The sequence below is a fragment of the Actinomyces sp. HMSC065F11 genome (assembly GCF_001813085.1).
GTDB lineage: Bacteria > Actinomycetota > Actinomycetes > Actinomycetales > Actinomycetaceae > Gleimia > Gleimia europaea.
In genome coordinates, this window is record NZ_KV811465.1 from 1 (window position 1) to 57,671 (window position 57,671).

Below are 57,671 nucleotides of genomic sequence, written 5' to 3' on the forward strand. Positions count from 1 at the left end.
CCGGAGCCTCAAACCCGTTGTCCAAGATCGTGTACGTCAAGCCCTTATTCATCTTGGTGCTGGGCATCGTGCCACTACCACCATTAGCGTCATATGAAACTGTTGCGGTTTCCAACGTCACACTCACGGGATCGGAATCAAGCGGCGTTTCCTCCTCGACCAAGCCGCCCCTATCCGTTGCAATCGCAGTAATGGTCGCGCCGACGGACAAATCCTTAATTTGCAGTGTCACGGTACCCGTGCTCGAGTCTACAGAGCCTTCACTCGAAGACCAGGATCCGGTAGATCCCGACGGTTCAGATCGGGTTAGGTTAATGGTCTTGCCGTCATAAAGGATCCGGTAGGAAGCCAAATCTGTATCATCACCCGGATCCGTATATGCGGGAGGATTGATGGTGACTGTGCTGGAATCGTAATCAACAGTGATCTTGGGCGATCTAGGCTTGATATTCGTAACTAGGTCTTTCGCGGCGATACTCTTGACCTGTTCCGGGTTGTTGAGTTCATACCTACCGTCTTCGTCCTGTTTAGGGACAAAGGCCCAGTTTTGATCCCAATCACCAACACTGTTTGAGGGGTTCGCTATTCTTGCGTCGCCATCAGCATTGAAATCAATAAGTGCGGGGGTATTTTCCCAGTCTCCGGTACCGTCCGGCATTTTTGAAATGCCAGTTACGGTCGTGTAAGCCTGTCGGATTTTCGGATCTATTCTTTTCTTGTCATCTTTAGTTAGTTTCTTCGGATCCCTAACCGGAGTTTTCTCCGGCAACGGTCCCTCCGGAACAATGACTTTGCACGTTGGGAGTTTCTTCGGCTCTTTAACTATGATTCCGATCTCGCCCTCGGAAGACCCCGGCCAATTTAGTTTCAAGGTGTCATAGCCAACATCGACGGAGAACGTGCCGTTCTCGGCATCTACATCGGCGTACGTTGCCTGAGATTTATCGACGTTGCACCTAGCTCCAGGCTCAAAATTCTTACGATCGTTGGAATCAATCGTCGTGACAACCTTTACTTTCGTGCCCGGCTTGACTTGCTGTCCATCCTTGGTTTGGAGGGTGCCAGCGACTGTATTTCCAGTGACCAGTAGCTTATCAACTATAGGCTCAGCAGAGAGTTCCGTGATCAGTTCGATCTTGATGAGTTTTCTCGCGCCTTTAGAATTGTCGTTATAAACTATCTCAGCCGAGAGTTCCTCTTGGGAAACGTTATAGAGGTTTATCGCCTTCATATAGCCCGCGATAGCCGGATTAATTTCTTTGAACGCCTCGAAGATCTCACTAGTTTCCTCGTCACTGCGGGTGGACTGGTCTTCGTGTAAAAATTTACCCTGAGGAACAACTAGATCAGCGTCATACTGATCAGCCAAAGATAGCGAGACTGATACCGATATAGGATCGGATTCAACTCCATCGGGAATCCATTTACTGCCTTTTTTGTTTTCTTGTTTCAGCACGATGTAAAGTACTTGGCCGCTAGCTAGTGGCTCCTGCAATTTCACAGTGAATTTACCGTTGCCTTTACCGGCTGTGCTTTCCCCCAGTGGAATCTGATTAGGCTCCGATTTCGGATCTTTCGCATATACGTATGCCCTAAGTTGCCGATTTCTATCGTTAGTTGCCTCGGCCTGGCCCTTTACTTCTTTCGTACCCGATATTGCAACTATGTCTGTCGGCGGCGCTAGCTTTGCGTTTGGCTCAGCGACGCTTTCACTGACGTTTTCAGGCCCGATCTCCAAGCTCTCCGCGGGAGCAGGCTGTGCTTCGAGCTCCTGATCGTTTTCAACTACAGGAGCTTCTTCTGTGTCAGCTGTGCTTCCAGCTTCCTCTTCAACTCCCGCATCTGCAGTCTCCTCTGATGCAAGAATCTCTTCAGCATTTGCTACATTTTCAGGCTGCTGAGTGGTTGCCAGTTCCCGGGACCCGCTTTCATCCGTTCCTTCATCCTCAGCGTGCACTAGAGGAGGTCCGGAGAACACCAAACCAAAGGTGCAAAACACGATCACCATCAGTCTCAACACGAAACTGAGCGGTTTCTGCCTCGCGACACTAGATTGATCTGCTAACAAAGCTCCGGGCTTTTGATTCAAGCCAAGCATGAGGACCTCCCAATACATGCGAAAATAAACGAGTCCTGACTCCCGATCATACCATCGGCAGCCCCGAAAAGATCCGGAAAATCCGCATTTGCTGTAGCGCGAGATGCAGAGGTAAGACCGGCATTGAGGCAACTCAAAATGACAGCACAACAATATGGGAATTAATCCTCAGAGACAGCCACAAATGCCGTCATCACAGAACCGCTCTACTCGCTCCTCGTGTTTAAAGTTCGTAGAATCGAGGCGTGGCTGACCCTGTAACTTATCGTCCGAAGACGTCTGAGATCCCAACTGAACCTGGGGTGTATCGTTTTCGTGACGCTGAGGGCCGCGTCATTTACGTGGGTAAAGCCAAGAACTTACGCAACCGCCTCACCAATTATTTTCAGGACCCAGCGGGCTTGCATCCGCGCACCCAACAAATGGTGTTCTCTGCAGCATCAGTGCAGTGGACAGTTGTCGCCACAGAGGTTGAAGCACTCACCCTGGAATACTCGTGGATTAAACAGTACGACCCGCGCTTCAACGTCATGTATCGGGATGACAAGTCCTACCCCTACCTCGCAGTATCAATGGGGGAGGACGTGCCGCGCATGCAGATCATGCGAGGAGCCCGGCGTAAAAACACCCGCTACTTTGGGCCCTACTCGCAAGTGTGGGCCATTCGCGAAACCGCTGACCAGCTCCAACGGGTGTTTCCTATTCGCACCTGCTCCAAGGGTGTTTACCGTCGCGCCGAACGCGCCGGGAGACCCTGCCTGCTCGGCTACATCGAACGCTGCAGCGCACCGTGCGTTGGAAAAATCTCCCAACAAGACCACTACGAACTAGCCGAACAACTATGCCAATTCATGTCCGGCAAAGTGGGCCCCTACATTCGTGACCTCAAAACCCAGATGAAGCAAGCCGCCACCGAACTCGACTTCGAGCGCGCCGCGCGCCTGCGCGATTCTCTGGCAGCGCTCGACAAGGTCCTGGAACAAAACGCCGTTGTGCTCGGTGACGGCACGGACGCGGACGTATTCGCCCAAGTTGTTGACGAACTCGAAGCTGCAGTCCAAGTGTTCCACGTGCGCGGAGGCCGTATCCGCGGCGTGCGCGGCTGGGTAGTAGACCGCCCGGACAACACCAGCGAAGCCGAACTCATGCAGCGCCTGCTCCAACAAGTTTACGCCGAAGCTACCCGCGAAGACGTGCACGAACGCGTTGCCGCAGTCTCCGTTGACGATGTGGAACATGCCCCAACATCCGCTGTTCCACGTGAAGTACTCGTATCAGTCCTGCCCACCGACGCCGATGCCGTTGCCGCGTGGCTCACTCAGATTCGTGGCGCCAACGTAGACCTACGTATTCCTCAACGCGGTGAGAAGCGCGCCCTCATGGACACCGTTCAAGCTAACGCCGAGCACGCCCTGCGCCTACACAAGACCAAACGCGCTGGCGACCTCACGCAGCGTAGCCAAGCCCTCGAAGAACTGCGTGACTACCTTGACCTCTCGTCCGCACCGCTACGCATCGAATGCTACGACGTGTCCCACACGATGGGCACAAACCAGGTGGCGTCCATGGTCGTGTTTGAAGACGGAGCGCCCCGCAAAACCGACTACCGCCATTTCACTATCCGAGGTGAGGACGGTGAAGGCGTACCGGACGACACAGCTGCCATGCGTGAAACCCTAACCCGCCGCTTTAAGAGGCTCTTGGCCGAGGAAGCGGGGGAGTCCGGCTACGACGAGGACGGCATCGAACTCGCCTCCGGCCCGGTAGATCCACAAACCGGCCTTCCTCGCAGATTCTCCTACCGGCCCGACCTGGTGGTGGTTGATGGGGGCCTGCCACAAGTAAACGCTGCCTCGGCAACGCTAGAAGAACTCGGGATTACCGTACCCGTAGTGGGGCTAGCAAAACGTCTGGAGGAAGTATGGATTCCCGGTGACGACTTCCCGGTCATCCTGCCACGCACCTCACCCGGCCTTTATCTGCTTCAACATTTGCGGGATGAATCGCACCGCTTCGCCATCACCCACCACCGCCAAAAGCGTTCTAAAGCGATGAGACGATCCGTGCTTGACCAAGTGCCCGGCCTTGGCCCCACCCGGCAGGCTGAACTACTGAAGAAGTTCAAATCCGTAAAGAAGATTCGCGAGGCTAGTGTGGAAGAACTCCAAACGGCTCCAGGTGTGGGGCCCATGTTGGCACAAACCATTTTTGACTTCTTCCACGCCCAGGTGAACGAGCCCGGTAACAAAGAAAGCGAGACGAGCGGCCAAAAGGCTGGCAAACTAGACACATGAGTGAAGACACGAAGTCGGTGACCGAGAACAACCCGCCAACTGTGCCCGCGGGCATCCCGCTACTTGATGAAATGGCGCGGCTTCCTAAAGCGAGCGAACCCGAGCTGATCATCATCTCTGGAATGTCTGGCGCTGGACGTACGCGCGCGTCAATGGCACTGGAAGACCTGGACTGGTACGTGGTAGACAACCTTCCGCCGACGCTCCTGCCGGCGCTGGCCGGCATGATGACCGTGGACGGCTCGGGCGTGCACCGCCTGGGCGCAGTGGTAGACGTTCGCAGCCGCGAGTTCTTTCACGACCTCGAGGACGTCCTCGCCAAACTCAATGAAGACGCGGTTACTTACAGGATTATTTTCCTCGAGGCAGACGAGGCCACGCTTGTGCGCCGGTACGAGTCCAACCGGCGTCCGCACCCTCTTCAGGGCGACGGGCGAATCCTCGACGGGATTCGTAAAGAGAAACAGATGCTCGCTCCGCTTCGCGCCCGTGCAGATGAGATCATCGACACCTCAAAAATGTCGGTACATGACCTCACGCGGCACATGCGCGACATCGTTGCGGGTGAAGCCGACACGCAGCTGAAACTCACCGTCATGTCTTTCGGTTTTAAGTACGGACTGCCGCTTGACGCGGACCACGTGCTGGACGTGCGTTTCTTGGCGAACCCCTACTGGGTTAGCGAACTTCGCCACCTAACTGGCCGTGATGAGCCGGTTGCGAAATACGTGCTGGAGCAACCCGGAGCTCGCGATTTTGCTATCAATTACGCCAAACTGCTTGCGCCCATGATCCGCGGTTACGTGAATGAACTAAAACCCTTCACTACCATCGCGGTAGGATGCACCGGTGGTAAGCACAGGTCGGTTGCCATGACCGAGCTGATTGCGGCCACGCTGCGTGATGAAGGGTTCCCTGTTCGAGTGCTTCACAGGGACTTGGGTAGGGAGTAACCATGGCAGGTCTACTGGATGCAAACGGCTGGCCGCGCAGGGGAGAGGCTGGCACGCGCGTGGTTGCTTTTGGCGGCGGCCACGGTCTTTCTGCAACCCTGCGGGCCCTCAAACACATAACGCATCAGCTCACGGCAGTGGTAACCGTTGCTGACGACGGTGGTTCCTCGGGCCGGCTGCGCGAGGAAATGGACGTGCTACCTCCGGGAGATCTACGCATGGCACTGGCTTCGCTGTGCGATGACTCCGAATGGGGCCTAACCTGGCGCGATGTCATGCAGCACCGTTTCAACACCGATGGTCCGCTGAATGACCACGCCCTCGGAAATCTGCTGATCGTATCCCTGTGGCAACTTTTGGGTGACCAGGTGGACGGCCTGGACTGGATTGCTCGGTTGCTGGGCGCTCACGGCCGCGTTCTACCAATGGCACAGACCCCACTGGAGATCGAAGCCGACGTGGAGGGCCCCGATGGGCTAACACGGGTAGTGCGAGGTCAATGCGCCGTAGCCACTGCCGAGGGGCAAACCCGCGCGGTTCGCCTAAATCCTGCTGACCCACCGGTTGCCCCCGAAGTTCTTGATGCGATAGCCGAGGCCGAGTGGGTGGTGCTGGGCCCAGGCTCGTGGTACACGTCCGTGCTCCCACACCTGCTGGTGCCAAAACTGCACGATGCGCTGGTTTCAACGAAGGCGCGGCGAGCCCTCGTGCTGAACCTTGCGGAACAAGAGGGCGAAACAGAAATGCTCTCTGCCGGTGATCACGTTCGCGTTCTGGCTCAGCATGCTCCTGATTTTGCGCTTGATGTGGTGATTGCCCAGCCCTCCACGGTTGACGATATTGAGGACTTGGAGAACGCTGCCCGCGAGGTAGGCGCTAGACTACTGCTTCGACAGGTGTCGATCGGTGGAGCTCAGCCCTTGCACGATCCGTTGCGTCTGGCGGCAGCGCTACGTGACGCATTTGATGGCTTCTTGGGTGAAGTCGGACGGCGCGAGGCCTGGCTCGCTTAGATTGTGGAGAAAGTTTAATGTCGCTGACGCTCGCTCTGAAAGAGGAACTGGTTAGGAAACCCGTTGCCACCCCATCTGAAATGGTGGCGGAGGTAGCCTCAATGCTCCGTTTCGCGGGTGGTTTACACTTGGTTTCAGGCCGCGTGATTATTGAGGCCGAAGTTGATCTGCCGGCCACGGCTGCTCGCCTGCGCACGTTCATGGCGAAGCTGTTTAAGGTGAACTCTTCTGTGGTTATCGTCTCTGGGGGAGCGTTAAAGAAGGGAGACCGCTACGTTGTGCGCGTGGTGGAACGAGCCGATCATCTGGCTCGCATGACGGGACTAATTGATGCGCAGGGCCGTCCGGTGCGAGGTCTTCCCACCCGGATTGTTGCTTCGGGCGACGCCGAGGCCATCGCGGCGTGGCGCGGGGCGTTCCTAGCGCGTGGCTCGCTGATGGAGCCCGGCCGGTCCTCGGCGATGGAAATCACTGCTCCCGGTCCGGAGGCCGCGCTTGCAATGGCTGGTTTTGCGCGCCGAATGGGTGCACAGGCGAAGGTGCGTGAGATTCGCAGTGCGCAGCGGGTTGTGGTGCGCGAAGCTGATGGGATCGCCTCGATTCTGCAGGCCCTGGAAACTCCTGAAACCCTGGAGGTGTGGCAGGCGCGCCGCAAGCGCCGCGTAGCCCGAGGCAGTGCTAACCGATTGGCTAACTTTGACGACGCTAATCTACGCCGGTCCGCGCGGGCCGCAGTAGTTGCAAGCGCGCGGGTAAAGCGTGCGTTCGACATCTTGGGAGACGAGGTTCCCGAGCACCTGCGTGAGGCTGGTGAACTTCGCGTTAGCCACCCGCAGGCCTCGCTTGAAGAACTTGGCAAGCTCGCTAACCCGCAACTGACGAAGGACGCGATTGCGGGACGTATTCGCCGACTTCTTGCCATGGCTGATAAGCGCGCCCATGAGGACGGGCTTCCCGACACGGAAGCAAGTCTCAGCGCCGATTTACTCGAAGGTTAAAGAAAACAGCGGATTGATAGCTAACGCCGACGCCATATTTGCTTAGCTTTTACCTCTAAAAACCTTTCCAAAACCTGGAATTTTCCTAGTAATAAAGTAAATGCCGCCTTCGAGCATGCTAAATCTATCGAAACGGTGTAAATTTAGAAGTGCTGGAACCGCAGAAAACTGCGGACTGCGTGCCCGCGTTTCTGGGCATTCAGTTTCATCAGACGAAAATGCGCCGTAGCGCATTACAGGAGGACATTGTGACTTTCCGCGTCGGTATTAACGGCTTTGGTCGTATTGGCCGTAACTTCTTCCGCGCAGCTCGTGAGCAGGGTGCGGACTTTGAGATTGTTGCCGTCAACGACCTAACTGACAACGAGACCCTCGCACACTTGCTCGAGTGGGATTCCATTCTTGGCAAGCTTGACGCAGACGTAACCTACGATGACGAGTCCATCACCGTTGGTGGCCACCGCATCGCAGCTTTCGCTGAGCGCGACCCCGCCAACATTCCGTGGGGCGACCTCGGTGTTGACATCGTGATTGAGTCCACGGGCTTCTTCACGGATGCAACCAAGGCGAAGGCACACATCGATGGTGGTGCTAAGAAGGTCATCATCTCCGCACCGGCTAAGAATGAAGACGCTACCTTCGTTGTTGGTGTAAACCACACCGACTACGATCCGGCTAAGCACAACATCATTTCGAACGCATCGTGCACCACTAACTGCCTTGCTCCGATGGCTAAGGTCCTTGACGAGGCCTTTGGCATCGAGCGCGGCCTCATGACTACGATCCACGCTTACACTGGCGATCAGCGCATCCACGACGCTCCGCACAAGGACCTTCGCCGTGCACGCGCCGCTGCGGTCAACATTGTTCCGACCACCACCGGTGCTGCTCGCGCTGTTGCTCTCGTGCTCCCGCAGCTCAAGGGCAAGCTGGACGGCTACGCACTTCGCGTTCCGGTAATCACCGGTTCGGTCACCGACCTCACCTTCACCACGAAGTCCGAGGTTTCGATCGAGTCCGTCAACGCCGCCATGAAGGCAGCTGCTGAGGGCCCGCTCAAGGGTGTCCTGGCATACTCCGATGGCTACCTCGTTTCGACCGACATCGTAACCGACCCGCACTCGTCGATCTTCGACGCGCCGCTAACCAAGGTTATTGGCGACCAGGTGAAGGTTGTTTCCTGGTACGACAACGAGTGGGGCTACTCGAACCGCCTCGTAGACCTGACCAAGTACGTTGGTGAGCGTCTCTAATTAGGAGTCGAGCGTAAAAGTTGGACGCCCGCACATGCTGACGCGTGCGCGGGCGTCTTCTTTAGGCCCGAACTATTGAACTTCGAGAGGAAGATTTTATGAGAACGATCGAAAGTCTAGGTGACCTCAAAGGAAAGCGCGTCCTGGTTCGTTCGGACTTCAACGTGCCGCTAGATGGCACGACGATCACCGACGACGGCCGTATCCGCGCGGCACTACCCACTTTGAACAAGCTTGTAGAAAGCGGAGCCAAGGTTATCGTCATGGCACACCTTGGCCGTCCGAAGGGCGAGTTCAAGCCAGAGTTCAGCCTTGCACCGGTTGCAAAGCGTCTTGGCGAACTTGTTGATGCCAACGTATCGCTTGCCAAGGACATCACCGGCGAATCCGCAAAGGAAGAGGCCGGAAAGCTAAACGATGGCGATATTCTTCTGCTCGAGAATGTTCGCTTCGATCCGCGTGAAACCTCAAAGGTTGACGCCGAGCGCGAAGAGTTCGCTTCCGAACTGGCGGAACTTGCCGATGCTTTTGTCTCGGACGGCTTCGGCGTTGTACACCGCAAGCAGGCTTCGGTTTACGACATTGCAAAGAAGCTTCCGTCCGCTGCGGGCCTCCTCGTGTTGAAGGAGATCGAATCGCTGTCGAGGGCTACCGACAATCCGGAACGCCCCTACGCGGTTGTGCTTGGCGGTTCCAAGGTTTCGGACAAGCTTGGCGTTATCGCTAACTTGCTGAAGAAGGCCGACATGCTCCTCATTGGTGGAGGCATGGCCTTCACATTCTTGAAGGCAAAGGGCTACGAGGTTGGCAAGTCGCTGCTAGAAGAAGAGCAGCTTGCAACGGTTAAGGGCTACATCGATGAGGCAAAGGAGCGCGGCGTTGACCTCGTCCTTCCTGTAGACATCGTGGTTGCTCCCGAGTTTGCAAAGGACTCAACCCCATCCGTAGTTGACGCGGACGCGATTCCTGCCGACCAGATGGGCCTCGATATTGGTCCGAAGTCGCAAGAACTTTACGCTTCGAAGATCGCTTCGGCGAAGACCGTTGCTTGGAATGGCCCGATGGGCGTATTTGAGTTTGAGAACTTTGCTGGTGGCACGAAGGCCGTTGCTCGCGCACTATCCGAAGGTGACTGCTTCTCGGTAGTTGGCGGCGGCGACTCTGCGGCTGCTGTGCGTCTGCTCGGCTTCGATGAATCCACTTTCTCTCACATTTCCACCGGTGGCGGTGCCTCCCTCGAGCTTCTTGAGGGTAAGACGCTTCCGGGTATCGCAGTTTTGGAGGACTGATTTACATGGCACGTACGCCACTTATGGCCGGCAACTGGAAGATGAATATGGATCACCTTGAGGCGATCCACCTGGTCCAGGGACTAAACCAAGAACTGACCGACGCTAACTTCGATTTCTCGGCTGTTGAGGTTGCTGTTATTCCGCCGTTTACCGACATCCGTTCGGTTCAGACGGTTGTTGAGGGCGACGAGATGAAGATCAAGTACGGCGCTCAGGATGTTTCCACCCACGAGAACGGTGCGTACACCGGCGAGATTTCTGCTTCCATGCTGTCCAAGCTTGGTTGTAGCTTTATCGTTGTGGGCCACTCCGAGCGTCGTGAATACCACGGCGAGAGTGACGCGCTGGTGGGCGAGAAGGCACGCGTTGCCCTCGCTGCTGGAATGACGCCAATCATCTGCTGTGGTGAAGGTCTTGACGTTCGCAAGGCTGGAAACCAAGTTTCGCACGTACTAGCGCAGATCGATGGCGCTCTTAAGGGCATGTCCGCTGATGATGTCAAGAAGAGCGTTATCGCGTACGAGCCCATCTGGGCCATTGGCACCGGCGAGGTCGCAACCCCTGAAGATGCACAGGAAGTTTGCGGCGCAATCCGCGTTCGCGTAAGTGAACTGTACGACGCCGAGACCGCTGATGCTGTCCGTATCCTCTACGGCGGCTCCGTGAAGTCCTCGAACGTTGTGGACATCATGGCTAAGGAGGACGTCGATGGCGCCCTCGTTGGCGGCGCATCGCTGAAGGCTGACGAGTTCGCGAAGATCGCGCGCTTCAACGCCTAACCTCTTTTTGTGCCTCCACCGGAACAAACTCCGGTGGAGGCACATTTTTAGTGAAAGCCACCATGCTTGCGCGCCCGGCTATGAACTTTCGCGATGCCACGCTAGAATCTAACAGGTTAGAAAGTTTGTTTAAGCGCCGAGGCGTGAAGGAAAAGGATTAGCGTGACAGCTGTAAAAATCATCCTGGACGTGTTGCTCGTGATCTCGAGCCTGTTCCTCATCCTCACCATTTTGATGCACAAGGGTCGCGGCGGCGGCCTATCGGACATGTTCGGTGGCGGCTTCTCGTCCACTGCAGGCTCGTCCGGTGTTGCCGAGCGCAACCTAAATCGCATCACGATTGGCACCCTAGTTGTGTGGGTAACCGTAATCGTCCTGATCGGTATTCTGACGAAGTTCGCCTAGCTTGGATGCGATAGCAAACATCGAATACTTCTGCGCGCGTGGCCATGTCACGCGCGTTTCTTTTTCTGCAACCGCATTGTTTGACGTTCCAAATTCCTATCCTTGTCAAACGTGCCATGAGGATGCCTACCGTAATCGCCCCCGAGTAGGGGAAAGTGCGGCCTCGCAACGCCAGGAATCCTCGCTTGCAGCTAGACACTTGGCAGAGGTCGAGGCACGGCGAAACTCCGCTGAGAGAGACGCGATCCTCGAAGATGCACTCAGGCGTCTACGAGAAGGCGAGCGCTAGAAGATCCTGTCGATCCTGCTGGCTGCAGCTTTGTCCACCCACCACTGCGTTCCCACCTGGTTCATTGCACCTGCGGGCACCTCTCTAAAGTTGGCGCCCTGCAATGCCTGCGCAAAAACCGTAGCCTTTTCTTTACCCGCAACCACAAACCAGGACGCCCGTGAACGCCGCAATAGAGGAATAGTCATTGAGATTCGCTGCGCTGGAAGCTTGGGGGACTGCGGTTCTGCAACATACAACCCAGCCGCATCCAGGGTTTGGTGAGAGGGAAAAAGGGACGCAAAATGGCCATCCTGGCCAATTCCTAAAATACTCATATCAAGCGCTATTGAACGAGGATCCAGCAGGGCGTGTAACGAATATACCGACACCATTTCTTCCTCATACTGGCGTGCCGCGGCCTCCAAACTCTTGCTATTCGAGGGGGTGGGTGGCCGGTGAAGCTGAAAAATAGGGAACTGGGATGAGAAGGCCTCATCAACATGCGTGTCGGCGCGGTCTGCATCCTCATATTCCACGTAGCACTCGTCAGCCATCCAAATATGAACGGGTGACCACTGCTCCACAAGATCAGGGTGGTGGCCCATAATGTCGGCAATCTTCTGTAAAAGCGTAGTGCTGATATCACTGGCAATGCCTACGTGGATCCGGCTGCGCTGCTGTGAAAGCTCAGTGATCTTGCGAACCAGGGAGAGCGCCACCTTCGCGTGGAGTTCCTCTACCGTTCGGTGAACTTTCAAATCTGTTTCAAGCATTGCTCCACCTTGCAATCGACTGTGCTCAGTTTACGAGATTAGGGGTAAAAAAAACTGGAGGCCAGCTTAGCTGACCTCCAGATTAGTTGAACGTTAGGCTAGGACCTCGCGGGCAACCTTAGCCACATTTTCCGTGGTGAATCCGAACATCTTCATGAGATCATCGCCCGAGCCAACCTCACCGAAACGCTCTAGCGAAACCGCGCGGCCCTTAATACCGAGGTACTTGTACCACGGTGCAGCCAAACCGGCCTCGACACTAACACGTGCGGTAACGGCCGAGGGGAGTACCGATTCCTTGTACTCCTCAGACTGCTCATCGAACCACTCCATACAAGGAACGGACACAACGCGCGCCTTCACGCCCTCACTCGCGAGGACCTCCGCGGCGCCAAGCGCATGCTGGACCTCCGAACCGGAAGCCATCAGAATAATGTCCGGCGTGCCCTCCGTGTCACGCAGCACGTAGGCTCCGCGGGCGAGGCCACTTGCGGGAGCCAGGTCGCCTCCACGCTTCGGGTTAGGCAGGTTCTGACGGGAAAGAATCAGGCCGGCCGTGGCGTCACGCTTCAAGATTTCCTTCCATGCCTCCGCCGTCTCAGCGGCATCGGCCGGGCGGACGATCGAGAGGTTTGGAATAGCGCGGTAAGCGGTCAGGTGCTCCACAGGCTGGTGCGTGGGGCCATCCTCGCCAACACCAATCGAATCGTGGGTCCACACGAAGGTCGTAGGCAACCCCATCAGAGCGGCCAGACGCACCGCACCACGCATGTAGTCAGCGAACACGAAGAACGTGCCACCGTAAACGCGGGTGAGTCCCTCAAGCGCGATACCGTTCATGATGGCCCCCATCGCGTGTTCACGAACACCAAAGTGGAGGTTGCGGCCGTACTTGTTGCCCGAGAACATTGCAGAGCTACGCTCTTCCGGTAGGAACGAGGGCTCGCCGTCCATAAAGGTGTTGTTCGAGCCCGCGAGGTCAGCCGAACCACCCCAAAGCTCAGGAAGAGCCGGAGCCAAAGCGTTCAGCACCTTGCCCGACGCGGCGCGGGTAGCAACGGCCTTGCCCTCTTCGAACTTCGGTAGCGCATCTTCCCAGCCCTCGGGTAGTTCGCGCTTTGCAAGACGATCGTAAAGTTTTGCAAGTTCGGGGTTAGCCTCGCGCCACTTAGCGAACTTCGCGTCCCATTCGGAGCGGGCGGCCTCGCCGCGTTGCTTCATATTCGCCTGTGCGTGTGCGACGGCCTCCTCATCCACATCAAACATCTTCTGCGGATCAAGGCCAAGTGCTTCCTTCAAGCCTGCAAGAGCATCGGAGCCAAGCTTCGAGCCGTGTATAGCGCCCGTGTTCTGCTTGCCCGGGGTAGGCCAGCCGATGATGGTGCGCAGTCCGATGATCGACGGGCGGTCAGTCTCAGCTAGCGCGTTCTGGATCGCCTCTTCAACGGCCGCAACGTCTTCCTTGTATTCGCCGCCCTTGGTCCAATCCACGTGCTGGGTGTGCCAGCCGTAAGACTCATAGCGCTTCATCACATCTTCAGTGAACGCAATCGACGTGTCATCTTCAATGGAGATATGGTTGTCATCCCAGAACACAATCAGGTTGCCAAGCTTTTGCGTGCCAGCCAGCGAGGAAGCCTCCGAAGAAATGCCTTCCTGCAAGCAGCCATCGCCCGCGATTACCCAGATATTGTGATCGAACGGAGACTCGCCAGGAGCGGCATCCGGGTCGAACATGCCACGAACACGGCGCTGCGCCATTGCCATGCCAACAGCGGAGGAAAGGCCAGAGCCAAGTGGGCCCGTGGTGATCTCAACAAAGTCAGTGTGCTTGTACTCGGGGTGGCCCGGCGTCTTTGACTTCAGGCTACGGAACTTCTTCAGATCCTCAAGGTCAAGGCCGGCGTCAGCCAGGTACAGAGAAATGTACTGGGTCAAAGACGAGTGGCCCGCAGACATCACAAACCGGTCCCGACCAAGCCACAGGCTATCTTGCGGGTCCATTTTTAGGTGCTTCTGGAAGATTAGGTACGCGAGCGGTGCGAGAGAAATCGCGGTGCCCGGGTGGCCGGATCCAGCGTTTTCGACGGCGTCTGCGGCAAGCATCTTTGCTGTTTTAACCGCGCGATCGTCAAGTTCGTTCCATGAAAATGTCATGAAAATAGCCTTCCCTTGTCGTTAATTTAGAAATCGGTCACAATTGTATCTGTTCGGTCGTTTTAACGCGTTCCGTGTTTATTCTAACACGAAAAGAGAGAACATTTAAGATTATGATACCTTCACGCAACAGTGTTTTACAGCAGTATCTAGTCGATTTTTTAGACTATTTGAGTGTTGATAGCGGCGCGTCAAAGCACACCATCTCGGCATACCGTTCAGATATCTCCCGGTTCCTCGATGACACGCACCTAGAGTCGGCCAATGAACTAAACGCCAAGGTCATTAACGACCACCTAACTAAACTTTCAACGGGGGAGCTTGGACGAGCTTTTGCACGGTCCTCGATTGCGCGCGCTCGTTCCTCAATCTCGGGCTTCATAAAGTTCTTGATCGATCGCGACGTGATTGCAACTGATCCCATGGACGACGTCGAGTCGATGGGGACGCCCATGCGACTACCGAAGGCGCTCACGCTCGACCAGGTCAAGCAACTACTCGACGCCGTATCTGAAACACCCGGCCCAATCGGCCTACGCGATACCGCGGTGATGGAGATGCTTTATGGAACAGGGGCTCGCATTTCTGAAATAACCGGTCTCTACCCAGAAGACCTTTTGCTGGATGGAGACGTGCCGGTGGTTCGCCTTTTTGGCAAGGGCCGTAAAGAGCGCCTCGTTCCCCTGGGCAGTTACGCCCGCGATGCGGTAATGAAGTATATGAGGCAGGGCCGTCCCGAACTCGCAGCTAAGAAAGGCAACGACAAGCACCTGTTCTTGAACACGCGCGGGGGAGCGCTATCGCGCCAGTCAGCGTGGGAAATCATCAAGAGTGCGGCAAAGAAGGCAGAGATTGAGGATGTCTCTCCCCACACTCTTCGCCACTCATTTGCCACCCACCTGTTAGAAGGTGGCGCTTCGATCCGCGATGTCCAAGAGCTCCTCGGGCACTCATCGGTGGTAACCACCCAGATTTACACGAAGGTTTCGATCTCAACGCTGCGTGAGGTTCATGCAACCACGCACCCACGAGCCACCTCTGACTAGCGTCGGGGCACTATTTTGGCCCGGCGGCGCAAGAGCAGGCCAGATGACATATTCTAGGGGAGTGAGTGAGATGCAACCAGGATTAGTTCCCGTACCCCCAGAAGGCGGACGCGACAACGACTTCCCCGTACCGTCCCCGCTATCATCGCACGGCCCTGCCCGCGTTATTGCGATGTGTAACCAGAAGGGTGGGGTTGGTAAAACTACCACCACCATCAACCTGGCCGCAGCGTTGGCGGAATACGGCAGGCGGGTCCTCATCGTGGATTTCGACCCGCAAGGCGCCGCATCTGCAGGCCTTGGCATCAACTCGCAAGACCTTGACTTCACAATCTACAACCTGCTGATGTCTTCCAAGGTCTCTATCCGAGACGCCATCGAGCACACCAAGATCGAAAACCTAGACCTAGTGCCCGCAAACATCGACCTGTCAGCAGCTGAAGTCCAGTTGGTAAATGAGGTTGCGCGCGAGCAAGCATTGACCAGGGCTTTGCGCCCCGTCATTGATGAGTACGACGTTATCCTCATCGACTGCCAGCCCTCGCTTGGACTTCTTACCGTCAACGCTCTGACGGCAGCCCATGGGGTTATGGTTCCCCTGGAGGCCGAGTTTTTTGCGTTGCGCGGTGTTGCCCTCCTCATTGACACGATCGACATGGTGCACGACAGGCTAAATCCTCGCCTAAAGATTGATGGCATCTTGGTCACGATGGTTGACCTGCGCACGTTGCATGCGCGTGAAGTCCTCGAGCGTCTTCAAGAAGCCTTTGGGGACAAGGTTTACGACACGATCATCAGGCGTACCGTGAAGTTTCCGGACGCTTCCGTTGCCACTGAACCCATCACTACCTATGCGCCCTCTCACAAGGGAGCGCAGGCTTACCGCCGTCTAGCGCGCGAAGTGATCTCTCGCGGAGACGTAGCGTAGTGACCACAACCGAGGGCGGCGGGTTCACCGTTTCGTTAGAGAACTTCGAAGGGCCGTTCGACCTTTTGCTCGGCCTTATCTCTAAGCGAGAAATGGACATTACTGAGGTTGCCCTCGCCGCTGTGACAGATGAGTTCATCGCTTACATGCGCGTAGACCCCGATCTTTCGCGCACCTCTGAGTTCCTGGTTGTAGCGGCAACCTTGCTGGACATGAAAGCCCGTTCCCTCCTGCCCGTCGAGGATGAACAGCTTGAAGCAGACCTCGAATATCTAGAGGCTCGCGACCTCCTATTCTCCCGGCTTTTGCAATACCGCGCCTTCAAGCAGGTGGCGAATATTTTTGGCCAGTTGTGGGAGGTAAACAGCGGCGCGCATCCAAGGCAAGCGGAGATGGAACCCAAGTTCGCTGCTCTTTTGCCGCAACTACGCTGGTCCACAACCCCGCTTGACCTGGCCAAGATCGCGGCAGAGGTAATCTTTGCTGCGCCGCCGGAAGTTACAACCACCCATTTGCATGACCCGCTGGTGCCCGTACGCCCGCAAGCTGAATACATTTTGAAACAACTGAAAGTGCTTGGCGACGCTAGCTTTGAGCAGCTCTGTGCAGACGCGCCGGATGTCAACACAATAGTTTCTCGTTTCCTCGCCATCTTGGATCTGTACCGTGAAGGCGCAGTGTCATTCAAACAAGAAGCACCCCTCGCGAAGCTCTCAATCCATTGGACGGGTTCGGACACCAACGTCGCCGACATGCGAATGGAAGACGAGGAAGGCGCAGTGGTAGCACCACTTTAGGTACAATGACTTCAGTATTGACGGGAGGTCGACATGCAAGAGGCAATACCCCAAATCTTTAGCGATAAAGAACTAACCAAAATAATCGAAGCAATCCTCATGGTTGTGCCCGAACCTGTAGCATCGGTAGACATTGCGAATGCACTTAATATCGCGGACGACCAGGTGGAGGTAGCACTTACTCAACTTCGCGCCGAGTATGACCGTGACGAACGCGGATTTGAACTCCGCGAAGTCGGTGGGGGATGGCGCTACTATTCGCGTTCTGCATATGACCCCTTCGTGTCTCAGTTTGTCAGTGGTAGCCGCATGCAAAAGCTTTCCCAAGCCGCCCTAGAAACTCTTGCCGTTATTGCTTATCGCCAGCCTGTCACCCGGCAAAAAGTCAGTTCCATTCGGGGAGTCAACGTGGATTCAGTTGTCCGCTCTCTGCAAGCCCGAGGCCTCATTGAAAGTGCTGGTGAAACCGCAAGTGGAGCGACACTCTTTCAAACTACAACTGAGTTCCTTGAACGAATGGGGCTACGCTCACTCGATGAGTTAAGTCCTCTTGCACCCCACCTTCCGCACCGAGACGAACTTTCTGAACTAGCGCAATCTTTGGAGAAATAATGAAGAACGATCCTCACGTAGATTCGGGAATCCGCCTGCAAAAAGTTATCTCGCAAGCCGGCGTGGCATCTCGCCGTCACGCGGAAATCCTCATCACCTCGGGTCGCGTTCGCGTGGACGACAAAGTGGTGCGGAAGCTCGGCACCAGGGTTGACCCCAGCCGGCAAGTGATCCACGTCGACGGCGAACGCCTGCTATTAGATACCGAGTCTCTAACCATTGCCCTCAACAAACCTGTTGGCGTCGTTTCAACCATGGACGATCCAGAAGGACGTGCGTGCCTAGCGGACTACACCCAGGACTACAACCAGCGCCTATTCCATGTGGGACGTCTTGATACCGACACGGCTGGTCTGATCCTACTGACTAATGACGGGGAGCTTGCACACCGACTCATGCACCCCTCGTTTGAAATTCCAAAAACATACGTCGCCACCGTTCCAGGCGAGGTGCCGCGCGGCCTGCGCAAGAAAATGCTCCGCGGTATCGAACTTGAGGACGGGCCAGTTCAGGTTCAAGGTTTTCGCGTCAAAGACCAGTATGGCGACCTCACCCTAGTGGAGCTGACGTTGCACGAGGGGCGCAACCGCATTGTCCGCCGGCTGCTCGAAAGCGTGGGCTTTCCCGTGGTTGAACTGGTTCGCACCCAGTTCGGGCCGGTTAAGATCGGGCGACTACACCCAGGCGTCACCCGCAAGGTTGATGGCGCCGTGCTTCAAGAGCTGTACAAAGCCGTAAACCTGTAGGAATCACCGTGCAGATTTCAACCAACCCGGACGGCCGGCCCATCCAAACGACGGGACCGGTGCTTGTGATCGGCTCCGGCCTTCTGGGAGGATCCGCAGCGCTGGCTCTAAAAGCTGCGGGTGTACCAGTGTTCCTCCAAGATATTTCCCCAGTGTCACTAGCTTTGGCTCGCGACATTGGTGCAGGCGAGGAATACACGCCATCTAGCCCGCAACCAGCACTGGTTATTGTTGCAGTGCCCCCCGATGTGACTGCAGATTGTGTTGTGAAGGCACTGAACACACACCCGGATGCGGTAGTGACTGACGTGGCTTCAGTGAAGTCGATTATTTTGGAGGAAGTCGAAGCCGCTGGTGTTGATGCGTCGCGATACGTCCCGTCGCACCCCATGGCAGGTCGGGAAAGATCTGGCGTTGCAGCTGCGGACCGGGACCTGTTTGTGGGGCGCCCGTGGGCAGTGATTCACCACCCAACCTGCTCTCCTCAGGCGCGCGTAGTTGTACGCAACCTTGCGGTGGACCTTGGTGCCACCGTGTTGGAAATGAACGCGCAAGAGCATGATCGGGGAGTGGCTATTGTTTCGCACGTGCCGCAACTAGTCTCGTCCCTACTCGCCTCCCGGCTTCGCGATGCCACCGAGGATGAGCTCAGCCTAGTTGGCCAGGGCCTGCGTGATACCACTCGCATCGCGGCTTCCGACCCGCGCCTGTGGACATCGATCGTGTCAGGTAACTGCGGCCCCGTGGTGGATGTATTGCGCGAGTACCAGCGGGAACTAGACAACCTCGTTAGCGGACTTGAATCGGGTGCTGCCGCAGGCTTTGGCGCTACCGGATCCGTTGCCGCCATAAACACCGCTATATCGCAGGGTAACGAGGGCGTTTCGCGGATTCCCGGAAAGCACGGGGGAGTCCAGCGGCGCTGGGCGATCGTGGAAGTACTTATTCCTGACAAGCCGGGTGAGCTCGGCCGACTTTTCACCGAACTGGGTGCGGCCGGAATCAACATTGAAGACCTCACCATGGATCATTCCGCACACCAGCGCGTTGGTCTGGCCCAAATTTTTGTAAACCCGACTGTAGCCAAAGAAGCCGAAAAAGAACTTGAAATGCGCGGCTGGCGCATCGTTAACCAGTGAGCTGGGAGGAAACGTGGAGGAAACAGCAAACATGAGCGTAGAGCAAATGAAGGCGCTGATTAGCGAGCTTGGGCTGTCTGTTGCTATCGATGGACCCTCCGGATCGGGCAAATCAACCGTTGCTCGTGCATTGGCACGCGAGCTTGGCATCGGCTACCTCGATACCGGAGCGATGTACCGTGCGCTCACGTGGTACTGTCTGGACGCCGGTCTACCCCTGGACGATCACGCCGCTGTAGCTGGTGCGGCAGACTCGTTCCTCTTGTCCATCACCACCTCGCCCGATGATTTCCGCGTAACCGTGGGGGATACGGACGTGACGGAGCAGATCCGCGAGTCCCGTATTTCCAAAGAAGTCTCAAAAGCTGCCACAAATCTGGACGTGCGTGAATCGCTTGTGCGCCAACAGCGCGAAATTATCAATGCGGCCCGCCAGTCCGGCAACGGCATGGTTACCGAAGGCCGGGATATCACCACCGTGGTGGCACCGGATGCGGATGTGCGCCTGCTACTTACTGCTTCGGCTGAGGCGCGCATGAAACGCCGCGCCGTGCAGTTGCTAGGTGAGGGCGTAGACGAGTCCGCCATTGAATCCATGCGCAGCGAGGTTGTTGGGCGAGACGCTAAAGATTCTACGGTGGTCAACTTTCAGGAGGCTACTGAAGGCCAGATCCTGGTTGACTCGTCCGCTCTTGATGCCCAGCAAACTCTTCAGCTTGTACTTGACTACGTGAGGCAGAATCTTGCGCAACGAGCCGAGCAAGCTGAAGCTGACAATGCCCGTGTTCGCGCTATGCGCGCTGCCCTCTCAAACTATGAGCTTTACGACGAAGACCAGAATGTGCTGGAAGGTGAGCTTCCCTTTGAAGAGTTAGAAACCTCGACCTCCGGCAATCCAGTTTTAGCCATTGTGGGACGTCCAAATGTTGGTAAATCAACACTTGTGAACCGGATTTTGCAACGCCGTGCTGCGGTTGTTCAAGACACTCCTGGTGTCACGCGTGACCGGGTTTCTTACCCCGCAAACTGGAACGGACGCGACTTTACGCTGGTGGACACCGGCGGCTGGGAGATTGACGTGCGCGGCCTGGATCGTTCCGTTGCGCAGCAGGCTGAAATCGCAATCGAGATGTCGGACGCGGTGCTGTTTGTTGTAGACGCAACTGTTGGCATCACGGATACGGACGAGCGGATCGTGAAGATCCTTCGTCGTTCTGGCAAACCCGTGGTACTGGCTGCCAACAAGGTTGATTCAGCTGCACAGGAGGCGGATGCCTACGCGCTTTGGAACCTTGGGCTCGGCGAGCCTTTCCCAGTATCAGCGCTACATGGCCGCGGAGCCGGTGACGTGCTCGATGCAGTTCTGAAGATCCTTCCCGAAGAATCCGCTGTTGCACAGAAGCTGCCCGAGGGAGGGCCGCGCCGCGTGGCACTAATTGGGCGCCCAAATGTGGGTAAGTCCTCGCTGCTCAACCAATTGGCCGGGGAAAACCGCGTGGTTGTTGATAACACCGCAGGCACAACCCGAGACCCGGTTGATGAACTTATCGAGATGGCCGGACGCCAATGGTGGTTTGTTGACACTGCTGGTATCCGTCGCAAGATGCACCGCACGTCAGGCGCTGACTACTACGCCTCCATTCGTACCCAGGCCGCGATTGAAAAAGCCGAGGTAGCCATGGTTCTACTCGATGCCACCGAGCCGCTATCGGAGCAGGACGTGCGAATCGTGCAAGCAGCGCTTGATTCGGGTCGCGCCCTGGTAATCGTTAACAACAAGTGGGATTTGGTTGATGAGGATCGCCGGCTTGACCTTCAAAATGAGCAAGAACGCGACCTTGCACACGTTGCGTGGGCTCCGCGCATAAATCTGTCCGCGCTCACCGGATGGCACACGAACCGAATCGTACGGGCACTGGATACGTCGCTACGCTCTTGGGACATGCGCATTTCTACCGCGAAGCTGAACTCGTTCCTGGGAGAACTCGTTGCGGCCACACCCCACCCGGTGCGTGGTGGAAAGCAGCCTCGCATCCTATTCGCAACGCAGGTGTCCGCCCGTCCGCCAAGGTTCGTGATCTTCACAACCGGATTCCTTGACCCCGGCTACCGCCGATTCATTGAACGCCGTTTGCGTGAAACCTTTGGCTTCGAGGGTACCCCAATCAAAATCAGTGTGCGGGTGCGTGAAAAGAAGCGTCGATAAGTTTCCAGCTAGTCTGTTTGGGCCGCGCCATTCTCGTTCCACTCATTCGGAATGGGAATAGCGGCCGCATCAGGCGCGCCCGGATCCACCAGCGTGTTCGATGAGGTTTTACGGAATCTGCGCCAAGAATGTGCCTCATTCTTGGATTTTCGAGGCCGCCGGCGTCGCCATGGGCGTGCTGCGGGCACAGCCCAGGATTTCCTGCGCATAATGGCACGCACGCCATCCAGGCCAAGAATGACCACAGCGAGCCAAATGCCAATGTAAGTAACCCATTCGAGGCCTTCAATGCGCTCGCCCAGCAGGGTTGCAACGACGGTAACCAAGATCGGTTCAACGTAAGACAATAAACCGAATACCGCGTAGGGTAAAAGCTTCGCGGCCATCACGTAAAAGATAAGGGCAAACACGGATAACCCGCCCAGCGTCAAAAGCAAAATTGCGGCAGGAAGGTGCGAAAACGCAATGCTCACGCCGTTTTGTCGTGATGCTGCATAAATCGCGAGGGGCATCGCCAGCGCCATTTCCCAGGTGAGGGCGCCCACGCCATCGGTTTCAAAAATACGGCGAAGGACAAAGTAGATTGGGTATCCCACTGCAACATAAACCGTGACCCAGCCTAACCCGCCACCTCGGATCACTTCGAACACCACCGCGGCGCACGCGACGAGGGTTGCAATAAACGTGATGGTAGAGAGGCGTTCCTTAAAAATCACTCTGCCAAACAGAACCATTACCAGGGGCATCAAGAAGTAGCCCATTGATAGAGCCAACGTGTTACCAGTTTGGGGTGCCCATCCGAAAAGGAACATTTGAGAGGCCAACATTGGCACGTTAAACCCGTATGCCAGTAGTTTCTTTGGAGCAGCTATTGTGCGCTTAAACTCGCCCGAAAACCAGAACCAGCGTCCGCTTACCGCAAGGAGGAAGAGGATTCCTGGAACCGTTAGCACAATGCGCCAGGCCCATACCTGCGTGCCTGACAAAGCTGGTAGTTGTCCGGCCACAAATGCGATAGCTGCAAACATGACCGAGGAGAGAAGCGAAACTACTACGCCGCGACCAGCCATTACACACCAATCTAAAAGGACGCTGTGGGAGGGGATAGGTATTAAAAAAATCCCGAGACATTACTGCATTGTCGCGGGATTTACATCGTCGGGCTGGCGGGATTTGAACCCACGACCCCTTGACCCCCAGTCAAGTGCGCTACCAAGCTGCGCCACAGCCCGTGCTTTTCAGCAACAACGATTCTAACCGAAGCACTGCTCACATGCCTAATCGGCCAGGCGGATGTGGGCTACTCCCCACATTGCCAGTCCCACTGAGGGTTGAGGGGGTGATTGATTCATGCCAGTAACGGTTTGGTGGCCGCCTTCGATACACTGAGGCAGTGGAGACTTTGACCCGTGAAGAAGCGCTGGAACGAAGCGCCAACGTAATACCTGACGAGATTGATGTTTACATCGACCTTTCAAATGCAAAATCTGGTGAAGAGGCGTTTTTCTCAAAATCAACGATTCGCTTTGAGACAAAATCCTCATCCATTTTTGTTGATCTTGTTGCGAAGAGTGTTGAGGAAGTGCGCGTTGATGGTGCGCCTGCAAACTACGAGGTAACGGATACGCGGGTCTTGGTGAAAGACCTTCCAACGGATCACCCGGTGAGTTTAGAAATAGAGTCGCGTTGCTACTACTCGACAACCGGGGAAGGCCTGCATCGCTACATCGATCCAGAGGATGGCGCTACCTACCTGTACACGCAGTTTGAGCCCACGGATGCGCGCCGCGCATGGGCCTGCTTTGACCAACCCGATCTGAAGCTCCGCTGGCAGTTCAGTGTTAAGGCTCCCTCGGATTGGATAATTCTATCTAACCAGCCCGAACAGTCCCGTAATACGGTTGGCGAGCTGGCGGAGGTAACGTTCAAACGCACGCCACCGCTGTCGTCCTACATCACTGCGGTGGTTGCCGGCCCATACGCTCGCGTTGATGGAGGCACCTGGAGTGGGGGAGCCGCCGACGGTGGCCACGCCAACATTAGTTTGGGTGTTTACTGCCGTGCGTCTCTTGCGCAGTACTTGGATGCCGAAGACATCTTGACTGTGACGCGCCAGGGTCTTGATTTCTATCACGAGTATTACGGCTTCACATATCCGTGGGGCAAGTACGACCAGGTTTTTGTACCCGAATATAATCTTGGAGCTATGGAGAACCCGGGGTGTGTGACCTTCAACGAGAAGATGATTTCTCGCGACACGCCCACGAGGGCTGCACGCCAATCTCGTGCCAACGTCATTTTCCACGAGATGTGCCACATGTGGTTTGGAGACCTCGTAACCCCGAAGTGGTGGGACGATTTATGGCTGAAGGAGTCCTTTGCGGACAACCAGGGGTCAATGGGATTAACAGAGAATACCCAGTTCGACACCGAGTGGGCCACATTCGCTTCCGGCAGGAAAGAATGGGCATACAAGCAGGATCAGCTACCCACCACCCCCCCAATCGCAGCCGACATTCCTGACGTTGAAGCCGCAAAGAACAACTTCGATGGAATTACCTACGCTAAGGGTGCGGCTGTGCTTAAACAGCTGGTTGCCTATGTAGGGAAAGAAGCTTTCTTTATCGGCGCCCGTGAATACTTTAAGAAACACGCGTTCGGAGCAACCCGGATGCAAGACTTTTTAGAGGCGCTCGAGGAAGCCTCCGGTCGCGATAATCTCCAGGGTTGGGCAAAGGCATGGCTAGAGACCACCGGCCCTTCAACTCTGCGTATTCGCCGAGGTGAGGACGGTTTCATACTGGAGCAGGATTCCATGGACGCGATCACTGGGCAGGAGGCGCTGCGCCCTCACCGGGTAAATGTCGGCTTCTATGAGCTGACGGGCGATAATTTCGTGCGCGTGGGGATCGAGAAGGTCACGCTCACTGGATCATCCCTCCCGCTCGAAACTGCCGGGAACTATGACCTCGTCCTCGCAAATGATGATGATCTAACGTACGCGCTTGTTGAACTGGATGAGAACGAGGTAACAACCGCGCTTCGCTTCGTCTCTACGATTGCAAATCCAACCTCACGCGCAGTGCTTTGGTCAGCGCTGTGGGCGGGCGTGCGGGCAGCAAAGATAAATCCACGCGACTACGTGAATGCGGTGGCGAGTCAGGTGCCGTTCGAAGAAGATGACGCGGTTGCCGGTGACCTAATCGGCAACGCTCTCGAAGCTCTCCTGCACTACATGGCCACGCCAGAGCGAAAACTGGAGGCAAATAGTTTTGCCAACCACGCGATCAACGCTATTGGACGCTCGGACGCCGAAGATCGCAAGCGCGAATGGGCACTTGCCGCAACTCGTGCTTTGAATATCGCCGGTTCGCCGGGTGAGGATCAGATGCAGTTCTTGCATGACCTTGCCGCCGCTAATTCACCCCTCCTAACAGTTGGTCCAAATCTTGCGTGGCAGGCCCGAATTACCCTCGCTGCGCTAGGGGCAATTACTAGAGAAGATGTGGAGGCGTATCTCAAAACTGATCCTTCCGGTGAAGCTGAAGTGTTTGCGCTACAAGCAATCTCAGCGCTTCCGGGTCGCATCGAGCGCCAGAAGACCTGGACGCGAATTCTTGAAGAAGATCTCGCCAACGAAAAGATGAGCGCTATGCTGGCCGGTCTAAATGCAGGATCGCTAGGTCACGGTGCAACCGGTTTCGCAGGCGACTTTTTTGATCTTGCAGCGCATTATTGGGACTCTCACACGATCGGGATGGGAAGGCGCTTCATTGCGGGTGCATACCCTTCCGTGATCGATGCGGGCAGTCCCGAGGAGGCGGCAGCACTACGGTACATGGCTTCGTGGTGGGTGAGCGCAAACGAGAACGCGCCGGCAGCTCTTGTGCGTCTCATGCGCGAGGCAGCCGATAATTTGGAACGCAGTTTCAGGATCCAAACCAAATGGCTGACGAAGTAGAATCCGTAGATCACGCGGCCGAGGATAATCGGGCATTAACGCAGCCGTCGTCCCAGCTAGGCGACCTCCTTTTTGACCCGCTCAACTATGGCGTGGGCGGATCATCTGAGTCTCGCAAAACGCCGCGCCGCCCATTTGAGACGATCATCGCCCTCTTGCTCGCAATGGTGCTTGCCTTCTGCGTGACCATCGCGGCGAAGAACCTAATCGGCAATAAAACTACACAGGAGAAAACGCGCAGCAACCTCAGTGAGCAGGTTGCTCGCCAGCAAGACATTGTCAATCAACTAGAAGTTGCCAACGCGGAGGACGCGGCTCGAATAGCTCTCTTATCCGCTGACTTAAAGGACACGGTTACTGCAGATCAACCAGCGGCACAAAGCGCACAGCTGGAAGAGATCGAAGGCAGTGGCATCCAAGTCACGGTTAGTGAACGCGAGGGGGCAGAATCTGTCGAGAGAGTTTTGGATACCGACCTGCGCTACATCATCAACTCCCTTTGGGCAGGTGGCGCAGAAGGCGTGGAGATAAATGGGGTTCGAGTGGGACCGACCACTGCTGTGCGCACCGCGGGTGGCGCCATCTTGGTTAATTTCCAACCCGTAGTGGCGCCATACAGCATTCGCGCCATCGGAGACCGTGAGGCACTTGAACTCCAGCTAAAATCCGGTGGGGTAGCGGCCTATCTGTCTACACTGGACTCAAAATACGGCATTAAAACATCAATTCAGGCGGAGGAAAAAATCGCCTTGCGCCCAGCTAGCGTTCGGGGCGCGAGCCTTACCGAGATCGTTCAACAGGAGCAGCAATGATCGCAATACTTGGCCTAGTCCTCGGAATTATCCTTGGTATTCTTCTTGACCCGACCATTCCGTACGCGCTCCAACCGTACCTTCCCATCGCCGTCGTGGCAGCGATGGACGCGCTCCTCGGCGGTGCGCGCGCCTGGTTTGAGGGCAAGTTCTCTGATCGCGTGTTCATCACCTCGTTCTTTTGGAACGTGCTCATCGCCGCCCTGCTGGTGCTGGTAGGCGCGCAACTGGGTGTGGGAGCCGCAATGACAACGGCAATCGTGGTTGTTCTAGGTATCCGTATTTTCTCTAACGCAGCTGCGATACGTCGCCACATTTTTGGGGCTTAACCGTGAGAGAAAAAGACTTATCAAAGCGCCGCCTACGCGACCTCCTAACAGTGAGGTTTCGTCCCATTCACCTGCTTATCGGCTTGCTTCTGTTCAGTTTGGGATTTGCGTTTGTGGCACAAATTAAGATCCAACGATCGGATCCACTTGACGGCCTGAATGAAGACGAGCTGGTGTTACTGCTTGACCAACTAACCGCTGCCGAAAGCCAGCTACGCGACGAAAAGGCTGAGTTGACTGACCAAATCTACAAGTTACAATCGGCCCATTCCCAAGGACAAGCAGCCGTGGAAGCCGCCGAGAAGGAGCGTGAACTTGCTCGCATCCTTGGCGGAACCACACCCGTGCACGGGCCCGGGCTCGAGATCGTTGTGAACCAGGGGAGCAGTCCGATTCCTGCCCAAAAGTTCGTCACTATGCTGGGCGAACTTCGCAACTCGGGGGCGGAAGCTATCGAATTGAACGGGAATCGGATTGTGGCCACATCCTTCATTACGTCGGACGATGACGGCGTCTTGAGCCTTTCTGGGACTGAGCTGAAGGCTCCATACACGTGGAGGGTGATTGGCGATGCGGACACTATACAGCCGGCCCTAGACATCGCCCGCGGCACCACCTCGCAACTTCGCGCGTCAGATGCAACCGTCGAAATCACGCGTGTAGATGACATCGAGATAGATTCCACGGTTGCCCCCAAGACATACCGCTACGCTAAGCCCGTCGAGTAGCGCTGCCGTGTGGTGGATAACTTGTTCCAACGGAACTAAACTTGAAGGATAGATATTCGATCCCCGTCGACGAAGGAGAAGGCGATGTCCCTAAACAACACGCCAGATCCCAATGAAACCGCCATTTTTGGCGCATTGGACACGCCAAGTGAACCCACAGAACCGTTTACTCGCCGTCCGCTTTCGGCCGCCGATCAAGCCGCGGTAGACGCGCTACCGTACGGTTCGGCTCTCCTCATCGTTCAACGTGGTCCAAACTCCGGTGCCCGTTTCCTCCTCGACAAAGAGGTAACTACGGCAGGACGAAGCCCAAAGGCTGATATTTTCCTTGACGACGTCACCGTCTCGCGCCGTCACTGTGAATTCCGCGCCGTTGACGGGGGCTTCGTTGTGCGCGATTCCGGCTCTTTGAACGGCACCTATGTTAACCGCGAACGCACTGAGAGTGCCGAGTTACACACGGGCGACGAAGTACAAGTTGGCAAGTACCGCCTTACGTACCACCCATCGAACAAAGCTTCATGAGCGCAAAACGGCTCCGTTTAGAAAATGAGACACCAATATCTTGGCCTCGTGATGTTTCTCATGAGGCAAGGTTTTCTATTGGTCAGGTAACCGAACAGGTTAAACCCGAGTTTCCTGCACTCACGGTGTCTAAAATCCGGTATCTAGAATCGGAAGGCCTGCTTGAGCCTGAACGTACCGATTCCGGGTACCGGAAATACTCCAGCGCAGACATAGAACGGCTGCGTTTCATTCTGACGGAGCAACGTGACTCTTACCGCCCGCTTCGCGTTATACGCGAGCAACTTGCCGCGCTCGACGCGGGTCACGAGATCGACCGGATGCCTACCGCAAGGGTTGTGTCTGACAAGGGCGTAACTAAGGTACCCTCGCGCGAGCATGTTTCGGTTCGTGAGCTTTGTGACCTTACGGGCGCCTCAAAGGCAGAGATCGAGGAATTCACCACGCTTGGCTTGCTCTCTCCGGACCTGAGTGGGTACTTCCGCACAAAATCTGTAAAGGTAGTTGAACTTCTGCTGCAGATCCGCAACGAGGGGATTAGCCCGCGCAACCTTCGCACGGTGCGCCAAGCTGCCGAGAGACATGCGGATATCATCGACACTACGGTGCAGCCACTTCGAGCACGAGGTCGCGCCTCAGATATTGAACGGGCACGAGCCAGGAGTGCTGAGATTGCAGAACTGACAGCCGATCTGCATCGTGAGTTTTTGCGCATGGCAATCGAGAAACTTTCAGATAGTTAGACGAATTCGATAACAAAATAGTCTCAAGTTAAACTTGAAGGTAAGGCGCGCCGCGCGTTTCATTGACGCCGCGCTTATTCCGTTCTAGCGTTGATCTCAGTTTGACCATCAACCTAATAGTCGCGAGGAGATATTCAGTTGGTACCAGATAATGGAGCCGCTACGGCCCGGCAGGGCATGCTGTTTGGCGACGTCCTCGCGCACCTCACGCCCGAAACCGGATACCGCGGTCGCATCGCCTGTCAGGCGGCTGGCATAACTTACCGCCAGTTGGATTACTGGGCGCGCACTGGCCTTGTGGAACCGTCTATTCGCACGGCACAGGGCTCGGGTTCACAAAGGCTTTATTCGTTCCGCGACATCCTCGTGCTGAAAGTGGTGAAGCGCCTTTTGGACACCGGCGTCTCGCTGCAGCAGATTCGTACTGCTGTCACGCACTTGAAAGACAGGGGAGTGGACGACCTCGCTTCAATCACTCTTATGAGCGACGGGGCTTCGGTTTACGAGTGCCGCTCACGTGACGAGATGATTGACCTAATCGAGGGCGGTCAGGGCGTGTTTGGTATCGCAGTTGGTCACGTTTGGCGCGAGATCGAGGGCTCGCTAGCTGAGCTTCCTAGTGAGGAGGCCGAGCCGGTTCTTCCGGTTGAAGATGAGCTTGCCAAGGCAAGGCGCGCTCGCCGTAACGCTTCTTAAAATATCTTCGAAGTATTGGGGTGGAACAGATCAAACTGTTCCACCCCAAAGCTTTATTCTGCGCCGGCTAAGCTTCTGCATACTGCCGGCGCAGTTGGGCTACGTCTAGCCTGCGCGCCTTCCTAGCAGCAATCGCGCTAAACAGGAATGACACCAGGCCCCAGAGCAGGAGGGGGATGGCCGTTGCCACGATACTGGTTAGGTTACCGCCAACTACGGTGTGGGTTAGACCGTTCATGAGGGCGGATAGCGGCAGCAATCCAGAAATCATTTGGAACGCACTAGGCGCGGTCTGGATCGGAATGAGTCCTCCAAGCGAGACCACCTGTACCACTAGGAACAGTAACGCCACTATGCGCCCCACGCGCGCTCCAAAAACAGCGAGGAGTGCCTGATTGATTGCGGTGAAAGAAACTACTCCAATGGCCATAATGATTGAGGTTAAAGCGAAGCTCTTTGGAGAAACACCGAACAAACCAGCAATAATCGCAACACCAATGGCTTGTACCAATGCGAACACTAACGCCGGGCGAAGCGAGTTCCAGGCCACCCGCACGGGCGCGACTGAAGAAGCTAGTTCCCGACGGCGCAAACCGGGCATAGCTAAATACGTAGCAAACGCTCCCAACCACAACACTATCGCTGCGGCCCATGGGAATAGCGTGTTGGCTTCACTCGTCTTGTAAAGGGCAGCATTTTCAGACCGGATCGGAATCGCCCCCACATTCACAATGCGGGTACGCTCTGCGTCCGTGTAGCTTGGCACCTGATCGACGCCGCCCTCAAGCTCGGTGGCGAAGCGCGAGGTACCCTCTATCAGCTGCCCGATACCTGCGTAAAGCTCGCTAGTGCCCCCGGCAAGCTGATCGGTGCCTCCTGCCAGCTGGCTCGCTCCGCTTGAGCTTTGCCCCGCGCCGTGGGCCAGTTGCCAAGTTCCGTCTTCGAGCTGGATGAGGCCAGGATTCAAAAGCCTGAGGCCCGCTGCAAGCTGGCTGGCACCATCCACGAGGCCGAGCTGGCTTGGCGTTCCATCGAGGCCACTTTGAAGTTTTGCCGCGCCATCGGAGAGCTGGCTAAGTGCCTGCGACATTCCGAGGCTACCGGGCGTACCGTTCACCCCGTCGCGTAGCTGTGCAATACCTGCGGCAAGCTGGCTCGAACCTTCGCGCAACCTTTCCAAATCTGCGCTAATGCCGGCAAAACCTCCGGCATCTTGGAGTTGTTTCACTAACTCTTCTATGCGAGTACTGATCTGTACGATCTGATCGACGAGCTCATTAATTCCGGACCGGGTGAGTAGCTCATTCAGCTGGGCAAGCGCCTGATCCAAGTTGGGATCGTTCTGAGGAAGATTTGCAAGGGCCTGCTCGAGGTCACTCACAGTCTGGTTAAGCGCTGCGCAATACTCCGGGGTCTGCGTGGCATCGCACTGGGCAGCCAGCTGCTTAAGGCGGGGGAGAGCGCCTATATTCTGATCCGTACCGTAGATGAGGCCGCGTACGTAATCGAGCAGGTTCTGTGAGTCTTTGATGACGTCACGGATCTTTTCCACCTCAGCGGTAATCTCTGCGGATGAAGGCAGGTTATCCAAGGTTCCATCCGGAATCGCGTTCTCGATCCGCGCGAGGGGTTCGAGCACCTGGTTTAGACCATCTACCAGCTGATCTATGCCTTCGCTTAGCTCTTTGGATCCGTCGGCGAGTTGCCGGGTTCCTTCGGCAAGCCCGCCTGGCTCGTTGACGCTTCGCTCCAACTGGTCAATACCGGATTTCAGCCCGGGAGTTGCGTTCGTCCCCACGAACCCATCCCGCAACTGTTTGGTTCCCAAAGCAAGTTGATCAGCACCATCCGCGAGCTGGCCCACGCCGCCACGCAGTTCGCTTACGCCACCGGCAAGCTCATTCGCGCCGCCGTACAGCTGGTTCAATCCGGCCGCCAGCTGTGCGGTTCCGCCAGCAAGTTCGCGCGCGCCCGAGGAGAGCTGGCCGGCTCCCTCGCCAAGCTTGTTTACACCATCATCTAGCTGTTTGGCACCGTCTGCGGCCTGGCCTAATTGATCCTTCATGTCACCAAAGCCAAGGAAGATCTCATCCAGCATCGTCTCGGTGAGGGAGTGCCCCATTGTGGTGGCAGCGACTGCCGCAATCTGGGCAGAGATGCGTCCCATGAGCTCAGATGACGCGTCATTAGACGTCACGGTAATAAGTGCGGGAGTAGCTGCGGTAGTCCCAATGGACGTCACATTCTTAGAAAAGTTTTTTGGGATGGTGATGACCGCTTGGTACTGCCCAGATTCAAGCCCGCTTCTCGCAGTTTCTTCCGTGACAAGTTGCCAATCCAGGTTCAGATCGACGGGCTCATCGGGATACATGAGGCCTCCGGCCAACTCGCGCCCGATGGGCACCGTAACTTCTTCGCCATCAACCACCATTTTGGCGCCCTCGTCCATGTTGACGATCGCGGCGGGAATCTTGTTGAAGTTGTTCGGGCGGTCTGGAAGCGACCATAGCGTAAGCGCCGTTGCCAGGATGGGCAGTAGCACTACGGCCACGAGGGCCCGTATATCTCGTCCGGTAAGTTTCATTACCCATTCACCGCCAACTTAACGCGTACTTCATATGAGTCTTCATTTGCGAATTCATCCGTGTTTTCCGGCCCGAGCAGCAGAGCGCCGCCCGCCTCGAGGATCTCTTGGACCCTGGCCTTCTCCACCTCGCGAAGAGGCCTGTTGACAAGGAGCAACATGGGTTTAGAAACCTGCGGGATCTGTGTAGCCAGGTCATCAAGGAAAACACTGCGTGCAATAACTCGGCTGGCCTCGTCGCGGCTTGAAATATCGAACACGTAGATCGATCCGGTGTGGGGGAGGAGCCTGGCGCCAAATGCGGCAAGCATCGCAGTACAAGCCGCCGGATCGCCGGTGAAGCGGATAATGTCGCCCGGGCGCACGGCTAGTTCTACGCCGCTTACAAGGTCACCGCGCCGGTCTCCAATGCTCACATTCTCAGCTCTGGCGACAACCTCGCCATATTGGCGTTGCCAGTCCACGTGTTTGAAGTGCAGGTCCATGCCGGTTCCTTCAACATCGAGATGGGGGAGCATCCGATCCAGCCACTTCGGCAAGTACCACGCCTTGTCACCCAGAAGTTGGAGGACGGCGGGCACCAGCGTCATTCGTACCAGGAATGCATCCACGCCAACGCCGACCAGCAGGCCGAATGCGATTGGTTGGACGTAGAACGAGCCGTCGGGGATAAAGCCGGAGAACACAGACATCATGATGAGGGCTGCGGCCACAACCACCGGGGACGAGCCCACGAATCCCGTGCGAATGGACTCTCGCGCGTTACCACTGTGCGCGTAGTCTTCTGCCATTCGTGAGACCAAGAACAGCTCGTAGTCCATTGCCAGGCCAAAAAGAACGCCCATGAGCATGATTGGCATGAAGGAAATGACAGGGCCTACCTGGCCTATTCGCAGCAGGTCATTACCAACTCCATCGATGAATACCCACGTGGTCATGCCAAATGCCGCGGCCACGGAGAACACGTATCCAAGCGTGGCTTTGATCGGCACCCAAATCGAGCGGAACACAACCAGCAAAATGATGAGCGAGAGCCCCACAACGACTGCTCCAAATGGCAGTAGCGCAGAGTACAGCTTCTCTGATACATCGATCGCTACGGCCGCCGAACCGGTGACCATCACGTTAGAGATGTCGTATTTAGCTTCCCAATCAGGCGCTGCATCCCTAAGAGCATGCACTAGCTGTTCGGTTTCTACGCTATCTGCTCCGGTCTTGGGGATCACCACGACAACACCCAAATCAGCGCTGCGGTTAGGTGTAGAAAGCTGTACCTGATCAACGCCGGGCATCTGCTCGATTTCAGACTTCATGCTGGCCATTAGGCCCAGCGGATCCCTCGAAGTAACGATGTCACCAATCACAACCAGCGGCCCGTTAGCTCCCGGGCCGAACTCCTCGGCTACGAGGTCAAAGGTTTGCCTGGCCATCGTGGATTCATCTTCAACGCCATTATCTGGCAGAGCTAGGCGCAGATTTAGCGCGGGAATAGTCATGACTACAACCAAGGCAGTAACGCTCAAAATGGTGAGCCAGGGGTGCGAGGTTACGGTTTTCACCCACCATGCAGACAGGTGTCGTTTACGCCCGGAATCGGCTTCGTCCTCGCCATTCTTTAGCTTTCGCCGCTTAGGCCGTAGGCGATCTCCAAGTACGGCAAGGAGCGCGGGCAGGCCAGTTACTGCCATTACCGCCGCGATAGCAACAGCCAAGGCCGCTGCTAGACCCATAATTGTGAGGAAGGGAATGCCCGCTACAAACAGCGCCGTCAGCGCAATAACCACTGTCATCCCCGCAAAAAGCACGGCGGCACCCGAGGTGGCGATGGCACGCGGAATCGACTCTTCGACGGTGTAACCCTCAGCCAGCTGATCCAAATGTCGTGACACAATAAATAGGGCGTAATCGATTCCCACAGCCAAACCCAGCATGATAGCAAGCGTTGGGGTAGTGGTAGAGATTGGCACAAAGGCGGCCACTATCATCGTGATTCCCATGGAAATACCAACGCCGAAAAGAGCTGTAATGATCGGCACCATACCCGTCTTAAACGAACGGAATGCGACCGATAAAACCATAAGGGCCAGGGCTACACCCACTGCTTCAAGAGGGGAGAGGGGGATCTCGGTGAGCGACATAATCTGGCCGCCAACGTGCACACTCAACCCGGCTTGCTCTGCCTGTTTCGCGATGCTCACCAGCTCGGATACAGAGTTGTCATCAATCGAGTCGAGGCCAAATGAGAACTGTACCTGCGACATTGCATAACGATTATCATCTGACACCAAGGGAGCCATTATTGAGTCATCGAACGGGTCAGCTACAGCGGTCGCGTACTTAATGCTCTTTGCCTGGTTGAGCACAGCGGTAATCTCATCCCGATAATCCCAGATGTTACCGCCCTTCGGAGCCCCGAAAATGACCTGGCCTGCGGTTCCAGACAGTTCTGGGAAACGCTCAGCCATTACATTCAGGCCATCTTGCCCCTCGGTGCCGGGGATAGTGAAGTCGTTCGTTAGCTTACCGCCCAAACCGAACATCGCAGCTATAACCGCGGCCAGGATCAATATCCAGGCAAGAAGCACCGTTTTTGCATGCTTAACCGTGGAGGTGGCTAGCCGAAACAGAATCGATGACACTATGGTTCCTAAACACGCGATACGTTGTTTCTTCGATTCTATTATTTATTCGCCACGCTTGAAGACCTAGAATGCTCCGAGCGCCACCGCGAAGTGGTTTCGTAGTGGGCGCGGGTCAAGGCAAGCGCCACGCGCTCTCACTCCTCAGGATTGAGAGGGGTAGAGGCACCTCTCTCGAGTTACGCAGAACCATATTTAATAATGACATAATGTACATTATCGGATCAGCATATTAGATTGAGCCCTTTGTGGTCGAGGGTCTTTTGCCCTAACGCCGCTCGATTCGCGCATTCAGCTGAAATATTTACCAAAGCGATAGCGTTTATGCGTTTAGACTACGAGCAAGTTCGAAGAAAGGAAAACAGATGGCAGATCGCGCACTACGCGGAATGCAGATTGGCGCTAAGTCGCTAGAGACCGAAGATGGCATCGTTTTTGCTGATCGCCAGCAGCGTCGCTACCAGTGCGAAAATGGGCACGTTTTTGCGGTGACGATGTCGATCGATTCTGAGCCGCCAGCAAACTGGGAATGCCGCTGCGGTTCGCCCGCCGAATACCTTGGCGATGCGGAACCTGAAGAAGAAAAACCAGCAAAACCACAGCGTACGCACTGGGACATGCTTCTTGAGCGTCGTAGCGAAGAAGAACTCGAAGTTTTGTTGCAGGAGCAACTTGAGGTGCTTCGCCGCGGCGAGTTACGCAACGGCGTTGCCTACAGGCGCTAAGCAAAGGTAAAGATTAAGCAAAGCTTGCAGTGAGCATTGTGGTCAAGCAGCGGAGCACCTCACAGAGCCCCTCTTGGCCCCCAAAAAACGCAGATTTGATCTTGCCCACTCCTCCCCCGCGGTCATATATGATCGCGGGGTTCTGCTTGCACCTCGGGTTCGTTTACACGGAATAGTCGAAGCCGCTGATGTCTTTCTTCGAGGCCACGTCGTCCTCGCGCAGGAAGTCCATCTGCTTGATTCCTCGAATTGCTGCCACGATCGAGATTGGGAAGGTAACCACCATCTGGTTCAACAAGCTGATATTGGAGTTCACGATCCGTTTAGAAGCAGCGAGCTGGTCGTTTTCCTTTGCAATCTCACTTTGGAGATTCAGGAACTGCTGCGAAGAGAGCATCTGCGGGTAGTTCTCCCCCACTGCGAAAATATTTCGCAGTGCATTGTCCTGAGAGACCATTGCGTCATTCATCTCTGCAACCGACGCCCCACGGCGCAGTTTTACGATGTTCACAAAAAGCTTCTCTTCATGCTGCGCGTAAGACTTCGCTACCTTCAGCATTTCCAAAATAGTGTCATACCGCTTGGCAAGAGCAATATCGACGTTCTTCTTCGACTCTTCAATAATGACCAGGTAGCGCGACATCTGGTTGCTTTTTGCAATAAACCAAAAGACGATCAACAATAAAATGATCGCAACGGTAAGCCAAATATACAAGTAAGAATTCATTGATTCTCCATTCACAACTGGGAATTAACCTTATCTAACAACGTGTAAAACTGGCCGAGCTGATTCTGCACCTTTTTATACTCGCCACTAAGAGAAAGACTTTCAATCTCTTTTCGGCTAGAGGGACGCTTCAGAATATGGGCGTCCGTGTAAAACGAGACCGCAACCCGTTTCTCATCCATTGTCACAGTAATTGGGCAGCCTTCCCTATACTCCACAAGAGTTCTAAGCAGGTATGGATTCAAGAGCGTGCGGCTGGAGACCTCATCAGTGCAATAGACATTGAACGTCTCATTGAACCGAATGTCTTCCGTCTCAATCTTCAGTTCACCATCCTGGGCTTTGGCATAGCCTTTTTGTTTTTCTCTGCCAAACAGCCCACGAGTTGTGGGCACGATGCGGATGTGGCCGCGCAGTCCCGTGGGATACTCAGCGGTCAGCACCTGCCCATTAAAGTCCTCCACGGTACGCGTATTACCGTCGGAGTCCTCGTACGTATGATAGGCCCACAAATTGCAAAACTCCGTGCGCCTTTCATCATTGAACATAATGTGGCAGTTTGGCGAGTAGCTCTCCGCTCTTGGAGTAACTACTTTCAAAATACGCTTCTCAATGCCGCTGTTGTAATCAACCTCCGCGTTTGGAATAACCTCGTGGAGCACTGGAAGTAAGAAGTGTTCCACATAAGACGCCGTAGTTTTATTTCTGATTGCTGTGCGCTGCTTGTTCCAAAAATAGATGAGGGCTACGAGTGCCACCATTATGACGGTTTCATTTCGGAGCCAGAACACCAGAATAACTAGCGTAGGAATCCCAATCCACAGCATCTTGTACTGCTCTGACACGCTGGAAACCATGCCCGCCTTGATCTCATTCAACACGGCTTGTTTCTCTGGTGAACTTTCGATTTGTTCGATCCGTGCAAGCACCGTGGAGTCCGCGAAGAATGGATGCTGCTCAGCCATGTTGCGATTCCCCCGTGGTTTCAGCCGTACTGGATCATCATAATTGCTCCGTTGAGCTAAGTAAACATAGCGCCCAAGTTAAGCCACAACTGCAACAGGGTTACGATTTGTTGAACTTAGCGGGCGTACCTTATTTCACTACGCCTGGAAACAGTTCGTATAAACCCCGCAAGCATCAAGAGTCCGCCCAGTGTCATAACCGCATAATTCAGGTACTCGCCCCACCTTGCACTGAATGTGAGGCTGGTACGGAGGGGCACTTCTTCAACAATCCAATCGGCGTGGTAAAGGTCAGTAACTTTGAGTACGGTTCCGTTGGGTCGCACGATAGCCGATACTCCATTAGTGGAAACCTGCATGGCGGTGCGCGACATTGACATGGCCCGCAATCGCACCATCTGGAGTTGCTGCGTGGACTCCGGGGTATAGCCAAAAGACGAATTATTCGTAGGAACAAACAACATCTGCGCGCCCAGCTGCGTGGCCTCACTGAAAATGCGTTCGTAAGCGGCCTCGAAACATATTCCAACGCCCATCGTGAGCTCTTGATCCGCCAAATCCACCTTCATGATGCCCGGCTTAGTACCCGGGAGCATATCGGTAGATACCTTCGCAGTCTCCTTCGACAGGATCGACAGGTACTCGCGCATCGGTATATATTCACCAAAGGGTACAGGCAGCTGCTTTGTATATATGTCGCCTACAGAACCATCGGGATACCAAACTAGGGCTTCGTTCCAGCGAGCTTCGTCCTCATAGCGCACCACACCAACAACGAGGGGTACACCGGCACGCTTTGCCAGCCGGTCCAGCATTGCCCTCGCTTTAGCGTCACTACGCGGGTCGCGGTCCATCGAGTTCTCGCCCCACAAGATCACGTCCGCTTTCATACCGGAAGCCAGCGCCTCCTCGGTGGTCTGTACGTGATTCTTCGTGACCTTCAAATACTGCTTGAATGTAGCATCCGCGGGTAGCTCAATATTGCCCTGGATCACGCCTACACGCAGAGTACCCGCCTCCGCGCGTCCATCAAGGGTGAGCATAAACGGTGATGCTAGTAGCAACGCGGCAACAATTATCGCGCCCACGCGTTGAAGCGGCCTGGCGTCTAGTGACGGCACCAGAGAGATGGAGCGACGAATCAACACTGACGAGGTCACTATAACGAGACCGATTGTGACCTCCGAGCCCCAAGGGGCAAGCGTTTGCAAAGGCCCATCAACCTGCGAATACGCGAGGTAGCCCCAGGGGAAACCGCCAAATGGCACACGGCCACGTAACTGTTCGACTGCCACCCAGAGCACGCCTACGCTTACGGCATACAGCAAGGCAGAGCGTTGCACCGCATTAATCTGGCGCACCCACGCCACCGCCAGCCCAAACAAAGCGAGAAACAGAGCCTGCACTGTTGCCAGCGCGAACCATGGCAAATAGCTTCCCACCGAAACCGTAGCCCACCAAATATGGGGTAAGAAAAATCCCAGCCCAAACACAAAGCCGTACCAGGCGGCTCGGCCTGCCCTCGACCTATCCAGCGCGGAAACCAGGAGGATTATGGACGGGAATACCAGGAACCAGTACGAAAGATCCGGAAATGCCGCCCACATCAGTGCCGCCGCGGCCGCGATTTGCGTGTAGTCGAGGAAGCGGCGACGTTTGGGAAGATATCCGCTCATGCGGAGCCCTCAGCCAACGCCACTACCGAACGCCGGATGGAGTCGGCGGCCGTATGTGCATTGGTCCGCAATGGTTCGCTAGCACTCGAAGCAATCTGCCCAAGCGCGTCGATCACCTGGCGGCACCAGCGCACCCAGTCCCCTGGCGGTAAATCTGCGCTGCGCACGGCAGAGGCGAGGTCATCCCCCATCACCCACCAGTAGATTGCCGGCATGATGCCGTACTCCAGTGGTCCGGTGCTAGGCGCGTGCGCGTCGTTTTCCGCCCTGTTCACATCTTTCAAAATCCGCTCCAAGTCGCGTAGCGCCCGGGCCAAAGCGCTGGACGGACCACCGGGAATATCCGACTCCGGATCGTGATCTTTCCTCGGTTCAAAAACACAAGTTGAGACAGCTGCGGCCAGCTCCGCCGGAGTTAGCTCATCCCATATCCCGCCGCGAATCGCCAAAGCCGTAACCAGATCGTGTTCGCCATAAATACCACGCAGAATCTGCCCAGCTTCAGTAACCTCTTCCCCGTGCAATGCGCCCACTCGATCCAGAACATCCACAATCCGGTCAAACCTATCCGACAGTGAGGAGGTATCTGCCTCGATCTTGTCTGCCAGACGCAGGTAGTCTCGGCGAGCGCTCAGCCAAGCCCTCGCGACGCGGGCATGCTCGTCACGATCAGGGCAAGAGTGCACCGGATGGTTACGCACCTTACTCTCCAGGCGGTCAATCTCAGCTTGCACCGCACGCGGGATAGGCATCTTCTTGCGTTTGGGCTCAGCGATACGGCCCTCTTTACGCATGGCTCTAAGCTCGGAAGAAATCGCCGCTTTGAAACGTGAAGGCCGGCGAATATGATTCTTCTTAATTCGCATGTGACCAAGTACCGACACGCCATGCGGGAAAGAATCCGCCGTCACTATCTGGACGCGCCCATCCGCGCCAATTACTTGCACGGACGGCCCGTTTCGGCCCGGCCGCGGATCATGCACCACAATCGCATCAATGCTCCGTTTGCGCCCCGGTAGTGCTACCACTTCACCCACGCGCAGTTTTGCGATTGCGCGGGCAGTGTCAGCCGACTGGTTTGCCACCCGCAGTTTTGCTGAATCCTTCTGCAACCGGGTCAGGTCATCGCGCGCAATAAAGTAGGAGTGCGCATCACCCAGCTCGCACTCGAAACCATGATCGAGCTCTTTCATCCGCTCCTTTGCTAGACGCGTTTCGCGCGCTACCCCTACCAGTTTTCGGTCAGCCTGGAACTGCGCGAAGGATTCATCCATAACCTCGCGTGCCTGTGCCAACGTTCCCGCAGCCGCCAGGTTAACCACCATGTTGTAAGTAGGACGGAATGCAGAAATCAGTGGGAACGTGCGCTTAGAGGAAAGGGATGCGACCTCCTCGGGCACAATATCGGAGCCGTACACCACCACCGCGTGGCCCTCAACATCGATACCTCGCCTACCCGCACGGCCAGTCAGCTGTGTGTATTCCCCCGGCGAAAGATCCACGTGTGCAATGCCGTTGAACTTACGGAGCGAATCAAGAACCACGGTTCGCGCCGGCATATTTATGCCCAACGCCAGTGTTTCCGTTGCAAAAACAACCTTTATCAGACCAGCGGCAAAAAGCTTTTCAACCGTTTCTTTCATGACCGGTAGCATTCCCGCATGATGAGCGGCAATACCCGCTTCTAGCGCGGCGGCCCATCGCGCAATACCCAGAACCCCGAGATCCTCAGCCGACAGTGAGGAAACAGCCTCATCCACCACCGCCGCGATTTCTTGTGCCTCCTGCCGAGTGGTCAAACTAACCCCAGCGCTGTAAACCGCGTCCAGGGCGTCCTCGCACCCCGCACGCGAAAAAATGAAGAAAATCGCGGGAAGCAGATGGGCCTGCTCAAGGGAAATCACTATCTGTGGCTTGGACACGCGGCTGGCTCTGCGTCCGGCTCCACGCATTCGCCGCCCGCCTGCGAGACCGCGGGCAACCTCATGTGGTGAACGCGATTGGATGCCCTGCGACCTAGCGATGGCGTGACGTAGCTGCGGATTAATCTTGCCGCGCAACGCATGTCCACCTTCACGGGTGGGCTGATACAAGTCGTAAAGCTTACGCTCTACCATCATGTGCTGGTATAGCGGCACGGGGCGCACCTCAGACACGATCACACTACAACCACCGCGCACCTGATCTATCCAAGCGCCAAACTCCTCCGCGTTCGACACGGTTGCCGAAAGAGCGACGATTTGGACGTGGCTCGGCATGTGAATGATTACTTCTTCCCACACCGGCCCGCGGAAACGATCAGCCAGATAGTGGACCTCATCGAGCACTACCGCACCAAGATCGGTTAGGTCTGTGCCCGAATAGATCATGTTGCGCGCAACCTCGGTGGTCATAACCACCACGGGAGCATCTGCATTAAGCGAAGTGTCGCCAGTTAGTAATCCAACATTTTCACTGCCAAGCTCGGCCACGAACTCGAGATACTTCTGGTTAGACAGAGCCTTAATGGGCGTTGTATAGAACGCGCGCTGTTGCCGGCGTAGCGCCATGTGCAGGGCGAACTCCCCCACCACGGTCTTGCCTGAACCTGTTGGAGCCGCAACAAGAACGCTACGCCCCTCCTCTACTACTTCTAGAGCAGCGCGCTGAAAATCGTCCAGCTCAAAATCAAACTGACTGGCAAACTGGGCGCGCGCAGTTCGCGCATACTCGTTTCGTTTTTTCGCCGCCCGGTAGCGTTCGGCAGCGGAGAGTTCCTGATTCATTCCGCGCTCTCATCCTTCGCGTCCAGCCGTGCCAAAGCGGCATCAAGTTCAGCCTCTTCCTTCGCCATCTTCCTATCATGTCGCCGGTCATGAATATAGGAAATCCCCACAGCTACAAAGTAGAGAGCCAACATAGCTAGCGCCTGGAACGTCATATTCCAAGGGTCAGGCAGCGGATTAGCAAGGGCTGTAAACACGAATGCAGACACTACCGCCCAGCGCCATGCCTTTAGCATCGAAGAGGCGCGAAGCACGTTCATCTGGTTCAAACCAACCATCGCGAGGGGCACCAAAAACGATATGCCGAACACAATCACGAGCCGCATGTAGAAGCTGAAATACATCGAGGAGCGCATAAGCATGACAGCTGAGTTTGGCGCGAACGATGTGAGGATACTAACCGCATGCGGCATGATCCAAATGCCAAAACCTGCGCCCGTAGCGAACAGGATGGCACCCGCGATCGTGAATATCACCGCGTAAATCTTTTCCCGCTTCTTCAACGCGGGAGCAATGTAAGCCCAGATCTGGTAAACCCACCACGGAGTGGTTAGTACAAAGCCCGCAAACAACGAAATTTTCAGCTTCAAATCAAAAGCGGCCGAAACCGTCTCAAAGTTGAGATCCGCGCTCACACCACGGGCACGCAGATCACGCAAGGGCTGCGACATATAGTCAAAAATGTAGGGGTAGAGGAACCAGCCGACCACCGCCCCCACCGAAATACCTAGAAGGATGTATATGAGGCGGCGCCGAGCTTCCCTTAAATGATCAACGAGGGGCATTCGCCCCTCGGGATCACGTTTCGTAAGCTTGGCCATAACCTGTAGCGTTATTTATCTTCCTCAACCGAGTCGGAAGGCTTTGTTGAAGGTTGCTCTTCGTCCGTTAGCTCCTTCATTTCCTTCTTCAAAACCTTCGCGGACTTACCGAGGTTCTTTGCAATCTCAGGTAGCTTTGACGCACCAAAAACGATGATCAAAATAATCAGAAGCACAATGATGTGCGAGGGTTTAAATGCGCCCATGTTTCCTCCAAAATACGAAATATTAACTTCATTCTACTTTACTGATTCCACTCGGCGCGAAAGAAGTCGCGGTTGGTGCGCGCTTTTCGAGCCCGCTCTTTCGCCGCCTCCAAAATGTCAGGACGGTTCGTATCTTGTATCCACGGGCCCGCCATCAGCATCTGAGTTGCCATCCACTGCTCGTCAAACACTTCGAACACTGCGCGCATCAACCGGTTGTAACGCTTAATCGTCGCATTCGCCTCTACAGCAGACTTGCCCCGCGGCTCGATGAACATCCAAACCTTTTTGCCCCGATCCTGCCCGCCCGCATCAGCAGGAGCTACCTTTGTGCCCGTGCGAATGTTTTCCATCCGGTCCAAGCGAAACGCCCGCTTTTCTCCCTTATCTAAATCGATAGCCTCCACAATCCAGTGAGGTCCAGCCTGGCGCAAACCCAGCGGGTAAGCACTGCGCTCACTAACGTGATTAGCGTTACTCACATACTTAAACTGCACCGAAGTGTTTTGCCCAATCGCGAACTGGACCACCTGACGATGCTGCGAAACCTGCTCATCCTCAAACGAAACAAGCTTAGAAAAGTCCAGTTTAAGGCCGCGCGGAGCCAAAAGCTTAAGCGCTGCACTAAACGCAGTCTCCCGCATGTCCACCGGAAGAAGATAAGACAAGAAAATGAGGCCGGTTACCAAACCAATTGTTTCATCATCGGACAGCCCAATTTTTTCACTCACCCGGTTCATGTCTTGGAAAGTGACGTAGTTGCTCTCTTCAAACATGAACCAGTCCAGGCCGAGGTCTTCATCCGGCGCGCCGTCACCAAACCATGCCTCCCCCAAAGTCACAACCGCGTCCCGCACTAAGCTTTCGCTAACCCCAAAGCGGTCCGCGATTTCACTCACCTCAGCCCCGCCAACCTCCTGCAACCAGGCGAGGATCGTAAACATTAGAGTATCTTTGCTTGGATTAGACACTACTCCCCCAACGCTTCAATTCTGCGATCCACAGCACGCACCAACGAAGGCGGCCCCAACACCACGATGTTGTCAATCTCGCCAAGCACGCGCTCAAGCCAAACCCCCAGCGAACCGGCCTTCCCCTCATGGATTTCCCAACCGGATGGAACGGGTTGACCAGTAGCTCTCGTGTGCTGGCGAGTCAGCAAAGCCGCCCCCTCTTTAATCGCCAGTGTTGGCGAAATGAGGAACAAGCCGCGATCATCATCCTCAGCAGGAGCCGTAACAATAGGCTCATCAAGAATCTCAATATTGTTCTCATCAACACGCGACAGCCTAAACGTGCGTTTATCCTGCCGCCCGCGATCATACCCGCACATGTACAAATTGCCGTCTTGCAAAAACATGTACCACGGTTCCACGGTTCGCCGAAGCACATCACTATAGGGCTTTTTATAAGTGAAAACTACCAGCTTCCCCTCAGTCACGGCCCGAGCGAAAGCAGCCACTGCACGCAACCCACTCAAACTCGTCTGCGGCATACTACCCGGATTCGTCAAGATCGCATGTAGGCGAGCATAAAAATTTGGCTCCCGATCCTTCGACCACAAGCCACTAGCCGCGTGCACCAACAGCTCTTCAGCCGGCGTCAAATTAGCTTCAATACCCGCTCCCTTTTCAAGAATATAAATCTCGTCACCCGAATGATTCACACCGGTTTTGAGATTGAAACCCATATCCTTCAAATCAGCCTTGTCACGAGTAAACCGGCGTTCACGAGCCGGGCCCTGCACCTCATAGCCCGGAACGAGATCGAAAATCTGGGTTGCGGTCAGCCCGAGCTCACGCTTAGACAAAGCCAATACTAGGCCCAGAAGGCGCTGTCCTCGCGACGTATCAACATTCATGCTTTCACCCTAACCGCTATGCTAGGCGTGTGTTGCAACGAAATGCCAAGGTCTTGAAACTCGCGCGTTCCTGGGGCCGCGCAACCGAACTCGACGCAGAAATTACGGCTGCGCCCGAAGGCGCAACTTGCTTTCTACCCGGCGAAACCGTCCGCGCAATCGCACTTACGAAGCTAGTTGGACAAATCGGGATCGGCGATGACATTCGGATCGACTGCTCCGCACTGGCAAAGAACCTCGGCACGGGCGGGTACGCCACGGTTCTATCCGGCTCTCGGCTACCCGCTGATTCCTTGCCCACGGCCGGCCACATCGTGAAGGCCCGCTACATGCCCCACCAACACGTCGTGCAAAGTGTTGAAGAACCGGACTCCCCGCACCACCGGATCATGGCTGAGGCCACCTCCGTTGAAGGAGCTCCGGTACTTGTAGCGGACCTGCATTCGGCTGTTCCTGCCGTAGTGGCTGGAATTCGTAGCCAAGATCCTACCGCGCGCATCGCATACGTCTGGGATGACACAGCCGCTCTCCCCCTCGCTTTCTCCATGAGCATCGCAAAAATGAGGGAATGCGCAGACCTCGATTGCACTATCACCAGCGGGCAAAGCTTTGGAGGTGACCTCGAGGCTGCCTCCATGCCATCGGCACTTCTAGCAGCCCGCCACGTCGCGAAAGCCGACTACATAGTTGTAGCCCAAGGCCCAGGAAACCTGGGCACCGCAACCCGCTGGGGATTTTCTGGCACCGCCACCGCCCAAGCCCTCCACGTGGCGCACGCTCTTGGCGGCAAACCCATCCCCGTTGTGCGCGCCTCGCAGGCAGATCCACGCCCAAAACACCTGGGGATCTCCCACCACACGCTCTCAGTACTGAACCAGCTCGTGCTCATTCAACTTGACGTGCCCATCGTGGATAGCAACTCTCTAAGCCTATCCGAGGCCGCGAAAACCGCACTCGAGAATGGGGCCCGAGCGCTCGCGCAGCGTCACACCGTGCACCGCGTGAGTAGCAAGAGCGCTCTCGCCTGCCTCAAACACGCAACTGTTCCACTTCGAACGATGAGTAGAGGATTGAGCGAGGACGCGCTCGCATTCGCCGCTGCAAGTGCCGCTGGGATCTACGCCGCTAGTGGGCGGCAATCCCGCTAACTAGGCCACAGGTGCTCTAGAGGCGCGAGGCTGAAAGCTCTGTAACCAGGATGCCGCGGGCACCCGCGTCATACAGCTCGTCCATAACGCGGTTGATGTCGCCGCGTGGAACCACCACGCGCACTGCCAGCCAACTCGAGTCAGCAAGTGGCGAGATCGTAGGCGATTCAAAACCTGGCGCCACCGCAACTGCCGCAGCCATGTCCCGCTCGTGCACGTTGTAATCGACCAGCACGTTTGCGTGGGCACGCATCACGCCATCCAGCCGGCGCTGGAGGACCTTTACCTGCGGATCGTCGCGGTATTCCTCACGCCCAATCAAGATGGCCTCGGACTGCAACAGGATTGGACCGAACACTTCCAATCCCGCGGCTCGTAGCGTTGAGCCAGTTTCCACAACATCGGCAATCACGTCCGCAACGCCCAGCTGAATGGAGGATTCTACTGCTCCATCTAAGTGCACGACCTCGGCGTCAACGCCCTCTTTTTCCAAGAACTGCTTCACAAGATGGTCATACGAGGACGCCACACGCTTACCCTCGATGTCGATAAGCTCGCTCATTTTGCCCGCAGGAGCCGCAAAGCGGAACTTTGACTTGGCAAAACCAAGCTGTTGGAACTCAACGGCAGGCGCACCGGAGTCAAGCAGGAGGTCGCGTCCGGTAATACCGACGTGAATCGTGCCTTTACCCACGTAAACCGCAATATCGCGCGGGCGGAGCAGGAACAGTTCGACGTCGTTGAGGTTGTCAACGAGCACGAGCTCCTTACCTCTGCGGTTTACCTTGTATCCAGATTCGCGCAGCATCTCTACTGCGGCTTCGTGTAGCGAGCCCTTATTGGGAACAGCAATTCTTAGCATTAGAGCTTCCTATAAATATCTTCTAGGGAAATACCTTTTTTAACCATCATTACTTGCGTGTGGTAGAGCAGTTGCGAAATCTCAAGCGCGGCGTCATCATCCGACTCGTATTCACAGGCCATCCACACCTCGGCAGCCTCCTCAACGATCTTCTTCCCGATCGCATGGACACCCGCATCAAGCTCCGCGACCGTTCCAGAGCCTTCCGGCCTCGTTACCGCTTTGGTGGATAGTTCGTTGAAAAGTTCCTCAAATGTCTTCATGAAATTGATGATAACGAAAAGTGGGCGCGGAACGAGTCCGCGCCCACCAGTAGAACACTGAGCCAACTACTTAATGAAGTCGTTAGTCACCGTTTCATCGAGTTTAACGTCAGATGCTAGCAGGCCATCCTGCGTTGCCAAGAAGTCAAGCATGGCCGCCCAAGTATCCAGATTCTGGCGCATCGTCACTTCGCCGTCCTTCTCAAACAGCTTATTGGTAGCAACGAGGGTTGCCTTTGCCGCGTCCGTTGCACCGGGAGCAGACAGATTCGGATCGTACCCCTTGGTCACTTCAACAGCTTTATCCGGGTCATCAACACACAGTTGCTTAGCCTGGCGAAGGCCTTCTAGAACTGCCTTGACCAAGTCGGGATTCTCACTAGCAAACTTCGAGGTCGTAACAACGTTCGCACCGATAAGCGGTAGCCCGCCTTCTGGCGACATCTCAAGCTCACGCACACCCACATTTGCAAGTCCAAACTGGACCGTATCGTTATTAGTGAAGCCCACAACAGCCTCTACTTCTCCTGCCTGAAGAGCAGCGAGCTGGGTGAAACCAATCGAGGTCAGCTCGATGTCATTCACGCTCATGTTGTGCGCGGCCAGGGCAGACAGCAGGCCGTACCAGTTGGAACCGAACTCGCCCGGCAGACCAACCTTACGCCCGCGCAGGTCCTCGAAGGTCTTAATATCCGAGTCTTCCTTGACGATCACCACCACCGGGTACTTCGCGTAATACTGGCCCACAGATATCAGGTCCATACCCTGTGACCTCGCAATAGTCATCTCATCACCAGTGGCCACCACCATGTCCTCTTCACCTGCAAAGAGGGCGGTGAACAAGCCCTCGTCAGAACCGTGGTGGCGGATCGTCACATCGGCGCCCTCGCCGGCAAAATATCCTTCTTCAACGCCTACGTATGCGGGAGCGAACTGGACGTTTGGGATGTAGGTAAGGCCCAACGTGACGGGGCTGGCGGTATTCTCACTACCCTCGGTTAGAGCTTCATCCGAATCTCCAACGGGCGACGAACACCCGGCAAGAACGAGCGCACTAAGTGCCAACGCTGGTAGTGCAAGCCGCTTCAAAAACATTATTTTCCTCTCCAAGACTATCGACGAGATGTATTAACGAGCTTCGATTTGCGCTCCACCGTGTAAATCAAGGAATAAACCGTCATCGCCATTACGCACAGAAGTGAGATAGTCACAAACATTCCGCTGGTATCTAAACTGTTACGTTGCACGGTGAGGACCGTTCCAAGTCCGGCCCCTCCCATAACCATCTCTCCAACGACAGCGCCGGTCACCGACAGGGTGAAACCATTGCGCAGACCAGCCAGGATTGAAGGTAGGGCGAGGGGGATTTCCATGTAGAGCAGTAGAGTAAGCCCGGATGCTCCGTCAAGTCTGGCGGCCTCCATGACTTCCACGTCAAGGTGGCGCAGTCCGACCGTGGTCGAGACCAAAATGGGGAAGAAAACCATCAGCGTGCACAGTGCAACGATGGCGCTCGTGCCGTAACCGACCCAGAGGACGAGTAGCGGAGCTAGCGCGATCGCGGGGATCGCCTGCGTAGCGCCGAGGAATGGTTCCACCGCAGCTGAAAACACCTGGGACCTGTAAATCAGGTAAGCCATGGGAAGCGCAATGAGGGCGCCGAAAAATGAGCCGAGTGCGGCTTCTTTCAACGTGACCCAAAGCGCCTGCCACAAGGCGGTGCTAGACAGTGATGAGATAAGACGCGTAGCGAACTCGGCCGGGCTGGGAAGCATCCAGCTCGGGGTGCCCTCTTGAATGGTGATCAGCCACCAGCAAAGGAGCAAGAAGAGCCCAAACACCAGGGGAGCTCCAAAAGTGAGCACCGCTGGGCGTCTGCGGGCTGGCCGGGTTGACACGCTATCTTGTCCGTTCCTCGATTAACTCGTCCGGGCAGACAAGGCACAAGCCAGCTTAAAATAAGCGAGCTCCTCCCATCCGGACTTTAACCGTCGGTGCTGGAGTTTCACCAGCTCAACCGCCGAAGCGGCTCGCGGACTTTAACCGCCGGCTCGGAATTACACCGACCCCGGAGCACACCCCAATACTACACGGCAAGCACAAAAAATACTTGCCCAGCACATTTTCTCAGTGAGCGTGCATAGCCTCGGACGCAATCCGGCGAAGCTGCTCGACCTCCTGGTACGCATCTTCCGCGCGGAATACTGCCGAGCCTGCAACGAAAACGTCAGCTCCAGCCTCGGCGGCAATCTGAATGGTCTCGCGGTTCACGCCGCCGTCCACCTGGATCGCGATTTCTACGCCAGCCTGCTTCGCAGCTTCGCGTACACGGCCGATCTTCTTCATCTGCGAATGCAAGAACGGTTGCCCGCCGAAACCAGGCTCTACCGTCATAACTAGAATCATGTCGAATGAAGGCAAGAGATCCACGTAGTCGTGGATGTCCGTGGCTGGTTTTAAACCCAATCCAACTTTGGCACCCTGCTTGTGGATCTCATTTGCCAGGCGCAGCGGTGCTTTGGCGGCTTCGGCGTGGAAGGTCACTGAGGCCGCACCCGCCTCGGCATATGCGGGCGCCCAACGGTCCGGGTCTTCAATCATCAGGTGGCAGTCCACCGGCATGATGTCCTTAGCAATCACGGCCTCCACAACGGGCAGACCCCACGTAAGGTTTGGCACGAAGTGGTTGTCCATGATGTCCACGTGCGCGAAGTCTGCGTTGCGAATCTTGTGCAACTCTCCGGCAAGGTCTGCAATATCGCAGTTAAGGATCGAGGGGCTGATAGTTGGTTTCATTCTTCTCACCTAATTCTCTTGATAAGGGCAAGGAACATGGCGTCCGTGCCATGCACGTGCGGCCATAGCTGCACGACGTCTCCCTCACCCATTTTCACGGGGGTTAGTTCAATTTCAGTCATTGAGATTTGGTCAATTGCCGAGGCAGCGGAAAGGAATTCAAACTCGTCTCGGCCTTTAATGCGTTCCATCTGGTCAATAGTTTCTTGTTTGTGAGGCGAGCAGGTGATATATGCGAGCACGCCGCCAACATTCAACGCGTCAAGACCAGAATCGATTAGCTCGGCCTGAAGTTTAACGAGGTCTGCAACGTCGGTAATCTGCTTGCGCCAACGCGATTCTGCACGCCGGCGAAGAGCGCCCAGGCCCGTGCACGGAGCGTCCAAGATAATGCGATCAAACTTCTCACCGCCCAGGTCTCGCCCGTCGCCCACCTGTACAGTAATCCCAGTGAGCTGAAGCGTTGTAGCTTCAACAAGCTTCGCGCGATGTTCTGACACCTCGTTGGCTACAAGGTGTGCTCCCCTGGCATCCGCGATTGCGCCAACTAGGCCTGCCTTCCCTCCGGGGCCAGCACACATGTCGAGCCACCGCACATCGTCATTTTCCACCTCGGTTTCGGCGAAAGCCGTAGCCACAAGCTGTGAGCCCTCGTCCTGCACCGCTGCGCGCCCATCGCGAATCTCTGGCAGACGCCCCGGGTCCCCTCCCCCAATAACTACCGCCCATTCGGAGTAGTCACCTGGGCGGGCGCTGGTCTTCAAGAAATACTCCACGTCCTCGGCCAGATCGATCGGCAGAATCAGGCCTGGGCGCGCACACAGCGTGACGGAAGGATTCACGTTATCTACCGCCAGTAGGTCTTCGAGTTCACGCGGGTCGCGTCCGTGCGCTTGCAAAGCACTGGCCAGGGCGCGAATAATCCACTGGGGGTGCGAGTAGATGATAGAGAGGCGCTCGGCGTCGTTCTCGATGCGCTGCATCCGCTTCTCCCACTCGGCTGGTGAATGTTCCGCCACGGAGCGCGCCACACCGTTTACAAACTTCTCGCTGCCCCTCTCGCTTACCTGTTTTGCAAGTTCTACCGCCTGGGCAACCGAAGCGTGGTCAGGTACGCGCATATGTAGGATCTGGTGGGCTGTCATCCGCAAAATCGCCCGGACCTCCGGATCCATATCCGCGATCTTGCGGTTCATGCATTGGCTTAGCACCCAGTCGATGCGATCGCGGTATCGAAGCGTGCCGTAAACCAGCTCGGTTGTCATACCCGCGTCACGTGGCGATAACCGAGCTTTGGTGAGCATGGGCGGCAACACTAGGTTTGCGTAAGCACCTTCAGTTTCAATTTTGAGCAGCGCCTCGTAGGCAACTCGGCGCGAATCTTCTACGCCGCGGGGGCGACGCGCCCGAGGAGGTCTGTTGTCTCGGCGATATTCCATCAGTTCTCCTTGCCCTTCAAGACCGCGGCTGGCTCTAGCCTGGCTCCCCTGGCCCAATCAGCTGCTGCCATGTGGGATTTGCCAGCCGGCGCCACGGTAATCAATTCCAGCCATGCATCTGCCGCCGCGACAAATACAGCGTTCTTTTCTATTCGCAGCTCGCCTGGTTTTCCACCTGGCTGATCCGTCACTTTCGTTGCTAGAATTTTTAGTCGCTTCCCGTCAGGAAGCATCGCGTAGGCACCGGGAGCGGGCGCGAACGCACGCACCTGATTGTGTACCTGCAGTGCAGGCTTAGTGAAGTCGATAGGCAGATCATCGCGGGTGATGCGGTGGGCGTAGGTTTCTCCGCCCATGTTTTGCACCCGCGGGTTTGCGATGCCCATTTCAATGGCAACAACCACGTCCACAACGTCTTTAGCCCCAATCTGCGCTAGTTCGGCAAGTAGCTCGCCGCCGCTAATATCGGGGTCAATTTCTACCGGTCGAGTTGAATGCACCGGTCCGGTATCCAGCCCTTCTTCCAGCTGGAAGACGTCAACGGCAGTAACCGTATCGCCCGCCTCGATAGCGCGTTGAACCGGCGCGGCCCCACGCCAGCGTGGCAAAGCCGAAAAGTGCAGGTTAATCCAACCGTGGTCGAGGCCTTCCAAAGCGGTTTTGGGAATAATCGCTCCGTAGGCCACAACAACGCCGAGCTGAGCTCCGGTTTTTTGCACTTGCTCCAAAACCTGCGGGTCTGTGAACGAATCCGCCTCAATGACGTGGAGGCCATTCTCACTGGCCCACTCTCCCACTTCTGACGGGTAGAGAGTTCGGCCACGACCTCGCCGAGCGGGCGAACGAGTTAGTACACCCACAACCTCATGATCGGATTCGGTCAAGGCCGCAAGCGTTGGGATTGCAACTTCTGGAGTGCCAGCAAAAAGGATCTTCACTCTAATAGTCTATCTTGATTGGTCTTTGAATCTGTCTGGCGCATATTAAAGAAGGCTCGCGGGGTTCACATGAACGCTTACCGCGCCTTTACGGCCCATGCTTCTTGCAACTTGAGTAGCTTTCACCGACTCAATGAAGGTTGGCGTTGCATCCCACGGGCACCTGTAAATGGCGCGGCTTTGATCGCGGCCGTATGTTTTTTGCAGGTCACGTCCCTCCCTGGCCGCCACTCCAACGAGCTGGCACCTACCGGGCACGTTTACTTCCTCAATAAAAGAAGCAACGTTCTTCCTGTCTCCATCGATCGCAACCATGCACACAGCGGGGAAAAAACCGAGCAGTTCACGTTCATCCAGCAACTGCATTGCGAATCCGAGAGGGTCGCGGCGCACGAGCGAGCCACGAATCATCGGATCACGAACGCCCACCACGATCATTTTGCCATCTGGCCTAGCCAGTGAATGAATGTTCATCCACCTGCGCATCGCTTCAGCGGGGGCCCAAAGTTCCGGGCGTCCCAGGATTGCCCAAGCGTCTAGCGCAACCACGGCCGCATACCCTCCGGGCGTAACGGGCTCCATGCCCGGTGTGGCAATTACTATTCCGCTCGGCTTCGCAAACTCGGTAACGGGCGTATCTGCACTGGACATTTCGATAATGGTCCGAGGGAAAGCACGCCCGAATTCCTCGGCAGTTCGCACTGATCCCACCCGGGCCGATCGCCAACTTGAGCTACCGCACTTGACGCATCTCCAACCCACCTGCGGACGGTTACACCACATGCAGGACAGTCCCCCGTTTGCGAACGCCCGTAGCGGCCCATGGCAAGCATTACACCGTGCGCTTTGATCGCAACGGCTACAGGCGATGACCGACACGTATCCGCCGGTTGGAACGTGCACCAGCACGGGACCTACGTCCAATGAGGTGCGAATGAAACTTTGTACCGAGGGAGGAATCCGCGAGTGGCCGGCAGGACCTTCTCGTTCCATATCAAACTCGTCGGGTACCTCAATGATTGCCGTTTTAGAGCGGGTAACTTCTCGGTCTGCAACTAGCGGTGCTGCCCAGCCGGAGCGCACCAGTTGTGCTTCTGGTACAGAAATCGACGGACCTGCACTCACCAGGGCGCATCCTTGCAGGTGTGCTCTGCGCATCGCTATCTCGAGAGCCGACAGGTACGGCGCCTGTTGGTCAGTCAGCCTGTCATCGCCCGCGTCCCATACACTAATCAAACCCAGATTCGGCACGGGCGCATAAACGGTAGACCTCGTGCCGATCACCACGTCGGCCTCACCCGCTCTAATCTCCAGATAGGAACGGTACTTCTTATACTGTGAATCAGATGCCCGCTGGTAGACCACCCTCCAGTGCGTCTGCGCAAAAACGGCTTCCATCGCATCCACGTCCCGAGCCGTAGGCACCACAATCAGCGTGCGCCGCCCAGACCTCGCGGTTGCCTCCACAAGATCTAACAGCGGGTGATGCTCCATTCGCGCAGGGAACACCCTCGGCAACGTAAGCCACACAGCGCGTGGAGATTCGCCCTTGCCAATACGCTCAAGAAACGCATGGCCTCCCGCATAGTAGCTCCACGACGAGGAAAACTCGCCTCCCGTGGGATCACTGACATCAGCTACTTCATTGCTCCAGCCGGAAATAAACGCCTTTTCCGCCCCCGCGTGCCTGCTTGGCACCATGGCTGTCAGAACCTTAGAGACAGCGGTAGCATTGCGTTTTGCGAGGTCTTGAGCAAGTGTAATCATCTGCTGATCCACTAGCGGTATTGCGGAAACCACGCGCTCTACAGGCGCAAGTTTGCCCTTAAAGTCAGAATCTTCGCCGACTTCAAGGACGAAACCATTCATTCTTCGCCCTGCGAGCTTCACCCGCACGAGTGAGCCTACCTGGACCGGCTGGCCTGTAGCCTCGTAGTCGAAGAGCCTGTCTAGGTGAGGCACCGCGGTATCGACGAGCACACGGGCCACTCGTCTTCCCAGTAGTGCTTCAGGCTGATTCGACATGGCTTAATCGTATCGTGCACCGCAGACATTTATTTTGCTCAAAGTAATAGGACCCCATTCAAGGGGTCCTATTACCTGGCTTGAGAATTAATCAGCCGACAACGCCGCGTAGTTCGTCTGCCTTAGAAGTGTCCTCCCAAGTAACGCCCTCGCGCCCGAAGTGACCGTACGCCGATACGGCCGTAAAGCCCGGCTCGTTTAGTCGTAGCGTCTCGATGATTGCCGCAGGGCGCAAATCAAAAACTCGACCTACTGCGCTCAGCAACTGGTCATCAGAAACGCAGCCCGTACCGAACGTGTTGATGTGTAGCCCAACTGGTTCCGCACGGCCAATCGCGTAGGAAACTTGCACCTCACAGCGGCGAGCCAAGCCGGCTGCAACAATGTTCTTCGCAATCCAACGCGTTGCGTATGCGCCAGACCTATCCACCTTAGAAGCATCTTTGCCCGAGAACGCGCCGCCTCCGTGGCGCGCAAATCCGCCGTACGTATCAACGATGAGCTTGCGTCCTGTAACTCCCGTGTCACCCGCGGGGCCTCCAACCACAAAGCGGCCTGATGGGTTAATCAGCAGCTTCGCTTCCGAAGTGTCAAAGCGCTGGCCAACCTGTTCCAGCACCGGATCCACAACGAGGGTTTTCACGCCCTCGCGGATTTGCTCAAGCGATAAAGCGTCATCATGCTGAGTGGATACAACAATCGTGTCCAGGCTGACCGGCTGCTCGTTTTCCATGCGAACCGTAACTTGAGTTTTACCGTCCGGGCGAAGCCCGCTCATCTCAGTGCGGCGAACCTGTTCAAGTTGACTAGCGAGCCGGTGGGCCACGTAAATCGGCAACGGCATGAGCACTGGCGTGTCGTCGCAGGCATAGCCAAACATGAGGCCCTGGTCTCCCGCTCCCTGGAGAGAGAGCAGATCACCGGAGGACTCTTCTCGAGCTTCTATTGAGCGATCCACCGACTGCGCGATGTCGGGAGACTGCTGATCGAGAATATCCATCACCTGCAGGGTGCGTGCATCAAAACCCATGCCTTCTTGCGTGTACCCGATCCGTTCAACCGCTTCGCGCACGATCTGCTCGACATCCAGCTCGGCAGTTGTTGAAAGCTCTCCCGCAACAATCACGCGGTTAGTGGTTGCCATTACCTCAACGGCTGAACGCGTTTTGGGATCATACTCCAAAGCGGCATCCAAGATGCCATCGGCAATCTGATCGCAAACCTTATCCGGGTGTCCGCTAGTGACGGACTCAGAAGAAAATAGTGGAGCGGCTTTCATTTGTACCTCAGTTGTTCTTAACTAGCTGCGTGGCTGCAAGTTCTACCAGTTCTCGAGCCACTTGAAGCTTAGTTCCAGCCACGGACAAAACTTTTGTCCCCGCAGCATCCACCACGGTCACACGATTGTTTTCGGTGCCAAATCCTTGCCCGTTGCCTACCTGGTTGATCGCGATAAAACGGGCGCCCTTACGCCCGGCTTTAGCACGGCCAAACTCTAAAACTTGCGCCTCATCACCGGTCTCTGCGGCAAAACCGAAGCACAGCAGATGCGGATACTTGCTTGCAGTTTCGCGCAAAATATCTGGATTTTTAACCAGCTGCAAGGACCATCCGTCCTCATTATCACTGGTCTTCTTAACCTTTTGTTCCCAGCTTTGTTGCGGGCGGAAATCCGCAACCGCAGCCACAAAAAACCCGATGTCGAAGTTTGCGGCAGCGCCTTGGACAGCCTCGTACATTTCAGTTGCCGAGGGAGTATCTACAACCGTCACGCCGTCAGGTATCACACCGGGAGCAATATTTGCGGCGAACACGGTGACGTCAGCGCCGCGTTCCACAAGAGCACGCGCAATCGCAGCACCTTGTTTACCACTGGAGTGGTTACCAATAAAACGCACGGGGTCAATGGCCTCGCGCGTGCCTCCGGCAGTCACGAAGGCCCGCACCCCGGCTAAGTCCTTTTCTTGAAGGGGGGTTTCTTCTGCTAATACGGCTTCAGCAAACTTGCAAATAGCTTCTGGTTCGGGCATGCGGCCCGCGCCCCTGTCCCCCGAGGACAGATCACCAACCGCAGGTGCCATTACATGCAACCCGCGTTCCTTCAGAGCGCGAATGTTGTCCTGCGTTGCAGCGTTTTCCCACATGGCGGTATGCATCGCCGGAACTACAACTATCGGGCATGTAGCGGCAAGCACCGTAGTGGTGAGCAAGTCGCTGGCTATACCGGCGCGAATCTTCGCGATCAGATCAGCCGTTGCTGGCGCAATCACAATCAGGTCTGCACCTCGGGCGGCCTCCACGTGGTCTACCCCGGCTTCGCCATCAAAAACGTCGGTGTGGGCGGGAGAACCAGAAAGTGCCTGCCACGTGGTTTTCCCAACGAAGTGTAGGCTAGCCGCAGTGGGAATAACCCGCACGTCGTCACCCGCCTTCGCGAAATGACGTACGACGCCAGCCACCTTATACGCGGCAATGCCGGCCCCCACCCCAACGATGATCCGCCGGGGTGGCGTGCCGGCATTGTTAAGAGCTGTCAATCTGTTACTCGGCGTCCGGGGCCTCTTCCATAATCAACAGGCCTTCGTTGATCTCGCGAAGCGCGGTGCTAAGCGGCTTGTCATCAGCCTCAACCGGGACAACCGGGCCCACAAACTGAACCATGTTCGACTCAAGTTGCAGGTTGTAAGAGTTAATCTGCCTTGCGCGGCGGGCAGCAAATACAACCAGCGCGTACTTCGAATCGACCTTCTCCATCAGATCGTCGATCGGTGGGTACGTAATACCTTCAGGATGGGCAACGATTCCCGTCATGAATCCTCCTAGCTTCGTAACGCAACAATCCTACGCTAAGCCCATAAGACTAGCCAGTTTCCGCGCTGTGTGATCCACCTCGTCATTAACCACAATATGGTCAAATTCGCTCGCGGCATCCATCTCCACACGAGCAGTTTCAAGGCGGCGCGCCATCTGCTCTTCCGTCTCAGAGCCGCGGCCACGCAGCCGCGCTTCCAGTTCCTCCCACGAGGGAGGGGCCAGGAAAATGAACTGGGCGTCGGGCATCTGCTCGCGCACCTGCCTTGCCCCTGCAAGGTCGATCTCTAATAGCGCCGGGCGTCCCGCAGCAATAGCCTCTTCAATCGGAGCCTTCAAAGTCCCATAATAGTTCATACCGTGAACCTCGGCCCACTCCAAGAAAGCATCTTCTGCAACGAGCTCGAGAAAGCGCTCGCGAGAGAGGAAGCGATAGTGCTCTCCATCAACCTCACCGGGGCGAGGATCGCGAGTTGTTGCCGAGATTGACAAGAAAATCTGCGGGTGCAACTCCAATAGGCGAGCAACCACTGTCCCCTTGCCAACCGCGCTAGGACCTAATAAAACCGTAAGATGCTGGTGATTCATGGCATCCATTATGAAACGCCTTCGAGCGCGTTCATAATCTCGGCATTCGTAGCCTTCAATGCGGCGGCCAGATCCACCGGGTTAGGACCGGCCTTTAGCACCGCCCGCGAAGAAGACACCACGATGTTCAAACCGGCATCTTCAGCGTTAACGCTACCGCCTTGCGCGCCAAATCCGGGCATCAGGATCGGCCCGGTATAGCCGGCTAACGCCTCACCTACCACCTGTGCTCTATCCGTGATAGTTGCCCCAATCACCACGCCAAAAGAACCGACCTT

At 56.0% G+C, this 57,671-nt stretch carries 52 protein-coding genes, 1 tRNA gene and 1 riboswitch (1 of these 54 running past the window's edge); of the genes, 25 read left to right on the forward strand and 28 right to left on the reverse strand.

The genetic code is table 11. The annotated features are described in order from the left end of the window. Positions 1-2,098, reverse strand: a 2,098-nt coding sequence (locus tag HMPREF2891_RS00945; RefSeq protein ID WP_222566250.1) for a hypothetical protein, incomplete at its 3' end; no start/stop codon positions are given. A 245-nt stretch (positions 2,099-2,343) separates the two neighbouring features. Here HMPREF2891_RS00945 and uvrC point away from each other — a divergent pair. From uvrC to HMPREF2891_RS09925, 9 genes are all read left to right on the forward strand, one after another. Then, positions 2,344-4,392 (forward strand): excinuclease ABC subunit UvrC, encoded by a 2,049-nt coding sequence (gene uvrC / locus HMPREF2891_RS00950; RefSeq protein WP_070663550.1) that lies wholly within the window; start codon positions 2,344-2,346, stop codon positions 4,390-4,392. Next, positions 4,389-5,345 carry an RNase adapter RapZ gene (gene rapZ / locus HMPREF2891_RS00955; protein WP_070663551.1) on the forward strand — a complete coding sequence of 319 codons (957 nt, stop codon included), beginning with the start codon at positions 4,389-4,391 and terminating at the stop codon, positions 5,343-5,345. The genes uvrC and rapZ overlap by 4 nt, the downstream gene beginning before the upstream one ends. A 2-nt stretch (positions 5,346-5,347) precedes the next feature. Then, entirely contained in the window at positions 5,348-6,358 is a 1,011-nt protein-coding gene (gene yvcK / locus HMPREF2891_RS00960; protein WP_070663552.1) for a gluconeogenesis factor YvcK family protein, read from the forward strand. 17 nt (positions 6,359-6,375) lie between these two features. Further along, entirely contained in the window at positions 6,376-7,356 is a 981-nt protein-coding gene (whiA, locus tag HMPREF2891_RS00965) for a DNA-binding protein WhiA (protein WP_070620316.1), read from the forward strand. Positions 7,357-7,604: 248 nt separating this feature from the next. Then, positions 7,605-8,609, forward strand: a complete 1,005-nt coding sequence (gap, locus tag HMPREF2891_RS00970; protein WP_070620400.1) for a type I glyceraldehyde-3-phosphate dehydrogenase — start codon at positions 7,605-7,607, stop codon at positions 8,607-8,609. A 98-nt stretch (positions 8,610-8,707) separates the two neighbouring features. Continuing rightward, positions 8,708-9,898 (forward strand): phosphoglycerate kinase, encoded by a 1,191-nt coding sequence (locus HMPREF2891_RS00975; protein WP_070663554.1) that lies wholly within the window; start codon positions 8,708-8,710, stop codon positions 9,896-9,898. A gap of 5 nt (positions 9,899-9,903) precedes the next feature. Beyond that, positions 9,904-10,680 (forward strand): triose-phosphate isomerase, encoded by a 777-nt coding sequence (gene tpiA, locus HMPREF2891_RS00980; protein ID WP_070663556.1) that lies wholly within the window; start codon positions 9,904-9,906, stop codon positions 10,678-10,680. A gap of 162 nt (positions 10,681-10,842) precedes the next feature. Then, positions 10,843-11,085, forward strand: coding sequence for a preprotein translocase subunit SecG (gene secG, locus HMPREF2891_RS00985; RefSeq protein ID WP_016443616.1), 243 nt, complete (start codon positions 10,843-10,845; stop codon positions 11,083-11,085). 1 nt (position 11,086) lies between these two features. Beyond that, complete coding sequence (locus HMPREF2891_RS09925) at positions 11,087-11,374, forward strand: RNA polymerase-binding protein RbpA (protein ID WP_083311175.1); 288 nt, start codon at positions 11,087-11,089, stop codon at positions 11,372-11,374. Here HMPREF2891_RS09925 and pgl read toward each other — a convergent pair. Both pgl and tkt read right to left on the reverse strand, forming a co-directional pair. After that, a complete protein-coding gene (gene pgl / locus HMPREF2891_RS00990) occupies positions 11,371-12,129 on the reverse strand; it encodes a 6-phosphogluconolactonase (protein ID WP_070663559.1) in 759 nt (252 codons plus the stop codon). The two genes, HMPREF2891_RS09925 and pgl, sit on opposite strands and share 4 nt — an antisense overlap. A 93-nt stretch (positions 12,130-12,222) precedes the next feature. Beyond that, positions 12,223-14,286: a transketolase gene (gene tkt / locus HMPREF2891_RS00995; RefSeq protein WP_070663561.1), complete on the reverse strand. Its 2,064-nt coding sequence runs from the start codon at positions 14,284-14,286 to the stop codon at positions 12,223-12,225. A 113-nt stretch (positions 14,287-14,399) separates the two neighbouring features. Here tkt and HMPREF2891_RS01000 point away from each other — a divergent pair, with 113 nt between their 5' ends. Genes HMPREF2891_RS01000 through der form a run of 7 tightly spaced genes read left to right on the forward strand, consistent with a single transcriptional unit; the run spans position 14,400 to position 21,760 of the window. Further along, on the forward strand, positions 14,400-15,332 hold the full coding sequence (locus HMPREF2891_RS01000; RefSeq protein ID WP_070620299.1) for a site-specific tyrosine recombinase XerD: 933 nt from the start codon (positions 14,400-14,402) through the stop codon (positions 15,330-15,332). 43 nt (positions 15,333-15,375) lie between these two features. Continuing rightward, positions 15,376-16,260, forward strand: coding sequence for a ParA family protein (locus HMPREF2891_RS01005; RefSeq protein WP_261666671.1), 885 nt, complete (start codon positions 15,376-15,378; stop codon positions 16,258-16,260). Continuing rightward, positions 16,260-17,057, forward strand: a complete 798-nt coding sequence (locus tag HMPREF2891_RS01010; protein WP_070620294.1) for a segregation and condensation protein A — start codon at positions 16,260-16,262, stop codon at positions 17,055-17,057. The genes HMPREF2891_RS01005 and HMPREF2891_RS01010 overlap by 1 nt, the downstream gene beginning before the upstream one ends. A gap of 33 nt (positions 17,058-17,090) precedes the next feature. After that, positions 17,091-17,669, forward strand: coding sequence for an SMC-Scp complex subunit ScpB (scpB, locus tag HMPREF2891_RS01015; RefSeq protein ID WP_070620291.1), 579 nt, complete (start codon positions 17,091-17,093; stop codon positions 17,667-17,669). Continuing rightward, positions 17,669-18,415, forward strand: coding sequence for a pseudouridine synthase (locus HMPREF2891_RS01020; RefSeq protein ID WP_070663562.1), 747 nt, complete (start codon positions 17,669-17,671; stop codon positions 18,413-18,415). The genes scpB and HMPREF2891_RS01020 overlap by 1 nt, the downstream gene beginning before the upstream one ends. 8 nt (positions 18,416-18,423) lie before the next feature. Next, complete coding sequence (locus HMPREF2891_RS01025; protein ID WP_070620285.1) at positions 18,424-19,554, forward strand: prephenate dehydrogenase; 1,131 nt, start codon at positions 18,424-18,426, stop codon at positions 19,552-19,554. A 31-nt stretch (positions 19,555-19,585) separates the two neighbouring features. Beyond that, a complete protein-coding gene (gene der / locus HMPREF2891_RS01030; protein WP_083309423.1) occupies positions 19,586-21,760 on the forward strand; it encodes a bifunctional cytidylate kinase/GTPase Der in 2,175 nt (724 codons plus the stop codon). 8 nt (positions 21,761-21,768) lie between these two features. Here der and rarD read toward each other — a convergent pair whose 3' ends face one another. Together rarD and HMPREF2891_RS01040 are read right to left on the reverse strand one after the other, a co-directional pair. Further along, a complete protein-coding gene (gene rarD, locus HMPREF2891_RS01035; protein WP_070620282.1) occupies positions 21,769-22,830 on the reverse strand; it encodes an EamA family transporter RarD in 1,062 nt (353 codons plus the stop codon). Positions 22,831-22,918: 88 nt separating this feature from the next. Beyond that, positions 22,919-22,992, reverse strand: a tRNA-Pro gene (locus HMPREF2891_RS01040). Positions 22,993-23,153: 161 nt separating this feature from the next. Between HMPREF2891_RS01040 and pepN the strand changes: the two genes are divergently transcribed. From pepN to HMPREF2891_RS01075, 7 genes are all read left to right on the forward strand, one after another. Next, on the forward strand, positions 23,154-25,721 hold the full coding sequence (pepN, locus tag HMPREF2891_RS01045; RefSeq protein WP_070663564.1) for an aminopeptidase N: 2,568 nt from the start codon (positions 23,154-23,156) through the stop codon (positions 25,719-25,721). Continuing rightward, positions 25,706-26,533 carry a DUF881 domain-containing protein gene (locus HMPREF2891_RS01050; RefSeq protein ID WP_070663565.1) on the forward strand — a complete coding sequence of 276 codons (828 nt, stop codon included), beginning with the start codon at positions 25,706-25,708 and terminating at the stop codon, positions 26,531-26,533. Before pepN ends, HMPREF2891_RS01050 begins: the two co-directional genes overlap by 16 nt. Beyond that, on the forward strand, positions 26,530-26,862 hold the full coding sequence (locus HMPREF2891_RS01055; protein ID WP_034507735.1) for a small basic family protein: 333 nt from the start codon (positions 26,530-26,532) through the stop codon (positions 26,860-26,862). Before HMPREF2891_RS01050 ends, HMPREF2891_RS01055 begins: the two co-directional genes overlap by 4 nt. 113 nt (positions 26,863-26,975) lie before the next feature. Continuing rightward, the gene (locus HMPREF2891_RS01060; RefSeq protein WP_261666819.1) at positions 26,976-27,590 is read left to right on the forward strand and encodes a DUF881 domain-containing protein; all 615 of its coding nucleotides are present in this window, start codon (positions 26,976-26,978) and stop codon (positions 27,588-27,590) included. 84 nt (positions 27,591-27,674) lie between these two features. Further along, a complete protein-coding gene (locus HMPREF2891_RS01065) occupies positions 27,675-28,115 on the forward strand; it encodes an FHA domain-containing protein (protein ID WP_070620273.1) in 441 nt (146 codons plus the stop codon). Beyond that, complete coding sequence (locus tag HMPREF2891_RS09905; protein WP_070663569.1) at positions 28,112-28,858, forward strand: transcriptional regulator FtsR; 747 nt, start codon at positions 28,112-28,114, stop codon at positions 28,856-28,858. Before HMPREF2891_RS01065 ends, HMPREF2891_RS09905 begins: the two co-directional genes overlap by 4 nt. A gap of 177 nt (positions 28,859-29,035) precedes the next feature. Continuing rightward, a complete protein-coding gene (locus HMPREF2891_RS01075; RefSeq protein WP_034507728.1) occupies positions 29,036-29,554 on the forward strand; it encodes a MerR family transcriptional regulator in 519 nt (172 codons plus the stop codon). Positions 29,555-29,621: 67 nt separating this feature from the next. Here the strand turns inward: HMPREF2891_RS01075 and HMPREF2891_RS01080 are convergent, their stop codons facing one another. After that, a complete protein-coding gene (locus HMPREF2891_RS01080; RefSeq protein WP_070663571.1) occupies positions 29,622-32,138 on the reverse strand; it encodes a YhgE/Pip domain-containing protein in 2,517 nt (838 codons plus the stop codon). Next, positions 32,138-34,777 (reverse strand): MMPL family transporter, encoded by a 2,640-nt coding sequence (locus tag HMPREF2891_RS01085; protein WP_070663573.1) that lies wholly within the window; start codon positions 34,775-34,777, stop codon positions 32,138-32,140. Before HMPREF2891_RS01085 ends, HMPREF2891_RS01080 begins: the two co-directional genes overlap by 1 nt. 365 nt (positions 34,778-35,142) lie before the next feature. Between HMPREF2891_RS01085 and HMPREF2891_RS01090 the strand changes: the two genes are divergently transcribed. Next, positions 35,143-35,502, forward strand: coding sequence for an RNA polymerase-binding protein RbpA (locus HMPREF2891_RS01090; RefSeq protein ID WP_070620262.1), 360 nt, complete (start codon positions 35,143-35,145; stop codon positions 35,500-35,502). A gap of 163 nt (positions 35,503-35,665) precedes the next feature. Here HMPREF2891_RS01090 and HMPREF2891_RS01095 read toward each other — a convergent pair whose 3' ends face one another. From HMPREF2891_RS01095 to HMPREF2891_RS01130, 8 genes are all read right to left on the reverse strand, one after another. Continuing rightward, on the reverse strand, positions 35,666-36,229 hold the full coding sequence (locus HMPREF2891_RS01095) for a LemA family protein (RefSeq protein WP_070620260.1): 564 nt from the start codon (positions 36,227-36,229) through the stop codon (positions 35,666-35,668). An 11-nt stretch (positions 36,230-36,240) separates the two neighbouring features. Next, positions 36,241-37,194, reverse strand: a complete 954-nt coding sequence (locus tag HMPREF2891_RS01100; protein ID WP_070663575.1) for a DUF3137 domain-containing protein — start codon at positions 37,192-37,194, stop codon at positions 36,241-36,243. A 116-nt stretch (positions 37,195-37,310) separates the two neighbouring features. Further along, positions 37,311-38,870: an apolipoprotein N-acyltransferase gene (lnt, locus tag HMPREF2891_RS01105; RefSeq protein ID WP_070663577.1), complete on the reverse strand. Its 1,560-nt coding sequence runs from the start codon at positions 38,868-38,870 to the stop codon at positions 37,311-37,313. Continuing rightward, entirely contained in the window at positions 38,867-41,635 is a 2,769-nt protein-coding gene (locus tag HMPREF2891_RS01110; RefSeq protein WP_070663578.1) for a DEAD/DEAH box helicase, read from the reverse strand. The genes lnt and HMPREF2891_RS01110 overlap by 4 nt, the downstream gene beginning before the upstream one ends. Further along, the gene (gene tatC / locus HMPREF2891_RS01115; protein ID WP_070620251.1) at positions 41,632-42,456 is read right to left on the reverse strand and encodes a twin-arginine translocase subunit TatC; all 825 of its coding nucleotides are present in this window, start codon (positions 42,454-42,456) and stop codon (positions 41,632-41,634) included. Before tatC ends, HMPREF2891_RS01110 begins: the two co-directional genes overlap by 4 nt. Before the next feature lie 11 nt (positions 42,457-42,467). Next, on the reverse strand, positions 42,468-42,662 hold the full coding sequence (tatA, locus tag HMPREF2891_RS01120; protein ID WP_070663580.1) for a twin-arginine translocase TatA/TatE family subunit: 195 nt from the start codon (positions 42,660-42,662) through the stop codon (positions 42,468-42,470). Between the two features lie 38 nt (positions 42,663-42,700). Continuing rightward, the gene (locus HMPREF2891_RS01125) at positions 42,701-43,633 is read right to left on the reverse strand and encodes a helix-turn-helix transcriptional regulator (RefSeq protein ID WP_070663582.1); all 933 of its coding nucleotides are present in this window, start codon (positions 43,631-43,633) and stop codon (positions 42,701-42,703) included. Beyond that, positions 43,633-44,523 (reverse strand): helix-turn-helix transcriptional regulator, encoded by an 891-nt coding sequence (locus tag HMPREF2891_RS01130; protein WP_070663585.1) that lies wholly within the window; start codon positions 44,521-44,523, stop codon positions 43,633-43,635. The genes HMPREF2891_RS01125 and HMPREF2891_RS01130 overlap by 1 nt, the downstream gene beginning before the upstream one ends. A gap of 29 nt (positions 44,524-44,552) precedes the next feature. Here HMPREF2891_RS01130 and HMPREF2891_RS01135 point away from each other — a divergent pair, with 29 nt between their 5' ends. After that, positions 44,553-45,671: a DUF3866 family protein gene (locus HMPREF2891_RS01135; protein WP_070663587.1), complete on the forward strand. Its 1,119-nt coding sequence runs from the start codon at positions 44,553-44,555 to the stop codon at positions 45,669-45,671. 16 nt (positions 45,672-45,687) lie between these two features. Here the strand turns inward: HMPREF2891_RS01135 and hisG are convergent, their stop codons facing one another. The 13 genes from hisG to pyrF all read right to left on the reverse strand — a co-directional run. After that, the gene (hisG, locus tag HMPREF2891_RS01140) at positions 45,688-46,533 is read right to left on the reverse strand and encodes an ATP phosphoribosyltransferase (protein ID WP_070663590.1); all 846 of its coding nucleotides are present in this window, start codon (positions 46,531-46,533) and stop codon (positions 45,688-45,690) included. Then, positions 46,533-46,796, reverse strand: coding sequence for a phosphoribosyl-ATP diphosphatase (locus HMPREF2891_RS01145; protein WP_034507902.1), 264 nt, complete (start codon positions 46,794-46,796; stop codon positions 46,533-46,535). Before HMPREF2891_RS01145 ends, hisG begins: the two co-directional genes overlap by 1 nt. Before the next feature lie 66 nt (positions 46,797-46,862). Beyond that, positions 46,863-47,891 (reverse strand): ABC transporter substrate-binding protein, encoded by a 1,029-nt coding sequence (locus HMPREF2891_RS01150; protein ID WP_070663592.1) that lies wholly within the window; start codon positions 47,889-47,891, stop codon positions 46,863-46,865. A 17-nt stretch (positions 47,892-47,908) separates the two neighbouring features. Beyond that, entirely contained in the window at positions 47,909-48,661 is a 753-nt protein-coding gene (locus tag HMPREF2891_RS01155) for an ABC transporter permease (protein ID WP_261666820.1), read from the reverse strand. A gap of 96 nt (positions 48,662-48,757) precedes the next feature. After that, positions 48,758-48,876: riboswitch (FMN riboswitch) on the reverse strand. A 47-nt stretch (positions 48,877-48,923) separates the two neighbouring features. Then, a complete protein-coding gene (gene rpe, locus HMPREF2891_RS01160) occupies positions 48,924-49,592 on the reverse strand; it encodes a ribulose-phosphate 3-epimerase (RefSeq protein ID WP_070663594.1) in 669 nt (222 codons plus the stop codon). Between the two features lie 5 nt (positions 49,593-49,597). Beyond that, the gene (locus HMPREF2891_RS01165; RefSeq protein WP_070663596.1) at positions 49,598-51,031 is read right to left on the reverse strand and encodes a transcription antitermination factor NusB; all 1,434 of its coding nucleotides are present in this window, start codon (positions 51,029-51,031) and stop codon (positions 49,598-49,600) included. After that, complete coding sequence (fmt, locus tag HMPREF2891_RS01170; protein WP_070663597.1) at positions 51,031-51,969, reverse strand: methionyl-tRNA formyltransferase; 939 nt, start codon at positions 51,967-51,969, stop codon at positions 51,031-51,033. Before fmt ends, HMPREF2891_RS01165 begins: the two co-directional genes overlap by 1 nt. Positions 51,970-52,014: 45 nt before the next feature. Then, positions 52,015-53,994, reverse strand: coding sequence for a primosomal protein N' family DNA-binding protein (locus HMPREF2891_RS01175; protein ID WP_146002488.1), 1,980 nt, complete (start codon positions 53,992-53,994; stop codon positions 52,015-52,017). A gap of 91 nt (positions 53,995-54,085) precedes the next feature. Continuing rightward, complete coding sequence (metK, locus tag HMPREF2891_RS01180) at positions 54,086-55,273, reverse strand: methionine adenosyltransferase (RefSeq protein ID WP_070663601.1); 1,188 nt, start codon at positions 55,271-55,273, stop codon at positions 54,086-54,088. 7 nt (positions 55,274-55,280) lie between these two features. After that, complete coding sequence (gene coaBC / locus HMPREF2891_RS01185; protein WP_070620212.1) at positions 55,281-56,531, reverse strand: bifunctional phosphopantothenoylcysteine decarboxylase/phosphopantothenate--cysteine ligase CoaBC; 1,251 nt, start codon at positions 56,529-56,531, stop codon at positions 55,281-55,283. 4 nt (positions 56,532-56,535) lie between these two features. After that, entirely contained in the window at positions 56,536-56,805 is a 270-nt protein-coding gene (rpoZ, locus tag HMPREF2891_RS01190) for a DNA-directed RNA polymerase subunit omega (RefSeq protein ID WP_016443576.1), read from the reverse strand. 30 nt (positions 56,806-56,835) lie between these two features. Then, positions 56,836-57,393, reverse strand: coding sequence for a guanylate kinase (gene gmk / locus HMPREF2891_RS01195; protein ID WP_070663758.1), 558 nt, complete (start codon positions 57,391-57,393; stop codon positions 56,836-56,838). Positions 57,394-57,401: 8 nt separating this feature from the next. Continuing rightward, on the reverse strand, positions 57,402-57,671 hold the 3' end of the coding sequence (gene pyrF / locus HMPREF2891_RS01200; RefSeq protein WP_070620209.1) for an orotidine-5'-phosphate decarboxylase. The gene runs 573 nt beyond the window's last position; 270 of the gene's 843 nt are visible here — the last part of the coding sequence; its start codon lies beyond the right edge, outside the window; it ends in the stop codon at positions 57,402-57,404.

Bases quoted from the DNA above. Each gene is read 5' to 3' on its own strand.
- rapZ (WP_070663551.1), top strand. From the start codon at position 4,389: ATGAGTGAAGACACGAAGTCGGTGACCGAGAACAACCCGCCAACTGTG.
- yvcK (WP_070663552.1), top strand. From the start codon at position 5,348: ATGGCAGGTCTACTGGATGCAAACGGCTGGCCGCGCAGGGGAGAGGCT.
- whiA (WP_070620316.1), top strand. From the start codon at position 6,376: ATGTCGCTGACGCTCGCTCTGAAAGAGGAACTGGTTAGGAAACCCGTT.
- HMPREF2891_RS00975 (WP_070663554.1), top strand. From the start codon at position 8,708: ATGAGAACGATCGAAAGTCTAGGTGACCTCAAAGGAAAGCGCGTCCTG.
- tpiA (WP_070663556.1), top strand. From the start codon at position 9,904: ATGGCACGTACGCCACTTATGGCCGGCAACTGGAAGATGAATATGGAT.
- pgl (WP_070663559.1), bottom strand. From the start codon at position 12,129: ATGCTTGAAACAGATTTGAAAGTTCACCGAACGGTAGAGGAACTCCAC.
- tkt (WP_070663561.1), bottom strand. From the start codon at position 14,286: ATGACATTTTCATGGAACGAACTTGACGATCGCGCGGTTAAAACAGCA.
- HMPREF2891_RS01000 (WP_070620299.1), top strand. From the start codon at position 14,400: ATGATACCTTCACGCAACAGTGTTTTACAGCAGTATCTAGTCGATTTT.
- HMPREF2891_RS01005 (WP_261666671.1), top strand. From the start codon at position 15,376: ATGACATATTCTAGGGGAGTGAGTGAGATGCAACCAGGATTAGTTCCC.
- scpB (WP_070620291.1), top strand. From the start codon at position 17,091: ATGCAAGAGGCAATACCCCAAATCTTTAGCGATAAAGAACTAACCAAA.
- HMPREF2891_RS01020 (WP_070663562.1), top strand. From the start codon at position 17,669: ATGAAGAACGATCCTCACGTAGATTCGGGAATCCGCCTGCAAAAAGTT.
- der (WP_083309423.1), top strand. From the start codon at position 19,586: ATGAGCGTAGAGCAAATGAAGGCGCTGATTAGCGAGCTTGGGCTGTCT.
- rarD (WP_070620282.1), bottom strand. From the start codon at position 22,830: ATGGCTGGTCGCGGCGTAGTAGTTTCGCTTCTCTCCTCGGTCATGTTT.
- HMPREF2891_RS01050 (WP_070663565.1), top strand. From the start codon at position 25,706: ATGGCTGACGAAGTAGAATCCGTAGATCACGCGGCCGAGGATAATCGG.
- HMPREF2891_RS01055 (WP_034507735.1), top strand. From the start codon at position 26,530: ATGATCGCAATACTTGGCCTAGTCCTCGGAATTATCCTTGGTATTCTT.
- HMPREF2891_RS01065 (WP_070620273.1), top strand. From the start codon at position 27,675: ATGTCCCTAAACAACACGCCAGATCCCAATGAAACCGCCATTTTTGGC.
- HMPREF2891_RS09905 (WP_070663569.1), top strand. From the start codon at position 28,112: ATGAGCGCAAAACGGCTCCGTTTAGAAAATGAGACACCAATATCTTGG.
- HMPREF2891_RS01075 (WP_034507728.1), top strand. From the start codon at position 29,036: ATGCTGTTTGGCGACGTCCTCGCGCACCTCACGCCCGAAACCGGATAC.
- HMPREF2891_RS01080 (WP_070663571.1), bottom strand. From the start codon at position 32,138: ATGAAACTTACCGGACGAGATATACGGGCCCTCGTGGCCGTAGTGCTA.
- HMPREF2891_RS01090 (WP_070620262.1), top strand. From the start codon at position 35,143: ATGGCAGATCGCGCACTACGCGGAATGCAGATTGGCGCTAAGTCGCTA.
- HMPREF2891_RS01095 (WP_070620260.1), bottom strand. From the start codon at position 36,229: ATGAATTCTTACTTGTATATTTGGCTTACCGTTGCGATCATTTTATTG.
- HMPREF2891_RS01100 (WP_070663575.1), bottom strand. From the start codon at position 37,194: ATGGCTGAGCAGCATCCATTCTTCGCGGACTCCACGGTGCTTGCACGG.
- lnt (WP_070663577.1), bottom strand. From the start codon at position 38,870: ATGAGCGGATATCTTCCCAAACGTCGCCGCTTCCTCGACTACACGCAA.
- HMPREF2891_RS01110 (WP_070663578.1), bottom strand. From the start codon at position 41,635: ATGAATCAGGAACTCTCCGCTGCCGAACGCTACCGGGCGGCGAAAAAA.
- tatC (WP_070620251.1), bottom strand. From the start codon at position 42,456: ATGGCCAAGCTTACGAAACGTGATCCCGAGGGGCGAATGCCCCTCGTT.
- tatA (WP_070663580.1), bottom strand. From the start codon at position 42,662: ATGGGCGCATTTAAACCCTCGCACATCATTGTGCTTCTGATTATTTTG.
- HMPREF2891_RS01130 (WP_070663585.1), bottom strand. From the start codon at position 44,523: ATGAATGTTGATACGTCGCGAGGACAGCGCCTTCTGGGCCTAGTATTG.
- hisG (WP_070663590.1), bottom strand. From the start codon at position 46,533: ATGCTAAGAATTGCTGTTCCCAATAAGGGCTCGCTACACGAAGCCGCA.
- HMPREF2891_RS01145 (WP_034507902.1), bottom strand. From the start codon at position 46,796: ATGAAGACATTTGAGGAACTTTTCAACGAACTATCCACCAAAGCGGTA.
- HMPREF2891_RS01150 (WP_070663592.1), bottom strand. From the start codon at position 47,891: ATGTTTTTGAAGCGGCTTGCACTACCAGCGTTGGCACTTAGTGCGCTC.
- rpe (WP_070663594.1), bottom strand. From the start codon at position 49,592: ATGAAACCAACTATCAGCCCCTCGATCCTTAACTGCGATATTGCAGAC.
- HMPREF2891_RS01165 (WP_070663596.1), bottom strand. From the start codon at position 51,031: ATGGAATATCGCCGAGACAACAGACCTCCTCGGGCGCGTCGCCCCCGC.
- HMPREF2891_RS01175 (WP_146002488.1), bottom strand. From the start codon at position 53,994: ATGTCGAATCAGCCTGAAGCACTACTGGGAAGACGAGTGGCCCGTGTG.
- metK (WP_070663601.1), bottom strand. From the start codon at position 55,273: ATGAAAGCCGCTCCACTATTTTCTTCTGAGTCCGTCACTAGCGGACAC.
- rpoZ (WP_016443576.1), bottom strand. From the start codon at position 56,805: ATGACGGGAATCGTTGCCCATCCTGAAGGTATTACGTACCCACCGATC.
- gmk (WP_070663758.1), bottom strand. From the start codon at position 57,393: ATGAATCACCAGCATCTTACGGTTTTATTAGGTCCTAGCGCGGTTGGC.